This is a genomic window from Embleya sp. NPDC005971, assembly GCF_040629175.1.
In the GTDB taxonomy this organism is placed as follows: domain Bacteria; phylum Actinomycetota; class Actinomycetes; order Streptomycetales; family Streptomycetaceae; genus Embleya.
On sequence record NZ_JBEXUX010000045.1, the window covers coordinates 1 to 57,671 of the forward strand.

The following is a 57,671-nucleotide window of genomic DNA, read 5'->3' on the forward strand; positions in this document are numbered from 1 at the left end:
TGGAGGTCGTGGACGCCGTAGGCGAGGACGCCGGCGGCGACGACGACGAGGCCGGCGCCGGTCCACAGGAAGAATTTGGCGAGGTTGATGCGGACGGCGCCGGCGTAGAAGAGGTAGCCGAGGACGACGGCGGTGGCCAGGCCGAGGGCGACGCCGATCATGGGTTCGGTGTTCTCGCCGGTGGAGCGGGCGGTGCCCCAGACGATGACGGCGGTCTCCAGTCCTTCGCGGCCCACGGACAGGAACGCGGTGAGGACGAGTGCGCCGGTGCCCATGGACAGGGCGTGGTCGAGTCGGCCCTGGAGCTCGGCCCTGAGGGCGTGCGAGGTGCGTCGCATCCAGAAGATCATCCAGGTGACCAGCAGGACGGCGACGATCGACAGGGAGCCGCCGAAGAGTTCCTGTTGCCTGAACGTCATCTCGGCGGAGGTCAGTTCGAGGGTCGCCTCCAGCGCGACGCTCAGCGCCACCGCGGCGGCCACCCCCAGCCACACGGCCGGCAACGCGTCCCGGCGCTCGCTCTTGACGAGATAGGCGATCAGGATGCTGACCACCAGGGCCGCCTCCAGGCCCTCGCGCAGGCCAATCAGATAGTTGGCAAACACAGGCCACCCCACCGCTCGAACAAATACCGAAAAATTAGGCGAGGCTAACCAAACCATCCGGGGGATCCGGCGTCAATGTGGACAAAGCAAAGCTCGGGTAACGGCGTGCCGCGCCGAATCGCGAATCGCCCGTCGCGGCGCACCGGACGCAACGCGCCCGGTGCGCGGTGCCCGGGTCAGGCGCCGGTGCCGTTGGCGGCGTGTGCGGCCAGCCGCAGGAACGCGCCGGAGAGCGCGGGCGCGGTCAGCGTGATCTGCCACGAACGTGCGCCGAAGGCGCGCAGCACGTCGCCGATCGCGTCGGCGGTGGGCGCCGAGGGTGGTGCCCAGGCGAGCCGGCGCACGTAGTCCGGCGCGAGCAGGTTCTCGGTGGGCAGCGTGTGCTCGTCCGCGATGGCCGCCACGGCCGTCTTGGCCGCGGTCAGACGCTCCGCGGCGGCCGGGTCCTTGTCCGTCCACGCGCGCGCCGGCGGCGGGCCCTCGTGCGGCAGCGTGGACATCGGCAGCTCCACCTCGGGCAGCGCCCGAGCCTGCTCGATCGCGGCCAGCCACACGCCAGCCTGGCGTCGGCTGTCCCGACCGGTGAAGCCGGGCAGCGCGAGCAGGGCGGCCACCGACGCGGGCCCGGCGAGCGCGGCCTCGACGATCGCGCTGTCCGGGATCACCCGGCCCGGCGAGACGTCCTTCTGGCGGGCGATGCCGTCCCTGGCCAGCCACAACGAGCGCACGATCGCCAACTGCCGACGGCGCCGCACCCGGTGCAGCCCGGACGTGCGCCGCCACGGGTCCACCCGGGGGGCGGCCGGCGGCGCGGCGGCGATCGCGGCGAACTCCTGCAGGGCCCAGTCGAGCTTGCCCTGCTCGGTCAGTACGGCCTCCAGCTCGTCGCGCAGCTCGATCAGCACCTCCACGTCCAGCGCGGCGTAACGCAGCCACGGCTCGGGCAGGGGGCGGGTGGACCAGTCCACCGCCGAGTGCCCCTTCTCCAGGGAGAAGCCGAGCACGGTCTCGACCATCGCGCCCAGCCCCACCCGGGGGAAGGCGGCGAGTCGGCCGGCCAGCTCGGTGTCGAAGATCCGCCGCGGCACCATGCCGACCTCGGCCAGGCACGGCAGGTCCTGGGAGGCGGCGTGCAGGACCCATTCGGCGTCGACGATCGCCGCGCCGAGCCCGGACAGGTCCGGACAAGCCGCAGGGTCGACCAGGGCGCTGCCCGCGCCGGCCCGACGCAGTTGGATCAGATAGGCACGTTGTCCGTAGCGATAGCCCGACGCCCGCTCGGCGTCGACGGCGACCGGTCCCGCTCCGGCGGCGAAGGCGGCGATGGTCTCGGCGAGCGCTCGCGGATCCGCCACGACCGGCGGTACGCCCTCGCGAGGTGCCAGGAGAGGGACCGGCGCCGGGGGGACCGGCGCCGGAAGTTCGGATGAGGTTTCGAAGGAGGCGTCGGTCACCCCACCAAAATAGCCCGCCCGTCCACCCGATCGGGCAGGTCCCCGCCAAGGTGGGCGCGCCACGGGCGGTGTACGGCGGTCGGAAACCGTACAAAATCCACCGGCACGGAATATCCGGGACATGCCGGGGCGCCGGATTCGGCCGGCGACATCGGGTTCGGGCGCCCTCGTGCGCGCGAGGCGGGTGCAGGTCGCGCGGCGAGCCGACCCGGCTCGACCGACCCGGGGCCGAGCGCGCCCGGGCCCCGACAGGCCGAATCCCGGCGGGTGGGTCCACCCGCCGGGATTCGGCTCTACCTGATGAGGTGTCCTGATGCTCTGCCGACCTGCGTCAGCTGATGATGCCCGCCCGCAACGCGAGGGCGACCATGCCGGCACGGTCGCCCGTGCCCATCTTGCGGGCGATGCGGGCGAGATGGCTCTTGACCGTCAACGCCGACAGGCCCATCGCCTGGCCGATCGCCTTGTTGGACCGGCCCTCCGCGACGAGGCGCAGGACCTCGATCTCGCGCGCCGAAAGCTCCCGGACGCCGGAGCCGGGCTCCGTCCCGCGCTGTTCCGACGGACGCATGCGGTTTGCCTGGGGCATCCCGTGGTGCATTCCCGCTTGCCGTGCGTGTCCAGGGTTCAGTCCCGCTCGCGCGCCGGTCACGACATAGCCCCGAACGCCCGCGGCAAGCGCGGAACGAACGGCACCGATGTCGTCGGCTGCGGAGAGTGCCAAGCCGTTCGGCCAACCGGACGCGCGCATCTCGGTGAGAAGCGTGAGTCCGGAGCCGTCGGGCAGGTGCACGTCGGCGACACAGAGGTCGCGCGGTGTACCGGCACGGGATCGAGCCTCGGCGATGGTCGACGCCCCGACGACGTCGCGCACACCGAGGGCCCACAGGTGGCGGATGACCGCGTCGCGAACCCGGGGGTCCGCGACGACAACCATTGCCGTGGGCTTGGAAGGACGGTAGGCAAGCAGGTTTGCAGGGTGATCGAGAAGTACCGACACCGGGCCTCCTGCGCAGTGATCGCGATTCCCGAAGAAGCGGCCCGACCAGCTACTCCTTCGGGGTGGTCACCCTGTCCTTCGGCACATATGGCGCCGGCCTTTAGAGGAAGATCCAAATCCGTTATGCGACGTTGACCCGGGTGTGTGACCGCGAGGTCTCGCAGTGCCGACCCGGCGTGTCAGGAGCCGGGTCGGGCGGGCCGGCGCGGTATGGCGACCACGCCTTCGCCCGAGACCAGCGGCGGCAAACCCGCGCAGGTGCACATGAGTTCGGTCCACGCCAGCAGGTGGGGCAACAACTCGTCGTCGGTCGGGGTCCAGGACGCCCGGACCTCGATCTCGGTCCGGGCGATCTGCCCGGAGAGTCCGCCGAAACCCTGCGAGGTACTGCGACTGACGGTGCCGCTGGGGGCCCGATAGGCGGCGCCGACCGCGTGCAGGGACTCGGTCAGCCAGGTCCAGCCGACCTCGGGCAGCAGCGGGTCCATCGCCAGCTCGGGTTCGAGTTCGGCCCGCGTCATGGTCACCACGCGAAACGTCCCCTCCCAGGCCTCGTGACCCGCCGGGTCGTGCAGCAGCACGATCCGCCCGCCCGCCAGTTCGTCCTCGTCCTCGCCCAGCGCGACCTCACCCGCGAACGCCGCCGACCAGGGGGCCAGGCCGCGTGGCCGGGACATCTCCTCCAGCACGATCTCCGGGCGCAGGCTCGCGGCCCGCCATCCGGCCAGCGCCTGCCGAAACTCCTCGGGCTCCTCGGATTCGCCGCCTGCTGCCATGCCTGGCAGCCTAGGCCGCGCCGGGGTCGTCAGGCCCGGGCGACGCGCCGGACGGGGGTGCTCGGTCTGGGCCGTCCGGGTGCGTCTGGGACCATGGCGGATGTGACCGAAACGAGCCTTCCGCACGCCACCGTCCGAGACTCGGCCTTCCTGCGGGCCTGCCGACGTGAACCCGTACCGCACACCCCGGTGTGGTTCATGCGCCAGGCGGGTCGTTCGCTGCCCGAATACCGCAAGCTTCGCGAGGGCACCGCGATGCTCGACTCGTGCATGCGGCCGGACCTGGTCACCGAGATCACCCTGCAGCCGGTGCGCCGGCACGGCGTGGACGCGGCGATCTTCTTCAGCGACATCGTGGTCCCGCTCAAGGCGATCGGCATCGACCTGGACATCAAGCCCGGCGTCGGTCCGGTGGTGGCCCACCCGATCCGCTCGCGCGCCGATCTCGCGCAACTGCGCGATCTGACGCCGGAGGACGTCCCCTACATCACCGAGGCGGTCGGTCAGCTCGTTGGCGAACTCGGCGCCACGCCGCTGATCGGGTTCGCCGGGGCGCCGTTCACCCTCGCCAGCTACCTGGTCGAGGGCGGGCCGTCGAAGAACCACGAGCAGACCAAGGCGCTGATGTACGGCGACCCGCAACTGTGGGCCGACCTGGTCGACCGGCTCGCGCAGATCACCTCGGCGTTCCTGAAGGTGCAGATCGAGGCGGGCGCCTCGGCGATCCAACTGTTTGACTCGTGGGCCGGCGCGCTGTCCGCCGCCGACTATCGCGCGTCGGTGCTGCCGGCCAGTACGAAGGTGCTGGCCTCGGTCGAGCACTACGGCGTGCCGCGGATCCACTTCGGGGTGGGCACCGGGGAACTGCTGCACATGTTCGGCGAGGCCGGGGCCGACGTGGTCGGCGTCGACTGGCGCATTCCGCTGGACGCGGCGGCGACCCGGGTCGGGCCGGGCAAGGCGCTCCAGGGCAACCTGGACTCGGCCGTGGTGTTCGCGCCGTGGGAGGCGGTCCGGACCAAGACCGACGAGGTGTTGGCCGCCGGGCGTGCCGCCGAGGGGCACATCTTCAACCTGGGGCACGGCGTACTGCCCAACACCGACCCCGAGGTGCTCACCCGGATCGTGGCGCACGTGCACGAGGTCAGCGCGCGGTAGGGCGGCGGGTGCGGGCGCCGGTGGTTCTGGGGTCGACGCCCGCGCGCTGCTCGGCGGCGTGGACGCGGGTACCGGGTCGGTGAGCTGCGGGGGCGCTGCCCGAACGGGGCCGACGCGTGGCCGGTTCCGGTCGCCGGGCGGTGCGCGTGAGAGGGTGCGGTGTGGACAGTTCGCCGGTGGTAGACGGTCGTCATGTCGTGGTCGTGGGGGGCGGAATCGCCGGTCTCACGGCTGCCTGGATGTTGCTTCGGGACGGCGATCCGCAGCTCACCGTCACGGTGCTGGAAGGCTCCGCGCGGATCGGTGGCAAGCTGCACGCGGGCACCATCGCGGGCGTCGCGGTCGACGAGGGCGCCGAGTCGATGCTCGCGCGGCGCAGCGAGTCGATCGACCTCGCGCGTGAGGTCGGCCTGGCCGCGGATCTGCAGCCGCCGACCACCGCGAGCGCGTCGTTGTGGACCCGCGGTGCGCTGCGGCCGATGCCGCGCGGCCACGTCATGGGTGTGCCCGGCGACCTGGAAACGCTCGCGTCGAGCGGGGTGTTGTCGGCGGCGGGCCTGGCCCGGATCCCGCTGGACCACGCGCTCGCGCCGCACCGCTACGAGGACGACGTCTCGGTGGGCCGCTATGTCGCCGAGCGGGTCGGCCACGAGGTGGTGGACCGGCTGGTCGAGCCGCTGTTGGGTGGGGTGTACGCGGGCAACGCCTACGACATCTCGCTCGCCGCGGCGGTCCCGCAGTTGTTGCCGATCGCACGCTCCGGCGGGTCGCTGGTCGCGGGTGTGCGCGGGCTGCTGGAGCGTGCCGCCCAGCGGCCGGGCGGCCCTGTGTTCATGGGCATTCGCGGTGGCGTCGGGCGGCTGCCGGTCGCGGTCGCGGGCGCGGTGGTGGCGACCGGGCGCGGCGAGATCAAAACCCGGACCACGGTGCGCGAACTGGAGCGCACGCCGAGCGGCTGGCGGCTGATCACCGGGCCGACGAACGCGCCGGCCGTGCTCGACGCGGACGCGGTGGTGCTCGCGGTGCCGGCGGCGCCCGCGGCGCGGCTGCTGCGGCCGCACTCCACGGTCGCCGCGGTCGAACTGTCCTCGATCGAGTACGCGGGCATGGCGCTGGTCACCCTCGCGTTCCGCCGCGCCGACCTGGCGGCGGTGCCCGCCGGCAGCGGGTTCCTGGTGCCGCCGATCGACGGCCGCCGGATCAAGGCGAGCACGTTCGCGTCGAACAAGTGGGGCTGGCTCGGCGATGCCGACCGCGACACCTTCGTCCTGCGCACCTCGCTCGGGCGGGCCGGCGAGCAGGCGGTGCTGCAGCGCGAGGACGCGGATCTGGTCGCCGACTCGCTCGCCGACCTGCGGGACGCGATCGGGCTGAGCGCCGAGCCGATCGACACGAGGGTCACCCGCTGGGGTGGTGGGCTGCCGCAGTACGCGGTCGGCCATCTGGGCCGGATCGCCTGCGTGCGCGACGCGGTGGAGCGGTTGCCCCGGCTGGCGGTGTGCGGTGCGGCGTACGAGGGCGTGGGCATCCCCGCGTGTGTGGCGAGCGGGACGGCTGCCGCGGCCGACGTCTTGGCGCAGCTCGCCGGGCCGCTTGCCCGCCCCGTGCGCTGACGCCCGGCTCGGGAGAGAGAGAATCGACCCATGACGCAAAGCACCGCGGAGAACACCCCGGAACCGGTCGACGCCGCAGCAGCCGTGATCGACGCCGCTCTCGACGGGGACGTCACCGGGACCGAAGGCGGGCCGGCGCCGACCCGCCCCAAGGCCCGCGACCTCAACCAGGTGATCAGGTACACGATGTGGTCGGTCTTCCGGCTCCGTGAACCGCTGCCCGTGGACCGGGCGGGCATGGCGGGCGAGGTCGAGCAGTTGTTCGAGCAGTTGCTCGACAAGGACGTCGTGGTGCGTGGCACCTACGACGTCTCGGGCCTGCGCGCCGACGCGGACCTGATGATCTGGTGGCACGCCGAGGACTCGGACGCGCTCCAGGAGGCGTACAACCGCTTCCGCCGCACCGACCTGGGGCGGCTGCTGGAGCCGGTGTGGTCGAACATGGCGCTGCATCGCCCGGCGGAGTTCAACAAGAGCCACATCCCGGCCTTCCTGGCCGAGGAGACCCCGCGCGACTTCGTCGCGGTGTATCCCTTCGTGCGCTCGTACGAGTGGTACCTGCTGGAGGACGCCGAGCGTCGTCGGCTGCTCGCCGAGCACGGGAAGATGGCGCGCGGCTTCCCGGACGTGCGGGCGAACACGGTGCCCTCCTTCGCGCTCGGCGACTACGAGTGGATCCTCGCCTTCGAGGCCGACGAGCTGCATCGCATCGTCGACCTGATGCGGCACCTGCGCGGCTCGGAGACCCGCCGGCACGTGCGCGAGGAGGTGCCGTTCTACACCGGTCGCCGGCGTTCGATCGGCGAACTGCTCGTCGGTCTGGTCTGAGTCACCTCCCGCGCGGCGGTCGAGCCGATCGGGCCCGACCGCCGCGCGGCGTCGCAGGCTAGGACGAGCTGCTCGAACACGACGACGAGCTCGAGCACGAGGAACCGCTGGAACAGGACGAGCCGCTCGAGCACGACGAGCCGCTCGAACACGAGGAACCCCCGCCCGCGCCGCACGAGGAGTTCCCGCCGCACGCGGCGTGGTGGCCGTGATGCCCCTGCCAGTCGGGGCCGTGCTGGTGGTGCCCGTGCTGGTGGTGGTGCCCGTGCGAGTGCTGCGAGCCGTATCCGTCGAATGGCGGGCCGCCCATCCACGGGGCGTCGTTCGAGAACCCGCCTCGTCCGTACCCCCGACGGGCGCGCCGGTCCGCCCACTGCCGGATCGGCCTGCGGAGCCGCCTGCGGACCTGCCGGAGGATGATGCTCCACACCGCGACGACCAAGAACACCGCTACAACGGCCCAGACCATGCCGCGCCCACCCCCTGTGTGCGATTGCCTGCCGTGCCTACTGCCCGCGCCCCCACGCGCGGCGTGCCAACCACCCGCGCCATCGCCCCCACCGGGACGGCTCGCGCGTCGTGAACACCTCGGCCAACGCCGCCGGCAGCGCGTCCCGCTCGCACAGGTGCGACGCGAAGGCGTGTACGTCCGCGCGGCTGCCGCCCTCCGCCGGTTTCGGGTGCACCAGTGCCCACGTCATGAACTCGCCCGGCCAGCGCGGCCCCAGCGCGTCGGCCAGTTCGGGCACCGCGCGCAGCGCCGAGTCGCGCCGCTTGGCGGCCAGTGCCCGGGCCTGGGTCCGCACCCGCTCCGGATCGAAGCCGGCCGGCGTGGGTCCACCCGCCACCAGTGCCGCGAGCAGTTCGCCCTGTTGCCGGGCCAGCCGTTCGCGCGCGCTCACGAGCGCACCGCCGGGCGGGTGAGCACCGCGCGGATCGCGGCCAGTTCGGCGGCCAACTCGCCGGCCGGCGGGAAGTCGGTGTCGCGCTCCAGCAGCACCCGCGGCGGCCGGTGCAGCGCGCACAACATCTCCAGCACCTCCAGGACCGGCGCGGTCACCGGGTGCGCGTGTGTGTCGTGCCACAGGCCGTCGCGCTCGACGCCGCCGGCGACGTGCACGTACTCGACCGCCTCCAGCGGCAGTTCGGCCAGTGCGGCGGCCGGGTCCAGGCCGTGGTTGACCCGCTCGGTGTGCAGATTGGCCACGTCGATCAGCAACCGCACGCCGGTGCGCTCGACCAGCTCGGTCAAAAACCGCGCCTCGCTCATCTCGTTGTCGGGCCAGGTCAGCAGGGTCGCCGGGTTCTCCAGCGCGAGCGGGACCGGCAGCGACTCCTGGGCGATCCGTACGTTCTCCACGACCACGTCGAGCGCGTCCCACGTCATCGGCGCGGGCAGCAGGTGGCCGGCCTCCAGACCGCCTGCCCGGACGAACGCGAGGTGCTCGCTGACCAGCGGCGACTCCAGCGCGCCCGCCACCTCGGCCAGCCGGGCCAGTCGGGCCGGATCGGGCCGGTCGGCACCCGCGAGCCCGAGGGCGACGCCGTGCGGAATCACCTCGACGCCCCGTGCGCGCAACACCCGCAACGACTCGGGCAGGTGCTCGACGCAGACGTTCTCGGCGATCACCTCGACGAAATCGACGCCGGCCAGGCGCTCGATCGTCAGGTCGATCTCCGGTCGCCACCCGATTCCCACCGCTGTCCGCATCCGCCAAGCATGACGGGCACCACGCACGGCGAAACAGGCGGACTTCCCTCGGTTGCGTCGCGCCCACCGGGCCCGGACGGCCCCTAGCCGCCGCAGCCGTCCGCCGTGCCGCCGCAGGAGCCCGCTCGGGCGCCCTGGGGGGACGCGCAGGACGTGTTGCCGCACCACGGGGACTGCGGGTCGCGGCTGCCCGGAGCGGGGGCGTTGCGGCGGAAGATCTCCTTGACCACCGGGTCGGGGAAGCGGTCCAGGCCCCACAGCGCGACCGCGCCCACCCCGTCGGCGCCCAGGGCGGCCACCGCCGCCTCGTCGCGGCGCAGCCGGATCAGCCGGCGCATCATCGGCGCGGTGGGCACCACCCGCTCACCGAACACGCCGAGCAGCAGCAGGCCCGCGACACACGCCTGGATGCCGATCACCGCGAGCAACAGACCCACCCACGGCAGCGCGCTCGCGGCTCCGTCGTCGGCGGTCACGAAGCCCGCCACGGCGGTGGCCACACCCAGCGGGATGCTCGCGAACAACGCCCAGCGCGGCAGCCGGCGCGGCTCCGCGTTCGGCCGCGCGACCAGACCGTCCGCGAACAACGTGGCGCCGATCGCCTGGATCTCCGGCGACGCGGCCACCCGCACGCGCAGTTCGCGCAGCGGCAGCCCGCCGTACTCCTCGTCGAGCACGCGCAATGGTGCGTCCGCCACCGCGTCCGGCTCGGGGGCGCGGGCGGCGACCACCTGGCCGTCCCGGCTCACGTGCAACGACCCGGCGCCGAGCAGGCGCAGGATGCACACGTCGGCCGCGCGGGCCGCACCGCCGGACACGAACGCGTACTCGGCCGGGCTCAGTTCGGTCAGGCGTTGCCGATCGGCCCGCTTGCCGCCACGCCGGGCGCACCCGATGGCGACGCCGAGCACGAGCGCCGTCCAGACCGAGTACGCGAGGAGTGGCAGCCACGGATTCATGGTCACCAGGCATAGCGGACGAACACCGCCCGAGTGACCCGATGTGAGCTTTGCCGCACCGGCCCGAAGCAGGTTTGCCGGCCGGGCGATCGACCCTGCGGCTCGATCAGCCCTGCGGGTCGGGTTCCAGGGTCAGCGAGATGGAGTTGATGCAGTAACGCTGGTCGGTGGGCGTCCCGTAGCCCTCACCCTCGAAGACGTGTCCCAGGTGCGAGCCGCAACTCTTGCAGCGCACCTCGACCCGGGTCATGCCCATCGACGAGTCCTCGATGTACTCGACCCGGTCCTCGGCCAGCGGCGCGTAGAAGGACGGCCAGCCGCAGTGGCTGTCGAACTTGGTGTCGGAGCGGAACAGCTCGGTCCGGCATGCCCGACAGCGGTAGACGCCGGTCGTCTTGGTCTCGGTGTACTCGCCCGTCCAGGCGCGCTCGGTGCCGGCTCGGCGCAGCACCCGAAACTCCTCGGGGGACAGCTCGGCCCGCCACTGGTCGTCGGTCTTCTCGATTTCGTAGGCCATGTTCACATCCAACACCGCACGGTGCCGCGACGTTCCCTCGGGGACGTCGCGGCACCGTACGATCGGCCCGGCCGGCCGATGCTCAGCGCGGGGCGTTGTTGCGGTCGCGGATCGCGTCCAGGATCTCCGGGCCGAGCAGGGTGACATCGCCCGCGCCCATGGTCAGGACCAGATCCCCGGGCCGGGCCAGCGCGGCCACCGAACCGGCGACGTCGGACCAACTGTGCTCGGTGCGCACCAGGCCGCCGTTGTCCAGCGCGGCGTGCGCGATGATGTTGCTGGTCACGCCCGGCTGCGGGTCCTCGCGGGCGGCGTAGATGTCCATCACGACCGCGATGTCGGCGGCGGCCAGCGCGCGGCCCATCTCCACACCCAACTGCTGGGTGCGGCTGAACAGATGCGGCTGGTACACCGCGATCACCCGGCCCGCGCCCACCGCGCCGCGCGCGGTGGCCAGGTCGGCGGCGATCTCGGTGGGGTGGTGGGCGTACGAGTCGATCACCCGGATGCCGCTCTCCTCGCCCTTGAGCTGGAATCGGCGGCGCACTCCCTGGTACTTGCCCAGGCCCTCGGCCATCCGCTGCGGCTCGACGCCCAGGGCCAGGCCGACCGCGAGCGCCATCACCGCGTTGGAGGCGTTGTGCCGGCCGGGCACCGCGACGGTGAACACCAGGTCGTCCTCGACGGCCTTGCCGCGCACCGTGACCCGGCTGCCCAGGCCGAGCGACTCGATCTCGACCAGGCGCAGGTCCGCGTCCGGGTGCTCGCCGACGGTGACCACCCGCAGCAGCGGCAGGGACACCGCGAGCCGCTCGCGCAGGGTGCCGGCGCCGGCGTCGTCGGCGGACACCACCAGGGTGCCGCCCGGGGTGATCCGGGCGGCGAAGATCTCGAACGCCTCCAGCACGTCCTCGAGCGAGCCGTAGTTGGCGTGGTGGTCCAACTCGACGTTGAGGACGACCGCGACCTCGGGCGCGTACTTGTGGAAGCTGCGGTCGCTCTCGTCCGCCTCGGCCACGAAGATGTCGCCCGAGCCGTGGTGGGCGTTGCTGCCGGCCTCGTTGAGGTCGGCGCCGATCGCGAAGGACGGGTCCAGGCCCAGCGAGGTGAGGCCGACCGCGAGCATGCTGGTCGTGGTGGTCTTGCCGTGGGTGCCGGCGACGGCCACCGAGCGGCGCCCGTCCATCAGCCGGGCGAGCGCGTCCGCGCGGTGCACGATCGGGATGCCCCGCTCGCGGGCGCGCACCAGCTCGGGATTGTCCGTACGGATCGCGGACGACACGACCACGCAGGACACGTCCTCGGCCACGTTGGCCGCGTCGTGGCCCACGTGCACCGTGCAGCCGAGTTGGCGCAGCGCGAGCACCTGGGTGGAGTCCTTGGCGTCGCTGCCGGAGACCCGGGCCCCGCGAATCGCGAGGATCTTGGCGAGCCCGGACATGCCGGCGCCACCGATGCCGACGAAGAACGGGCTGCCGAGGTCGACGGGCTCGGCGGGGGGTGCCATGACGCGGGCTCCTTCGAATTGTGGGACCCGGGCGGTTCGGCGCGGGCTCCCGCGATTGTGTCAGCTCACGTCGTGTGCGAAGAGCTTGAGCACCGGGACACCCACGTTCTGCCGGGCCCGCGAGGCCCAGTCGCGGTGGAAGACCTCTTCGATGAAGTGCGGGTCGGTGAGCACGATCACCTCGTCCGCGTCGTGCCGCTCGACGATCTGCTTGAGCGTGTCCAGCGGGTCGCGCCCCGGGGTGGTCTCGCCCACCGCGTTCGCGCCGGACGCGCGCAGGGCCGCGACGCTCGCGTCCAACGTACGGCGGGCGGCGGTCGCGCCGTCGTCCGGGTCGGGCTTCTCGTCGATGTCCTCGGCCGCCTCGTCCAGGCGCACCAGGGCCACGTCGTCCAGGGCCTGGAGCAGCTTGCGATGGTCGGCCTTGCCGGGCAGGACCACCACGAACGAGGTCTCGACGCCCTCGTGCAGGCTGGTGACGAACTCGACGTCCGCCTCGTTCAGGACCTTTTCGATGAGCAGCACGATCGTGTACACGCAACACTCCTTGATCCGGATGATCCAACCGCCGGGGCGGGTGTCTGTGCGCCGTCCGCCCAGGAGACCACCCTCCCACTCTCTCGGTCGGCGACCGTCCACGAGCGCGGGATATCGGCCGCCGGGCACGGGCGCGCGGGTGTGCCGGCGAGGCTCACGCCCGCACGTAGCGGGTGAACAGCGAGCCGTCCTCCTCCAGCACCGACACCGGGCGCATCGACAGGCCGTCCGGAAGGGCCGGACCGGCCAGGATCCGGTCGGCGGGACCGGCGGTCAGCAGCGGGCTCACCGTCAGGCACAGCTCGTCCAGGCGACCGCACGCGGCGATCTGGGCCAGCACGTGCGGGCCGCCCTCGGTGAGCTGCCGGGTCAGGCCGCGGGCCGCCAGTGTGTCCAGGGCACTCGCGAGGTCGACCCGGTCCCGTCCGGCGACGAGCAGGTCACCGTTTTCGCGGGCCGCCGCCAAGCCGTGCGGTGCGGCCTCCTCGCAGGTGATCACGATGGTCGGGGTGACCGCCTCGGTGAACAGCGGCGCGGTGAAGTCGATGGCCAGGCTGCGCGAGACGACCGCGATCACCGGCGCCGGCGGTTGTCCGGCGGCGGCGCGGGCGGCGGCGTAGGCCGGTTTGGGCTTGGGCGGCCGGTAGCCCTCCTTGCGGACGGTGGCCGCGCCCACCACCACGACGTCGGCCAGGCCGCGCAGCACTCCGAAGATGCGCTTGTCCGCCGGTGAGGACAGCCCCGCTGACAGGCCGTCGGGTGCCTGCGCGGCGCCGTCGAGGCCGGCCACCATGTTGGCCCGCAGCCAGGTTCGGCCGGGCGGATAGGCGTACGCCTCGACGAGGTCGACGTCGGGTTCGGCAGGGGCGCTGGGTACGGGAAGGAGACGGCGCATGCGACCGAGTTTTGCACGCGTCGTAGGCTTGATGATCGTGCCAGTAGTCCACGCCGTGTCACTCACCCGGCGGCAGCCCAGCGTCCCCGCCGACCGTCTCGTCGCCGAGATGGTTCCGCCGCCGCGCTTCGGCGACGTGCGCTTCGATACCTACATTCCCGATCCGAACCAGCCCGGGCAGGCCGCGGCCGTGCAGCGCCTGGAGCGGTTCGCGGCCGAGCTGAACGGGGACGGCGGGAACGGCCGGCGGCGCTGGTTCCGCCGGGAGAGCACGCCCGGCCCCAGCGGGATCTACCTCGACGGCGGCTACGGCGTCGGCAAGACCCACCTGCTCGCGTCGCTGTGGCACGCCGCGCCCGGACCCAAGTCGCTGTGCACGTTCGTCGAGCTGACCAACCTGGTCGGCGCGCTGGGCTTTCGGCAGACCGTCGAGGCGCTGTCCGGACACCGCCTGTTGTGCATCGACGAGTTCGAGCTGGACGACCCGGGCGACACCGTCCTGGTGTCCACCCTGCTCGGCAAGCTCGCCGACGCCGGCGTCAAGCTGGCCGCCACCTCGAACACGCTGCCCGACAAGCTCGGCGAGGGCCGGTTCGCCGCGCAGGACTTCATGCGCGAGATACAGGGGTTGTCCGCGCGCTTCGAGGCGTTGCGCATCGACGGCGAGGACTACCGGCACCGGGGCCTGCCCGCGGCTCCCGCGCCGATCGACGACGACGTGGTCGCCAAGTCCGCCGAGGCCGCGCCCGAGGGTGCCGCGCTCGACGACTTCCCCGAGCTGCTCGCGCACCTGGCGACCGTGCATCCCAGCCGCTACGGGGCCATGCTCGACGGGGTCACCGGCATCTTCTGGCGCGGCGTGCGACCGGTCCAGGACCAGGCGACCGCGCTGCGCCTGGTGGTGCTCGCGGACCGGATGTACGACCGCGAGCTGCCGGTCGTCGCCTCGGGGGTGCCCTTCGACGAGTTGTTCACCGAGGAGATGCTGGCCGGCGGCTACCGCAAGAAGTACCTGCGTGCGGTCTCGCGGCTGGTGGCGATGGCCCGCGACGGCGCGGAGCACGTACCGACCCGCTGACCGGGGCGGACGCACGGGTACGGCCGGCATCGGCCGTGCGCCGTGCGGGTGTTGTCCGTGGGCGACCGGTGTGCGGGTGAGGCATCATCGGACCCGGGTCCCGACGACGCGGAGGCAGCGGTATGGCGAAGAAGGCCGAACGCAGGAGTGCAGGCACGACCGACCGGGACCCGAAGGGGCGAGCCCCGGTGGGCCTGGGCGAGACATGGGACGAAACGGCCGTTGCGAAGGCCGCCAAGGCCGCGAAGGCCGGCAAGGCCGAGAAGCCGGAGAAGCCCGAGAAGGCCGCCAAGAAGATCGAGAAGGCCGAGAAAGCCGCCAAGGCCGAGAAGGCCGAGAAGGCCGAGAAGGCCGAAAAGGCGGAGAAAGCCGCCAGGAAGGCCGAGAAGGCGCTGAAGGCCGAGCGGGAGTTGCGGGCCGAGCAGGTCAAGGCGGCCCGAAAGGCCGACAAGAAGGCCGCCAAGGCGGTCCAGGCCGCAGCCGAGCGGGAGGCCGCCGAAGCGGCGAAGGTGGCGAAGAAGCTCGCCCGGCAGGCCGCCGAGCGCGCCGAGGCCGAGCAGGCCGCCGCCAAGGCACTGCGCCTGGACGTGGTCGCCCTCGAAGCGGTCGGCCCGGACGTCGTCGAGGTGGTGACCGAAGCCGTCGTCGAGTCCGTCCCCGAAACCCGGGTCGCCGCCGAGTCACCGCGCCTGCACGTGGTCACCGAGGCGCCCGCGGAGGCGGCCGAGCACCCGCGGACGGACGTGCCGTCCATCCGCGCCGTGCTCCGCCCGCCCGCCGGCCCCGTCGACCTGACCGCGATCGACCCACGCGCCACCCCCGGCTTCCGCGGCGACAAGGCCGACGCGCTCGCCGACGTCGCCGCGATGGCACCGCGACTGGCCGAGCTTCAGGAGAAGCTCTACGCGCAGGCCGTGGCCGGCGGTGCGCGCCGCCGGGTGCTCCTGGTGATCCAGGGCATGGACACCTCCGGCAAGGGCGGTACGGTCAAGCACGTGATCGGCCAGTTCAACCCGTCCGGCTGCCACATCCACGCGTTCAAGGCGCCGACCGAGGAAGAACTCGGACACCCGTTCCTGTGGCGGATCCGCAACCAGGTACCGGCCCCCGGCCTGATCGGCGTCTTCGATCGCTCGCACTACGAGGACGTGTTGATCGCCCGGGTGCGCGAACTGGTCCCGCGCCAGGTGTGGTCGCGCCGCTACGCCACGATCAACCGCTTCGAGCAGGGCCTGGCCAAGGACGAGGTGAGCGTGCTCAAGGTCTTCCTGCACATCTCGCCCGAAGAGCAGCGGGAGCGGTTGCTCGCGCGGCTGGACAACCCGGACAAGCACTGGAAGTTCAACCCCGCGGACATCGACGAGCGCTCGGTGTGGCCGCAGTATCGCGCGGCCTACGAGGCCGCGCTGGAGAAATGCGACAGCGACGCGACGCCCTGGTACGTGGTGCCCTCGGACCGTAAGTGGTACCGCAACTGGGCGATCAGCCGGCTGTTGCTGGAGCACCTCGCCGAGTTGGACCCGCGGTACCCGGCGGCCACCTTCGACGTCGAGGCGGAGCGCAAGCGGCTGCTGGACGCCTGAGCGGACCGGGCGGCCCCGAACGCCGGACGGCGGCGTCGACCGTCCGGCGTTCGGGCCCGATCAGCGCGGGCCCACGCGGACCACCGCGACCGAGGTCGCGGGCAGGCGCAGGGTGGTGCCGACCAGGCCGCGCCGGATCTCCGCGCGGTCGTCCCAGGCCGCGACGATCTCGGCCGCGCCGGTGCCCATCGGCAGCGTGGCGGGCTGCTCGGCCAGGTTGATCGCCGTACGGAACGCACCACGATGCACCATCAGCCAGCCGGCGGTCTCCTCGAAGCTGACCTGAACCCGGGTCAGATCCGGATCGGTCAGGTGTTCCCACTCGCGACGCAGCGCGATCAGCCGCTTGTACCAGGCCAGCAGCGCCGCGTGGGGTGAGCCCTTGAGCTCGTCCCAGTCCAGACACGAGTCGCGCACGGTTTGCGCGGACTGCGGATCCGGGATCTGCGCGGCGTCCCAGCCGTGCGAGGCGAACTCGGCGCGCCGACCGTTGCGCACCGCCTCGGCCAGTTCGGGGTCGGTGTGGTCGGTGAAGTACTGCCACGGGGTGGACGCGCCCCATTCCTCGCCCATGAACAACATCGGGGTGAACGGCGAGGTGAGTACCAGGGCCGCGCCCGCGGCCAGCAGCGCCGGCGGCAGGGTGGCCGAGATACGGTCGCCGGTGGCCCGATTGCCGACCTGGTCGTGGGTTTGCAGGTAGCCCAGGAAGCGGTGTGCGGGCATGCGTGAGGTGGGCACCGGCCGGCCGTGCGTACGCTCGCGGAACGAGGACCACGTGCCGTCGTGCAGCCAGACCCGGGTGAGCGTCTTGGCGAGTGTGCCCATCGATCCGAAGTCGCCGTAATAGCCCTGCCGTTCGCCGGTGAGCAGGGCGTGCAGCGCGTGGTGGAAGTCGTCGCTCCACTGAGCCTGGACGCCCATCCCGCCACTCTCGCGCGGGGTGACCACCCGGGGGTCGTTCAGGTCCGACTCGGCGATCAGGAACAGCGGCCGACCACTGGCCGCGGCGAGCTTGTCCACCGCCTCGGACAACTCTTCGAGGAAGGGCACCGCACGGTTGTCGGCGAGCGCGTGCACCGCGTCCAGGCGCAGTCCGTCCACGTGGTAGTCGCGCAGCCACATCAGTGCGCTGGCGACCAGATAGGCGCGCACCTCGTCGGAGCCGGGTCCGTCCAGGTTGACCGCCCAACCCCACGGTGTCTTGTAGCGGTCGGTGAAGTAGGGCCCGAACTGCGGGAGATGGTTGCCGGAGGGGCCCAGGTGGTTGTGCACCACGTCCAGGATCACGCCCAGGCCGCGCCCGTGGCAGGCGTCGACGAATCGTTTCAGGCCCTCCGGGCCGCCGTACGGCTCGTGCACCGCCCACGGGCACACCCCGTCGTAGCCCCACCCGTGCCTGCCCGGGAAGGCGGACACCGGCATCACCTCGACGTGCGTGACGCCCAGGTCGACCAGGTGGTCCAGCCGCTCGACGGCCGCGGTGAAGGTGCCCTCGACCGTGAAGGTGCCGATGTGCAACTCGTAGACCACCGCGCCGGGCAGCGGCCGGCCGGTCCACGCCCGGTCGGCCCACGTGTACGCGGCGTGGTCCACCACCCGGCTGGGGCCGTCCGGGCCGTGCGGCTGCCAGGGTGAGCGCGGGTCGGGCAGCGGGGCGCTGCCGTCGATCACGAACGCGTAGTCGCTCCCGTGCACCGCGGCCGGCACCTCCGCCTGCCACCACCCGGGCCGGTTCGCGTCCCGCATCGGCTTGCGGCGACCGTCGACGATGACGTCCAGGGACGACGCTTTCGGGGCCCAGACCTCGAACCTGACCACGATGGTTTGTCCTTTCCGGGAACGCGGGCGAACGGGTGGGAGAGTGCGGAGGGAGCGCGGGTGGGTCAGCCGCGGGTGAGCAGGGCCACCGGCAGGTCCTCCAGGATGTGCCGCAGCCGGGCCTGGCCGCTGTACGGGTTCCCGGTCAGCGCGTCGATCCAGCGACCGGGCGGCAGCGGGAGCAGGGCGCCGCCCCAGCCGCCCTTGGCCGCGAGGCCGGCCGGCAGCAGGGTGGCCACGGTGATCGCCTCGCCGCCGCGCACGAACGCGATCGCGTGTCGCGCCTCCTTGCCCCGGGCGAGCAGCGGCGCGTAGGTGCCGGTGAACCAGTCGGGATGTGCCCGGCGCAGGCCCAGCGCGGCGCGGGTGACGCGGAACTTGAGCGCGTCCAGGGGAGCGTGCTCGCGGCCGAAGTCGACCGGCGCCCGGTTGTCCGGATCGACCAGCGTGTACAGCGCCAGTTCGCCGCCCTGGTACACGTCCGGTACGCCCGGCATGGTGAGCTGGACCAGCTTGGCGCCGAGCGAGACGGCCCGGGCCGGTCGATCCAGGTCGGTGACGAACTCGGCGATGTCGGCACCGAGTTCCTCGTCCGCCAGGACGGCGCGCACGAATGCCTCGGTGGCCGCCTCGTAGTCGGGGTTCGGGTCGGTCCAGGTGGTCGCCCGGGCCGCCTCGCGCATCGCCTTGCGCAGGTAGTCGACGGCCCGGTCGGGCGACAACGGCCAGGCGCCGACCAGGGTCTGCCACAGCAGATAGGTGTCGTAGCCGTCCGGCCCGAAGCGGAACTCGGAGCGGTGCGGCCGGGACCAGTCGTTCCAGGTGTGCACCCGTTCGGCCCAGTCCTCGGGGACCTCGGCGAGCACCGCGAGCCGGGCCCGCACGTCCTCGCTGCGCTTGGTGTCGTGGGTGCTCAGCGTGGTCATCGTGGTGGGCGACATCCGCGCGCATTCGGCGTGGAAGTCGGCGATGTCCAGGCCGATCGAGTCCGGGGCGCCGCCGACCTCGTTCAGCGAACTCAGGCCGTACCAGCGGTAGAACGCGCGGTCCTCGACGCCCTTGGCCGCCAGGGCTGCCGCCACCTGGCCGAAGCGGGTGCCGAACTCGCCGTCCGCGAGCGCGAGTTCGGCGATCTCGCGGGCCGCCTCGGAGACCTGCCCGGGCACCCCGGTCAGCGCCCGGGCCATCGCCGCGATCGAGCCGGGACCGCCGCCGGGGTAGGGGCGGTAGGTGGGGAACGCGGTCAGCAGCGGCGGCAGGGCGCGGCCGATGTCACCGGCGCCCGCGACCGGTTCCAGGTCGTCCAGGGCGCGCCGCAGCCGGGCGAATTCGGTGGCCAGGCCGCCCGCGAGCACCTCGGCCTTCGCCTCCTGGGCGAGGTAGTCGAAGCCCTCGCGGACCCCGGTCTGCTCGCGGTGCAGCGCCCGCAGCGGCTCGGCACCCTCGGCGTCGACGAACAGGTTGTCCACCCGGCGCAGCGCGTCGTAGCCGGTGCTGCCGTGGCAGGCCCAGTCGGTGGGCAGCCGTTCCTCGTCGGCGAGGATCTTCTCCACCACGATCCAGGCGTTCGGCGCGGCGGCGTGCAGCCGGGCCAGGTAGGCGCGCGGGTCGGCGAGCCCGTCCGGGTGGTCGATCCGCAGCCCCTGCACCAGCCCCTGGTCGACCAGCCGCAGGACGACCTCGTGGGTGGCGGCGAAGACCTCGTCGTCCTCCTGACGCAGGGCGATCAGGCCGGCGATGGTGAAGAACCGGCGGTAGTTCAGCTCGCTGTCCGCGCGCCGCCAGTGCGCGAGTTCGAAGTGTTGGGCGGCGAGCAGTTCGTCGAGCGCGAGCTTGTCGGTGCCGGCCCGGAGCGGGAACTCGTGTTCGTGGTAGCGCAGCACGTCGCCGTCCACGATCAACTCGTCGGCGACCTCCTCGACCGGTCCGCCGAGCACGGGCAGCAGCACCCGGCCGTCGTGCCGGGACCAGTCGATGTCGAACCAGCGGGCGTAGGGCGAGTCCGGCCCCTCCCGCAGGGTTTCCCACAGCGGCCGGTTGAGCGACTCGGGCGCGGGCACCGCCATGTGGTTGGGCACGATGTCCAGCACGATGCCCAGCCCGTGTGCGGCGGCGGAGCCGGCCAGCTCGCGCAGCCCGTCCTCGCCGCCGAGTTCGGCGGACACGCGCGAGTGGTCGACCACGTCGTAGCCGTGGGTGGAGCCGGGCACGGCCTGCAGGACGGGCGACAGGTGCAGGTGGCTGACCCCGAGGGAGGCGATGTAGGGCACGGCGGCGGCAGCTTCGGCGAACCCGAAGGTGGGCTGCAACTGGAGCCGATAGGTCCCGGTGGGGAGCTGCGAAGGCGACGAGGTCATGCGGACTAGCTTCCCCGGACGGCCCCGGGCTACCACCCGCCGGGGTGGTGAAACCTGATCGGACGCGGCCGGGCCCGGTTCGCCGGGATCCGCCGGACCGGGGCCGGCCGCCCGATTCAGGGTCGTTGCAGGACCACCAGCGAGCGGGGCTCGACCGACTGGCAGGAGCCGCCGTCGACGGTCATCCGGGTCTTCGGCTCGTGCATCGTGGTTTTGTCGTCGGCCGTGTCGACCACGACGGTCCAGGTCGTGCCCAGGCCGTCGGGGATGGTGAACTCCTCGGTTTCGTGCGAGGCGTTGAACAACAACAGGAACGAGTCGTCGGTGATCTTTTGGCCGCGCGGGTCCGGTTCGGAGATCGCGTTGCCGTTGAGGAAGACCGCGACCGACTTGGCGGCGGCCGCCCACCAGTCGCCGTCGGACATCTCCTCACCCGTGGGGGTGAACCAGGCGATGTCGGTGAGCTCGTCGTGGGTGCCCTGGACGGATCTGCCGTGGAAGAAGCGCCGGCGTCGGAACACCGGATGCTCGGCCCGCAGCCGGGTCATCATCCGCATGAATTCGAGCTGATCGGGCACCTCGCCCTGGGGCCATCGGACCCAGGCGAGTTCGTTGTCCTGGCAGTAGACGTTGTTGTTGCCCTGCTGGGTGCGGCCGAACTCGTCGCCGTGCGCGATCATCGGCACGCCCTGGGACAGCAGCACGGTGGCGATGAAGTTGCGCTGCTGACGGGCCCGCAGCGCGAGCACGTCCGGGTCGTCCGTCTCGCCCTCGACGCCGTGGTTCCAGGACCGGTTGTGGCTCTCGCCGTCTCGATTGTCCTCGTGGTTGGCCGCGTTGTGCTTGCCGTTGTACGACACCAGGTCGTGCAGGGTGAAGCCGTCGTGGCAGGTGACGAAGTTGATCGAGGCGATCGGCCGCCGGCCGTCGTCCTGGTACAGGTCCGAGGAGCCGGTCAGCCGCGAGCCGAACTCGGCCAGGGTGCGCTCCTCGCCGCGCCAGAAGTCGCGCACGGTGTCGCGGTACTTGCCGTTCCACTCGGTCCACAACGGCGGGAAATTGCCCACCTGGTAGCCGCCCTCGCCGACGTCCCACGGCTCGGCGATCAGCTTGACCTGGGACACGATCGGGTCCTGCTGGACCAGGTCGAAGAACGAGGACAGCCGGTCCACCTCGTGGAACTGCCGGGCCAGGGTGGCCGCGAGGTCGAAGCGGAAGCCGTCCACGTGCATGTCGGTGACCCAGTAGCGCAGCGAGTCCATGATCAGCTGCAGCACGTGCGGGCTGCGCATCAGCAGGCTGTTGCCGGTGCCGGTGGTGTCCAGGTAGTAGCGCTTGTCGTCGGCGAGCCGGTAGTAGGACGCGTTGTCCAGGCCGCGGAAGGACAGCGTGGGCCCGAGGTGGTTGCCCTCGGCGGTGTGGTTGTAGACCACGTCGAGGATCACCTCGATGCCCGCCGCGTGCAGCGCCTTGACCATCGAACGGAACTCCTGCACCTGCTGCCCGCGTTCGCCGGTGGACGAATAGGCCGCGTGCGGCGCGAAGAAGCCGATCGTGTTGTAGCCCCAGTAGTTGCGCATGCCCAGGTCGGAGAGCCGGTGGTCGTGCACGAACTGGTGCACCGGCATCAGCTCGATCGCGGTCACGCCCAGGCTCACCAGGTGCTCGATCACCGCCGGGTGCGCCATGCCCGCGTAGGTGCCGCGGATCTCCTCGGGCAGCCCCGGGTGGGTGCGGGTCAGCCCGCGCACGTGCGCCTCGTAGATCACCGTGTCGTGGTACTCGGTGCGCGGCGGCCGGTCGTCGCCCCAGTCGAACCAGGGGTTGATCACCACCGAGGCCATCGTGTGCGGCCCGGAGTCGGTGGTGCTCATCAGGTCCGGGTGCTCGAACGAGTAGCCGTACATCGACTCGTGCCAATGCACCTCGCCGCACATCGCCTTGGCGTACGGGTCGAGCAGCAGCTTGTTCGGATTGCACCGGGCGCCGGAGGCGGGGGCGAACGGGCCCTGGACGCGGTAGCCGTACCGCTGCCCGGGCTGGACACCGGGCAGGTAGGCGTGCCGGACGAACGCGTCGGCCTCGCGCAGCTCGATGCGCTGCTCGGCGCCGCCCTCGTCCAGCAGGCACAACCAGACACGTTCGGCGGCCTCCGAGAAGACCGCGAAGTTGGTGCCGGCGCCGTCGTACGTGGCGCCGAGCGGATACGGATGACCGGGCCAGACCTGCATGAGCAACCTGCTTTGTCGCGGATCGTGCTTCGGCAGCTTGCAGTCTCCCGTACCGAACCGGATTCATGTGCGAGATCCGCTCCGGCGTCCCCCGGTCGGGTGGATTTCGAGCCGGATCGGTGGGCGTGCGCGCCGTGCCACCGATCGGTTGCCCGCACCGGATCAGATCCAGTCGAGCAATTCCGCCGCGAGGACTTCCTCTCGGCACGGCCATACGTCGCCGCACGAGCACACCGCGCCGTCGGCGCCCGCGGGCTCGGCGCGGTGGTGGTGCGCGAAGATGTCCGCGACGACGTCTCGGTACTTGGCGAAATCGTCCTCGGTGCCGGTACGTCCCGCCGGGATCCTGCCGTTCGTGGCCAACATGACGACCTCCTGGGTGCCACGGTTCCTGCCGCATGAGACGGACCGTCGAGCCGTCCCGGTTGCGGTCCGGAACAGGTGGAGGGAAGACCCTCTGCCGTCCGGCAATTGTTCCGAGACGTCATCGTGCCGCCGGGCAGAAATTGCCAGAGCGTGTCGAGTCCCCCCAATCGCCTTACGCCATCCGGGTAATGCCCGCGCGTGCATCACTCGAACGGGGTATACGACCCGGCCCGCGCGGGCTCCCCGAGGTCACCGGGTTTCGCTATACGCTCGTTCGGTTCCGGCTCGACGACGAACGGATGGGACGCGATGGCCGATCGGGAATCCGACTCGCCACCCTCGACGACCGATGATCCTGCGGAGGGCCCGAGTACGACCGGCCTCGGCGGCGGGAACGGCCCGACCTTCGGCGACGGCGGGGACACCTTCCCGGATCCGTACGCCGGCTACGCGGACGGCGAGTCCGCGAGCGGGGCGGCCGGGCTCACCGACAGCGGCTCGTTCGCCTTCGACGCGTCGGTGTTGCCCGGGCCCCGGCACGCGGCGACCGGGACGGCCGTGCTGGACGGTTCGAGCCCGCCCGACCCGCTGCCCGGGATAGACCCCGCGACGCTGACCTGGACCGAGGACGACTGGGCGGGCGCGCTGTTGCGGGCCCGTCGGGCCGGCCGGGCGTACGTCTACCTGAACCTGATCGAACAGCGGCTGCGCGCGGTGATCGGCGCGGTGCTGATCCCGGTCTACGGGCCCGGCGAGCACCCGCACGACGACGGTGCCTGGGTGCTGGCGGCGGCCGGCAACGCGCAGAACGAATGGGTCGAACGTGCCGAGGCCGTGCGGGAGATGAGTCGCCGGCGCGGCTACATCGTGGACCCGGCCGACGACGAGCTGATCGCGTTCCTGACCCTGCCGCAACTGCGCGAGCTGATGGTGCGCAACTGGTGGTGCTTCGAACCGTTCCTGCCGGACCGACGCAAGCTGGAACGCGCCCTGGAAGAGGTCGAGATCGGCCGGCACATCGTGGCCCGCAACCGGGTGCTCTCGCCCGACGTGCTGGCCCAGGTCGAGCGTGCCTGCCTACGGGTGCTGGCGATGCTGGACGGCCCGCTCGCCGAGCGAGGCGATCGGCGGCTGGCCCTGGACGCGGTCGAGGAACTGTTCGCCGGGCGCTACGCGGACGTGGTGGGGGTCTTCCAGGACCGCTCCGCGCTGCAACGCCGCCTGCCGTTCGCCGACCTGGTGGAGGGCGCGCGCGGGATCGACGCGATGGGCGTCTCGCTCAACCTGCTGTGCCAGAACTACTCGGGGCGCGACCTGACCCGACTGGGTTCGAGCGGCTGCGAGATGCGGTTGTTGTTCCTGAACCCGGCCGGGGACGCGATGAAGCAGCGGGAGAAGGACGAGGGCATCAAGAAGGGACTGCTGTCCCGGATGACCACGCTCAACATCCTGCACCTGCGCCGGATCCGTTCGAAGCTGCGCGAGCCCCGACGGATCGAGATCCGGCTGTACGACGAGGCGCCCCGGTTCGCCGCGTACCTGGTGGACGGGGACGTGGGCCTGATCCAGCCGTACCTGCGGCACGCGCGCGGGGTCGAGTCACCGGCGTTCGTGCTGCGCGCGCACGCGGCCGAGACGCGCGGGCTCTACCCGTTGTTCCAGGAGGAGTTCGAGCAGCAGTGGGTGGACAGCAAGCGCACGTCCTGAGCGCGCTCGCGGCCCGGTCAGAACGCGTGCCAGCGGGCGTCCGGGTCGTCGGTGCGCAGGGTGCGGACCCGGTGGTGGAACTCCTCCTCCGCCGCCGGGTTGCCGGGCACGTGCTGGGCCACCCACGCGGTGGCGGCCAGTTCGCGGGTGTCGCGCAGCACCCGGTAGCCGGGCCACTCGGTGACGTCGAATCCGTACTTCTTCGCGAACCGTCGCTGCGCGCCGTCGGGCAGGCCGTAGCGCGCGGCGGCCATCGGGGTCAGCACCAGGTCGTACTCGCGCAGGTCGTGGGCCGCGGTCTCCCAGTCCAGCAGCAGCGCCCGGCCGCCGTGCACGCCGACGTTGCGCAGCAGCGCGTCGCCGTGGATCAGGCCCGGCTCCAGCGCCGGGGTCAGCTCGCGGCAGGCCGCCTCCAACGCGTCCCGGCGGGCCAACAGATAGCGGCGATCCTCCAACCCCACGGCGGCGTCGGCCGAATCCAGCCAGGTCTCCACGAGCGCGAGCGGGGCCCGGGCGGGCAGCGCGAACGGCGGGGTGGGCAGCGCGTGCAGCTTCTTGAGCAGTCGGGCCAGGTCGACGACGTCCGGTTCGCGCTCGGCGGGCGACAACAACTCCCAGAAGGTGACCGGGCGGCCGTCGACGGACACCGGCTGCGGGTCGATCCCCGGCGCGGGGCGTACCGCCGGGAAGTCCTGTTCGGCGAGCCAGCACGCGACCGCGATCTCGCGGCGCGCCCGCTCGGCCATGTGTGCCCCGCGGGCCACCCGGACCACCAGGCCCGCACCCGGCAGGGCGAACACCGCGTTCTCGCCGAAGGCGAGCAGCGTGGCGTCCGCGGCCGGCACCGCGACCTTCGCACACGCGCGTAGGAGCACCGACCGTTCGCCTGCCACCGAGTCGATCACGCCGGTGATGGTAGCCGGTTCGAGCCGGTTCGGGGTCAGGCGGAGCGCCGGGATCGCACCGGCAGTGCCGCGTCGTAGCGGTCGAGCACCAATCGGGCGATTTCCTCGGTGTCCGCGACCGGCTCGGTGACCGGCTCCGCCCCGGCGGCCAGGGCCTGTCGGAGGATGCGGTCCGGCAGGATGCCCGGGGCCAGCATGCACGACGCGACGGCGACGCGTTCGGCGCCCAGCGTGCGCAACTCCTCGATCGCCGCGCCGATCGTGGAGCCCTGGTGGACGGAGGCGAACGCGGGGACCACGGCGCACCAACCGGTACGCCGCCACTCCCGCGCGACGATGGTGGTCACCGCGTTCGCCTCCGGATCGGTGGAACCGGCGGTGGCCAGGACGACGCCGTATCGGCTGTCTCCGGGCCGTACACCCGCCTCGCGCATGCGCCGGTCCAAGGCTGCCAACAGCAGCGGGGAAGGGGCCAGTGTGGCCGCCTGACGCACGGTCAGCCGGCGATGGCGCAGCACGTGGGGCACGTCCTGCTTGGCGTGGAACGCCGGGGTGAACAGCAGCGGCACCGCGATCACGCTGTCGGCGCCGGCGTCGGCCAACTCGTCCAGTCGCTCGGGCACCCGCGGGCCGCAGTGGTCCAGGTAGCCGATGTCCACCCGCAGCCCCGGCCGCAGCGCGCGAACCCGTGCGGCCAGGGCGGCCATCGCCGCGGCGTGCCGGGGATCGCGGCTGCCGTGCGCGACGGCCAGGAGCGGGGGAACGGGAGTCATGGCGTGGGCTACCTGCTCGTGGCCAGGCCGCGCTGGCGCAGCACCAGGCGTTCGACGGGGGTGAAGACCAGCATCTCGATGCCGATACCCACGATCAGGATCATGAAGACCGCGGTCAACATCATCGGCATGTCGCCCAGATCCCGGCCCTGGTCCATCAACTGGCCCAGCCCCGACCCCAACTCCGGTCCGGCGGCGATCAGTTCGGCGGCCATCAGCGAGCGCCAGGAAAACGCCCAGCCCTGCTTGAGGCCGGCCACGTAGCCGGGCAGCGAGGCGGGCAGCATCACGTGCCACACGCTGTTGAAGCCGCGGGCGCCGAGCACCCGACCGGCCCGCAGGTACAGCGGCGGGATCTGGTCGATGCCGGCCACCAGGCCGTTGGCGATCGAGGGCACCGCGCCCAGCAGTACGACCGCGTAGATCGCGCTGTTGTTCAGGCCGAACCAGATCACCGCCGGCGGCACCCAGGCCACCGAGGGCAGCGACTGCAGACCGGACAGGATCGGGCCGATCGCGGCCCGGATCCAGCTCACCCGGGCCACGATCAGGCCCAGCGGCGTGCCGATCGCGACCGCGATGAGGAAGCCCAGGATGCCTCGGGAGAGGCTGGTCCACAGGATGTCGAAGACGGTGCCCTTCTTCCACTGCACCATGAACGCGTCCCACACGTCCTGCGGGCTGGGCAGCGCGTAGCGGGGCTTGACCTCCATCGAGTAGGCGATCTGCCACACGGCCAGCACCAGCAGGATCGCGACGACCGGCGGAAGCACCTTCTCCAGCAGCACGCGGGAGAAGGGCTTGCGCTCCTTCTCGTAGCTCTCCAGGGCGTCCAGGCCGGCCTCGAGCCCGGCCAGGTCCTCCTCGGCGTGCCGGTCCGCGGCGTCGGCGCCGATCTCGGGGTCGGTCTTCGTCAGATCAGGCGCGGCCATGGCGGCGGATCTCCCCTCTCAACTGGTCGGTGATCTCGACGGACAGCTCGGACACGCCGGTGGATTCGATCCGGCGCGGCTGCGGGATGTCGATGGTCCACTCCCGGGCGATCCGGCCCGGGCGCGAGGACATCAGCACCACCCGCTGGGCGAGCCGGACCGCCTCGCGCACGTTGTGCGTCACGAACACCACCGAGCGGCCGGTCTCCGCCCAGATCCGGGTCAGTTCGTCGTGCAGCACGTCCCGGGTGATCGCGTCCAGCGCGGCGAACGGCTCGTCCATCAGCAGCAGATCGCCGGCCTGGGCGAGCGCGCGGGCCAGGGCCACCCGCTGGCGCATGCCGCCGGAAAGTTCGTGCACACGCTTGTCGTGCGCGCCGCCCAGGCGGACCAGCTCCAGCAGCTCGTTCGCCTCGGCCCGACGCCGATCGCGCGGCACACCGCGCAGTTTCAGGGCCAGTTCGATGTTCTTGCCCGCGGTCAGCCACGGGAACAGCGCGTGGTCCTGGAACATCAGCGCGGGGCGGTCGCCGGTGACCTCGATGGTGCCCGAGGTGGGCCGGTCCAGGTCGGCGATCAGGTTGAGCAGGGTGGACTTCCCGCAGCCCGACGCGCCCAGGAGGCAGACGAACTCGCCCGGGGCGACGGTCAGGTCGATGCCGTCCAGGACGGGCGTGCCGCCGCCTCGGCCGAAGACCTTGGTGACCTGGTCGAGGCGGACCGCGTAGCCGGTCTCGACGGGGGTCGTGGCCGTGGGCGTGGCCTCGCTGATGGTCTGGGTCATGTCCGGATCACCTCTCTCGGTGGGCGCGTCGGGCGGGAAGTGCTCGGCCGGGCGCGGTGGCCCGGGCGGAAAGCGGCGCGAACGCTACTTCTTCGGGCCCAGACCCCCGTCGCTCACCGGGGGCTTGCCGGCGGCGGCGAGGACCTTGTTCAGGATGGTCAGGTCGTAGATGCCGTGGATGTCGAGCTTCTTGGTCACGCCGACCGCGACGCCGTCGTCGGAGAGCTTTTGCAGCGAGGCCGCGAGCGGGTCGTTGGTGATCGCGATGTTGGGCCAGGACGCGTCGAGCACGTTCTGCGCGAGCGGCTTGCCGGCGAATTCGGTGATCTTGGCGTTGACCGCGGCCTTGGCCTTGTCCTGGTTGTTCGCGGCCCAGTCGTTCGCGGCGACCTGGCCCTTGAGCAGCGCCTCGACGGTGTCCGGGTGCTCCTTGAGGAACTTGGTGGACACGATCAGGTCGGTGGTGACGAACTTGCCTTCCGGCCACAGCGTGCGCTCGTCCACGAGCACCTTGGCGCCCGCCTCCAGGACGAGTCGGGTGGCCCAGGGCTCGGGCAGCCAGGCGCCGTCCAGGTCGCCCTTCTGGAACGCGGCCAGGGTCTGCGCGTTGTCGGTGGGCACCACGCTCACGTCGCCCTTGCCGGAGGTGTCCACGTTGTAGCCGGCCTTCTTCAGCCAGGCCCGCAGCGCCACGTCCTGGGTGCCGCCGAGCTGCGGCGAGGCGATCTTCTTGCCCTTGAGGTCGGCGGGCAGGTTGATGCCCGGCTTGACCACCAGGGACGCGCCGCCGGAGGTGGCGCCCGCCACGATCCGCAACAACTCGCCGTTGGTGCTGGTGAACCCGGAGATGGACGGGTTCGGGCCGATGTAGGTCGCGTCGATCGAGCCGCCCTTGAGCGCCTCGATCGCGGCCGGTCCGGCGTTGAAGACCTGCGGCTTGATCTCGGTGGTCCCCAGCTCCTTCGCGAAGAAGCCCTCGCCCAGACCGATCAGCGGCGTCGCGTGCGTGACGTTGGCGAAGAAGCCGAGTCGGATCTGCGAGGCCGAGGTGCCGACCTTGGCGCCGCCGGAAGCCGGGGCCGCGCCCGCGGCCGGCGCCTTGTTCTTGTCGTCCTTCTTGTCCTCGCCGTAGCCGCACGCGGACAACGCGAGCAGCGGCAGGAGGAGGGCGGCAACGAAGCCGGTACGTGTCGATCTGCGACGGTTTGTCCTGAAAACGGACATGCGGGGACCTTCCCTCGGGCCCGCGCGTTGTGCGCGGGCCGGGATGACGTGTGTGGTGGACGGCGGCGGGCGATGTCACGGGTGGGACTGACGGAGCGTCAACAGCGGGTCGTCAGACCCGCGATCGAGTCAGCCCTGACATCGACCCGGCGCGGCGAACGCGGCGCCGGCCATGCCGGCGGTGAGCGTCGAGCCGTCGGCCTCGTCGATCAACAGGAAGGAACCGGTGCGCCGCCCGACGGCGTAGTCGTCGAGCGCGAGCGGTTGGGCCGTGCGCAGGACGACCCGGGCGATGTCGTTGGCGCGCAGCTCGTTCAGGTGCTGCTCGTGACCCAGCACGCCCTCGATCGGGGCGTTCAGGTCCAGGCGGTAGGCGATGTCCTTGACGATCGCCTTGACCGTGCGGGTGGTGTGCTTGAGCAGGACCCGGTCGCCGGTGCGCAGCGGGCGGTCGGCCACGTGGCACACGGTGGCCTCGACGTCCTGGGTGGGCCGGGGCGCCGAGTCGACCGGCGCGATCAGGTCGCCGCGCGAGATGTCCACGTCGTCGGCCAGCCGCAGGGTGACCGACTCGCCCTGCCGGGCCTGGCGTACCGCGACGCCGAGCCGGTCGATGCCCGCGACCGAGGTGCGCTGTCCGGACGGCAGCACCACGACCTCGTCGCCCTCCCGGAACACCCCGGAGGCGATCTGGCCGGCGTAGCCGCGATAGTCGCGGTACTCGTCGTCCGACTGCGGACGCAGCACGTACTGCACCGGGAAACGCGCGGGCTCCAGCGTCGGGTCGGTCTCCACCGGCACCGTCTCCAGGTACTCCAGCAGCGTCGGCCCGGAGAACCAGTCCATGTGCGGGCTGGGGTCCACCACGTTGTCGCCGCGCAGCGCGGAGACCGGGATCGAGCGCACGTCCGGCACGCCCAACGCCTTGGCGTACTCGGTGAACGTGTTGGCGACCTCGGCGAAGCGCTCCTCGCTGTAGTCGACCAGGTCCATCTTGTTGACCGCGAGCACCACGTGCGGCACCCGCAGCAGCGCCGCGACGGCCGCGTGCCGACGGGTCTGCTCGACCACGCCGTTGCGCGCGTCCACCAGCACCACGGCCAGCTCGGCGGTGGAGGCGCCGGTGACCATGTTGCGCGTGTACTGCACGTGGCCCGGGGTGTCGGCGAGGATGAACCGGCGCTTGGCGGTGGCGAAGTAGCGGTACGCGACGTCGATGGTGATGCCCTGCTCGCGCTCGGCCCGCAGCCCGTCGGTGAGCAGCGCGAGGTCGGCCTCCTCCTGGCCGCGCTCGTTGCTGACCCGGGTGACCGCCTCGAGCTGGTCGGTCAGCACCGACTTGGAGTCGTGCAGCAGCCGGCCCACCAGGGTGGACTTGCCGTCGTCGACGGAACCGGCGGTGGCCAGCCGGAGCAGACCCACCCGCTCGTCCGCGACCGACAACGCGTCCGGGGAAATCTCGGAAGTCCCACTCATGGCTAGAAGTACCCCTCGCGCTTGCGGTCCTCCATCGCGGCTTCGGACATCTTGTCGTCCGCGCGCGTGGCCCCTCGTTCGGTCAGCCTGCTCACTGCGATCTCGGCGATCACGTCCGCCACCGTCGTGGCGGGGGAGTCGACGGCGCCGGTGCAACTCATGTCGCCGACCGTGCGGTAGCGCACCACGCGCCGCACGACCTCCTCGTCGGCCCTGGGCCCGCCCCACTCGCCGGGCGAGAGCCACATCCCGCTGCGTTCGAAGACGTCCCGCTCGTGCGAGAAGTAGATCTGCGGCAGCGCGATCGCCTCCCGCTCGATGTACTGCCACACGTCCAGCTCGGTCCAGTTCGAGATCGGGAACACCCGCACGTGCTCACCCACGCGGTGCCGGCCGTTGTACAACTGCCACAGCTCGGGCCGCTGCCGGCGCGGATCCCAGGCGCCGAACTCGTCGCGCAGCGAGAACACCCGCTCCTTCGCGCGGGCCTTCTCCTCGTCGCGCCGGCCGCCGCCGAACACCGCGTCGAAGCGGTTGGACTCGATCGCCTCCAGCAGCGGGACGGTCTGCAACGGGTTGCGGGTGCCGTCCGGACGCTCGCGCAGCCGGCCGTTGTCGATGAAGTCCTGCACCTTGGCCACGTGCAGCCGCAGGTTGTGCTCGGCCACCACCCGGTCGCGATACTCGATGACCTCAGGGAAATTGTGTCCGGTATCGACATGCAGGAGCGCGAAGGGGACCGGCGCCGGCCAGAACGCCTTGCGCGCCAGATGCAGCATCACGATCGAGTCCTTGCCACCGGAGAACAGGATCACCGGCTTCTCGAACTCGCCCGCCACCTCGCGGAAGATGTGCACGGACTCGGCTTCCAACGCGTCCAGGTGGGTCAGGGCTCCGGGTGCGGTGCCCTTGTCGATCGTCGTGGTCACGCCAACCCCTCCTTCGTCTTCGTCGAGCACGGTGCCGTGGTGCGTATCGGGCCGCTCATGTGTGGATCCCGCACTCGGTCTTGCCGTTGCCGGCCCACCGGCCGGCGCGGGCGTCCTCGCCGGGGGCCACCCGCCGGGTGCAGGGCGCGCAGCCGATCGAGGCGTAGCCGTCCATCAGCAGCGGGTTGGTCAGCACCCCGTGCTCGGCCACGTAGGCGTCCACGTCGTCCTGCGTCCAGCGGGCGATCGGGGCGACCTTGACCTTGCGCCGGCGCGCGTCCCAGGACACCACCGGGGTGTTCGCCCGGCTCGGCGAGTCGTCCCGGCGCAACCCGGTGGCCCAGGCGCGGTAGTTCGTCAGCGACCGCTCCAACGGCGCCACCTTGCGCATCGCGCAACACGCGTCGGGGTCGCGATCGTGCAGGGCCGCGCCGTACTCGGCGTCCTGCTCCGCGACGGTCAGCTGGGGGTGCACGGTGATCACATTGACGTCGTAGACCGCCGCGACCGCGTCCCGGGTGCCGATGGTCTCGGGGAAGTGGTAGCCGGTGTCCAGGAAGACCACATCCACCCCGGGCGCCACCCGCGAGGCGAGGTGCGCGACGACGGCGTCCTCCATCGAGGAGGTCACGCACCAGGCCGGGCCGAACCGCTCGTGCGTCCAGGCCAGGATCTCCGACGCGCTCGCGTCCTCCAGTTCGAGGCCGGCGCGCTGCGCGAGCGCTTCGAGATCGGTGCTCTCGGTGACGGTCATCGCTCCTCCTCCGGTGTGCTCGACGGGGTTCGTGCGGGGGCGTCCGAGGTGTTGCCGGGGTTTGCCGGGCCGGGCTTCTCGGGGAACACCAGGCCCAGGAACTTCAGCGAGAACGCCCGCCGGCAGGCCGAGCACAGCCAGGTGCCGTGTCCCTCCTCGTGCGGACGAAGATCCTCGTCGCCGCAGAAGGGGCAGTAGAACGGGACGGCCCGCTGACCCGGCTCGGCGCCACCGGCGGCGCTCACGACAGGTCCGCGTCGGCCGCGCGCACGGCCCACTGGGCGAAGCGCTCGCCCTCGGTGCGCTGCTCCTCGAAGCGGCGCAACACGCGCTCGATGTAGTCGGCCAGGCCCGCCGAAGTCACCTTGAGGCCGCGGATCTTGCGCCCGAAGCCGGGGTCCAGGCCCAGCCCGCCGCCCAGGTGCACCTGGTAGCCCTCGACCTGTGCGCCGTCGTCGTCCAGCACCAACTGACCCTTGAGGCCGATGTCGGCGACCTGGATCCGGGCGCACGCGTTGGGGCAACCGTTGATGTTGATGGTGATCGGCTGGTCGAAGCCCGGCAGCCGCTGCTCCAGTTCGTCGATCAGCCGGATCCCGCGGCCCTTGGTCTCCACGATCGCCAGCTTGCAGAACTCGATGCCGGTGCAGGCCATCGTGCCGCGTCGGAACGGGCTCGGGTCCACCCGCAGGCCGAGCGCCTCCAGGCCCTCCTTGAGCGAGGCGACCTGCTCCTCGGCGACGTCCAGGATGAGCATCTTCTGCTCGACCGTGGTGCGTACCCGGTCCGAGCCGTGCCGCTCGGCGAGGTCGGCGATCTTGCCGAGGGTGGCACCGTCGACCCGGCCCACCCGCGGCGCGAAGCCGACGTAGAAGCCGCCGCCCTTTTGCGGCCGCACGCCCACGTGGTCGCGCCACACCTGCGCGGGCGCCTCGGGGGCGGGACCGTCGATCAACTTGCGCTCGAGGTACTCGCTCTCCAGCACCTCGCGGAAGCGCTCCGGCCCCCAGTCGGCGACCAGGAACTTCAGCCGCGCGCGGTTGCGCAGCCGGCGGTAGCCGTAGTCGCGGAAGATCGAGATGACGCCTTCCCAGACCTGCGGCACCTCCTCCAGCGGGACCCAGGTGCCCAGTCGCACCGCGAGCTTGGGGTTGGTGGACAACCCGCCACCGACCCACACGTCGAAGCCCGGGCCGAACTCGGGGTGCACGACGCCGACGAAGGAGACGTCGTTGATCTCGTGCGCGACGTCCAGCAGCGGCGATCCGGAGATCGCGGTCTTGAACTTGCGCGGCAGGTTCGAGTATTCGGGCTTGCCGATGTACAGCCGGTTGATCTCGTCGATCGCCCAGGTGCCGTCGATGATCTCGTCCTCGGCGACGCCGGCCACCGGCGAGCCGAGCACCACGCGCGGGGTGTCGCCGCACGCCTCGGTGGTGGACAGGCCGACGGCCTCCAGGATCCGCCAGATCTCCGGAACGTCCTCGATCCGGATCCAGTGGAACTGCACGTTCTGTCGGTCGGTGACGTCCGCGGTGCCGCGGCCGAACCGCTCGGAGACCTCGGCGATGGCCCGCAGTTGGGCCAGGTTCAGCCGGCCGCCGTCCACCCGCACGCGCAGCATGAAGTATTCGTCGTCGAGCTCGTGCGGCTCCAGCACACCGGTCTTGCCGCCGTCGATCCCGGGCCTGCGCTGCGTGTACAGGCCCCACCAACGCATCCGACCGCGCAGGTCGTTGGGGTCGATCGAGGAGAAGCCGCGATGGGCGTAGACATTCTCGATGCGCGCGCGCACATTGAGACCGTCGTCGTCCTTCTTGAACTGCTCGTTCCCGTTGAGCGGCTCGTGATGGCCGAGGGCCCACTGCCCCTCGCCGCGATGGCGAGCGGTCTTGCGGGCGCGGGGACCGCTGCCGGCGGTGTCGGTAGTGGCGGCCATGGGGAGCGTCCTCCGGGCGGATCGGTGGGGGACGCACGGGGGAGCATCCGGCCGCACCCTCGCCGGACCGGCCGTGAGAGTCGTGGTGCCGGTGCGACCGCGCGCCCGGCAGACAGGTGCAACGGGCGGGTCGTCAGACCGGCGAACAGACGGCGCTGGACATGCGTCCGAGGTCGACGTGGAGTCGACCTACGAGAGCAATACCGGCGCGTGACATGTCGCAAAGATTGACATGGTGACGGAAAGCCGTCCATCACTGTCCGAGATGCGAACGCCCATCTCACATGTCGAACACGCGTGCCCACATGTTGAGATAAGCTGATCTTCCACACCGGCCGAGGCATGGATCGTCGCCGCGGTTGGTTACGGTACGGGGGGTCGGATTCCGTTACCCCGGACGGTATGCGGCCCACGCACCACAGTGGACGAGGAGCTGATGGGTATGCCAGGCGAGGTTCTGGGCGCGCCCCGGCGCAGAACACGTTCCGTATGCACGGTCGAATCGGCCGCGGGATCCACCTCCGAGCGGCCGGAGCCGCGTCGTGAGGAAGCGGTCGAGACGCTGCGCTACGCCCTCAACGGTTTCCTCTCCGCGATTCGCGCCGATCGTGCCGGGCAGGCCGGCCCCCTCGACGTCGATGCCGACGGTACCCGCTATCGGCTGCTCGCCGCGCTCGCCGACGAACTCGACCTCGACAACGAGCGGCTGGCCCGCGTGCTCGGCCTGTCCGGATCGGCCGTGCGCGACCTGCTCGACGTGCACGGGCGCGAGGGCCTGGTCGAGGCGGTGCGCGCCGGGCGCGGACGAGGCGGCTCGGTGGTGCGACTGACCCCCGCCGGCCGGCGTGAGCTGTACCGGCTCGACGCACTGTTCCGGGAGAGCTGGGAGAGCGCGTTCGCCGACCTGCCGGCCGAGGAACTGCGCACCGCCGCCCGGGTGCTCAGCAGGCTCTCCGGGGTGCTGGTGGCCGGCCGCTGACCGGCCGGGACCCCCGGCGCCGGCGAGTCGGCGCCACCCTTGCCCGAAGGTGGAAATCACCCGGACGGCGACTTGGCGAATGCCGGGCCCCCGGCCGGATACCTTAAAGGGGTGGCAGCGGACTACCAACAACGACCTCGTCTGCGAGGGGCCGGTCGCATCCGGTTGCGGAGCGCACTGTGGCGGATACTCCGCGAGACGGTGATCTCCTGCTTCAACCACCGGGTGACCGGCCTGGCCGCCGAGGCCGGGTTCTTCATGCTGCTCTCGCTGCCCCCGCTGCTGCTCGGGCTCGCCGGCACCGTCGGCTACCTGCACGGCATGATCGGCGGCAGCACCGTCAACGACCTCAAGGCCGACATCGTCAAGGCCGCCGGGTCGGTGCTCTCCAGCAAGAGCACCGAGCAGGTGGTGGTGCCGCTGGTCAACGACGTGTTCGACTCCGGGCGCGCGGACATCATCTCGGCCGGCTTCCTGATCGCCCTGTGGTCCGGCTCGCGCGCGCTCAACGTCTACGTCGACACCATCACGATCATGTACGGCCTGTCCGGCAAGCGCGGCATCGTGCGCACCCGGCTGCTCTCCTTCACCCTCTACGTGGTCGGCCTGCTGCTCGGGATGTTCCTGATCCCGCTCCTGGTGGCCGGCCCCGAGCTGGTGGTCAAGGCGTTCCCGCACTTCGCCGGGACCGTGCACATCCTGTACTGGCCGGTCCTGGTGGTGTTGTCGGTCTGCTTCCTGACCTCGCTCTATCACGTGTCGGTGCCGGTGCGAACGCCGTGGCGCGAGGACATACCGGGCGCGCTGGTCGCGCTGCTCCTGTGCATCGTCGGCAGCTTCCTGCTGCGCGTCTACCTCGCCACCACCATCGACGGCCCCACCGTCTACGGCTCGCTGGCGGCCCCGGTCGCGGTCATGGTGTGGATGTACTTCGCGGCCATGGCCGTATTGATCGGCGCGGCCGTCAACGCCGCGATCGACCAGGTGTGGCCCAGCCAGGAGACCGCGCAGGCGCGGGCCGAGCGGGACAAGGAGAAGGCCGCCGAGGAGATCGCCGCGGCCATGGAGCACCTGCGCTCGGGTCGCCACCGCGGCAACCCCGGCGACTGGACGCCGTTGTCGGACGAGCACGACGAGATGGAGGACACCGTCATCCACGGCGAACTCCCCGACATCGCCGAGCCGCCGTCCGAATTCCCCGAGCGCTGGGCGATCCACGCGCGCGACGCCAAACGCAGCGACCCGGGCACGGTCAACGGCCGGACCAACGGTGCCCGCCGCGCCGCCGATCCGCCCCGGATGCCGTCCCGCCCGCCGCGCCCCCCGGGTCCGCCGCCCACCAACGGCCAGCAACCGCCGAGCCTGCACATGCCGGCCGGACAGGAACTGCCCGGCCTGCCGCTGGACGACACCGCGTGGCCGCCGCGGCCGAGTCGGCCGGTGATCGGCGAGCAGGAACACGCTCGACGCGACCGGTCGTGATGGCCTAGGCTTCGCGGGTGGCCCTTGGGCCCGCACAGTGCCCGAGAGCGCGGCCCGAGGCCGCACGGAACAGGTGGGAGGTGGATGTCGTGAACACGACCTTGATGACGGTCGCCCGGACGGGCTGGACCTCATTCCACTTCTCCACCTCTCGGATTCGCACCGCGTAGCCGCGCCACGTCGTTCGTCGTGACGGCGCGCAGGTCGGCGGATCCGCCCCTCGAAGGGCCACCGGCTTGTCTTCCCAGCAGCACCACGCTTCCCGCAACACCCCCGCTTCTTCGCACACCCCTGTCGCATCGACCTCCGACGTGCTCGCCGCCTACGGCTGGGACGCGGACCGCGACACCGAATTCGCCCCCTACCGCGGCCACGGCCTGATCCCCGGACGGATCGCCCGGGTGGACCGTTCGTTGTGCGAGGTGGTCACCGCCGACGGCACCGTGCGGGCCGCGCACGGCGCCGGCGAACTGCCGTGCACCGGCGACTGGGCCGCACTGGAGTTGCCCGACGACGGCCGCGAGGCCTTCGTCGCCGCCCTGTTGGAGCGCCGGACCGCGCTGGTGCGCTCGCAGGCCTCCGGGCGGTCGGCGGGCCAGGTCCTCGCGGTCAACGTCGACCTGATCGGCGCCGTCGTCCCGTTGGACGTCGCGCCCGACCTCGGCCGCCTGGAGCGGCTGCTCACGCTCGCGTGGGAGAGCGGAGCCCGGCCGTTGGTGATCCTCACCAAGGCCGACCTCGCGGCGGACGCCGAGGATCTGCGCACCGACGTCGAGGCGGTGGCGATGGGCGTGGACGTCGTGGTCGCCAGCGCGCTCACCGGCGAGGGCCTGGACGTCCTGGACGCCTACACCGCCGGACAGACGGTGGCGCTGATCGGCACCTCCGGCGCCGGCAAGTCCACGCTCACCAACGCGCTCGCGGGCGCCGAGGTGACCTCGGTCCAGGACGTGCGCGGCGACGGCAAGGGCCGGCACACCACCACGTGGCGCGAGTTGGTGCCGCTGCCCAACGGCGGTGTGCTCGTGGACACCCCGGGCATGCGCGGCGTCGGCATGTACGACGTCGGGGAGGGCCTGGATCGCACCTTCGCCGACATCGACGCCCTGGTCGAGGACTGCCGCTTCGCCGACTGCACGCACGACAGTGAACCCGGCTGCGCGGTGCTCGCCGCGATCGAGGCGGGCGACCTGCCGCAGCGCCGACTGGACAGCTATCGCAAGCTGCTCCGGGAGGCACGCTGGATCGCCTCGCGCGAGGACCACCGCATCCGGGCCGAACGGGCCCGGGAGTGGAAGCTGATCCACAAGGAGATGCGCCGCTCGCCGTCGCCGAAGAAGTGACGAAGGGTCGGGGGTGGGCGCGGCCCACCCCCGACCGTCGGTCGTGCGTCGGTCAGCGCCGCCTTCCCCGGGCGGGCGGTACCGGGTCGACGCCGCCGCCCCCGGGGCGGCAGCGGATGAGGCGACGGGCGGTCAGGTACGTCCCCCGGACCGCGCCGTGCTGGTGCAGGGCCTTCTTGCCGTAGGTCGAACACGACGGGGTGAAGGCGCAGCGCGGTGGGGTCTGCGGACTGATCTCGGTGCGGTAGCGCTCGACGGCGGCGCCGAGTCGGCGGGCGGGCGGGCCACCGCGTGGGCGGAGCAGGCTGGTCAGGGTGATCCACACCAGGCGCAGCGAGAAGAGGCTGAGCAGGCAGACGTCGCAGCCGCAGTCGTTGCCACCACGACCGCTGCCGCTGCTTCCTCCACTGCCGCTTCCTCCGCTGCTGCCGCTTCCGCCACCACCACCGTTTCCGCCGCCGCCGAAGCAGCCACCGCGGTCTCCACCGCCCGAGCCGCGGCCGCCGGATCCGCCGCTTCCGCCGCCGGATCCGCCGCCGCCGAACAGCCCCCCGTCGCCGCCACCGGAGATGTCGTTGACGGCGTCGGCGCCGTCCGCGAGGTCCTCGCGGCGGTCGCGGCGGCGTTGACGTTCCTCCTCTTCCTCGCGGAGTCGGCGATGCCGTTCCTCGGGCGTCTCGCCGGGTCCACCCACGCCCTCCCCGAACAGGGGATGCGGTTCCGGTGGCGGTTGGGTCATGGTGGTGCTCCCCGTGTTCCGGATCTATGTTCGGGGCAATCTACCGGGACCCGTTCGGCGCCGTTCGGGTCTCCCGGCCCACCTCAGGAGGCACCCGCATGGCCAAGGCACCCGCGTTCGATCCGATGGACCCGCTGGGCATCGACGATCTGCTCGACCCCGAGGACAAGGCGATCCGGGACACCGTGCGCCGGTTCTGCGCCGACCGGGTCACGCCGTACGTGGCCGAGTGGTTCGAGCGCGGCGCGTTGCCGGACGTGCGGGAACTGGCGCGTGGGCTGGGCGGGATCGGCGTGCTCGGGATGACCCTGGAGGGCTACGGCTGCGCCGGGACCAGCGCCGTGCAGTACGGCCTGGCCTGCCTGGAACTGGAGGCGTGCGACTCGGGGTTGCGCTCGCTGGTGTCGGTCCAGGGCTCGCTGGCGATGTTCGCGATCCACCGCTTCGGCAGCGAGGAGCAGCGGCGCACGTGGCTGCCCCGACTGGCCGCCGGCGAGGCGCTGGGTTGTTACGGCCTGACCGAGCCCGACCACGGTTCGGATCCGGCGTCGATGCGCACGCACGCCAAGCGCGACGGCGACGACTGGGTGCTCAGCGGTCGCAAGATGTGGATCACCAACGGTTCGGTGGCCGATGTCGCGGTGATCTGGGCGCAGACCGAGGACGGCGTGCGCGGCTTCGTGGTGCCCACCGACACCGCCGGGTTCGCGGCCCACGACATCAGGCACAAGATGTCCCTGCGCGCGTCGATCACCAGCGAGCTGACGCTGGACGAGGTACGGCTGCCGGCCGACGCGGTGTTGCCCGACGTGGTGGGCATGCGCGGTCCGCTGACGTGTCTGGGCGAGGCCCGGTACGGCATCGTGTGGGGCGCGGTCGGCGCGGCGCGCTCGTGCTTCGAGTCCGCGCTGGACTACGCCCGCACGCGTGAGCAGTTCGGCCGGCCGATCGGTGGGTTCCAGTTGACCCAGGCCAAGCTGGCGGACATGGCGGTGGAGATCGGCAAGGCGCACCTGCTCGCGCTGCACCTGGGCCGGCGCAAGGACGCGGGCGCGGTGCGGCCGGAGCAGATCAGCTTCGGCAAGCTCAACAACGTCCGCGAGGCGATCGCGATCGCCCGCCAGGCGCGTACGATCCTGGGCGCGAACGGCATCTCGCTGGAGTACCCGGTGATTCGACACATGAACAACCTGGAGTCGGTGCTGACCTACGAGGGCACCTCCGAGATGCACACCCTGGTCATCGGCAAGGCACTCACCGGGTTGGACGCCTTCCACTGACCCCGACTCCCCCCCCGGGAGCTCCCGTCGTGGCCTCGGGCGCCGTTTGTCCGGCCCCGGCCAGGGCAGACGTCTGCTCGGCCGGATGCCGCACGGGCCCGGCCGTCAAGACGCTCCGCACCGTATGTATGGGGGGATCACGACATGTCGGCGTCAGCCTCCATGGCGGAATCGGGTCGGGAAGCCAAGGCCGCGGGGCGGCAGGCCGCCGACAGCAGGGTGCTGGTCGGCCTTGCCAAGGCGGGCCTCGCCGCGCGCGGGCTGTTGTACATCCTCGTCGGCGTCATCGCCGTACGGATCGCCGTCGGGGGCAAGAACCAGGAGGCCGACCGCGGCGGTGCCGTCGAGGAGATCGGCGCCAAGCCGTTCGGCGAGGCGATGTTGTGGGCGCTGGTCGTCGCGCTGATCGGGATGTGCCTGTGGCGGCTGGTCGAGGCCGTGTTCGGGCAGGCCGTGCCGGATGGCGGCAAGGCGGGCAAACGCCTGATGTCGCTGGGCCGGGCGATCTTCTACGGCTTCGTGGTCGCCTCGCTGATCCGCACCCTCACCGCGAGCGACGCGGGCCGGGACCAGGGCCAGGGGCAGGGCGGCAGCAGCAACAAGACCTCGAAGGACCTCACCGCCAAGGCGTTGGAGTGGTCCGGCGGCCGATACCTGGTCGGCCTGGCCGGGGCGGTGTTGCTCGGCGTCGGGATCGGGATGGCGGTGCGATACGCGCTGCGCAGGTTCCGGGAGAAGTTGAACACCGGGCGGATGAGCCCGATGCAACGTCGCGTGGTGGATGTGCTCGGGGTGGTCGGCGGGATCAGCCGAGGCGTGGTGTTCGGCGCGGCCGGGGTGTTCGTGGTGGTGGCCGCGGTGAAGTTCGACCCGGATCGGGCCAAGGGGGTCGACGAGACGTTGCGCTCGTTCGCCGACACACCGGTGGGGCCCGCGCTGCTCGTGGTGATCGCGCTGGGCCTGGCGGTGTTCGGGCTGTATTCGCTGGCTGAGGCGTTGTGGCGGCGGGTGCGCTGAGGCGGGCTATCCCCGGCCGTCCTTGCGCAGGGTGACCCGGATGCTCTTGCCCGCACCGCCCGGCAGCACGTCGATGTGGCCACCGAGTTCGGCCACCATCAACTTGACGATCATCAGCCCCCGGCCGTCCTCGGCGTCGGGGCCGGTGTCCAGGAGCGCGTGCGGGCGGAACGGGTGGTCGTCGGCGACCTCCAGGCGCAGTTCGGCGCCGCTGTGCGAGGCGGTGATCCGGATCCGCTCGGTGCGGATCGCGGCGTGCCGGACCGCGTTGGAGGTCAGCTCGGTGGCGACCAGGAGCATGGTGTCCTCGATCTCCTCGGCCACCCCCCAGGCGCGTAACAGGTCGCGGAGGCGGTGTCGGACCTCGGGTACGCCGGCGACCGTGGGTGCGATGGTCCAGCGCACGAACACCGGGCCGAGCCGGTGTTCGGGGTGGCTGTCGTGCCGGGTCTCCGTCGAGGCACGCCGGTCGTGTCGGGCGCGGGCGCGGGACCGCCCGACGGCGGTCACGGATGACTCGACGCGTGGTACGCGGCCGGGACGGTGATCGGCTGGGGCGGATGGTGTGCTGCACGTGCGGGGGAGGGCATCCCGGTGTCCTTCGCTTCGTTCACTGCGTTCGCGGGTGGTCTTGCCAGGCGTTCGCAGTGTGCGGTGGCGAATCGTGCTTGTGGCGTGCTTTTCCGGGTGTGATCCGTAATGGTTCGGTAAGCGACACTTCATCTCGACTTTGGGTCCGGTTCGGACCCTGTTCGGACTCGGGATCAATCCCCGGTCGAGCGCCGCAGTCGTTTGATCTCACCGCGATGGTGCTTGTTGCGCAGCCTGCGCTCGCGCATTCCGCGCGAGGGTTTGGTCGGCCGGCGCGGCGGCGGGGGCGGGGCGGTGGCCTCGACCAGGATGTCGATCAGTCGGCGCACCGCGCTTTGGCGGTTCATCAATTGGGAGCGCTGTTCGGACGAGGCCACGGTGAGCACACCGTCCACCAGCCGCCCTTCCAGCCGGAGCAGGGCACGTTCCTTGAGCACGTCGGGCAGCACCGTGCTGGCGCCCAGGTCGAAGGACACCTCGGCCCGGCTGTCGGTGGTGTTCACCGACTGTCCACCGGGTCCGGAGGAGCGCGAGAACCGCCACGACAGCTCGGCGGCGGGTATCACCACGCCGCGAATGTCGAGATCTGTCGTCATACGGACATGATCCCGCGTCGCACGGCCTCGGGTCGACCCGGTTTTCGAGGGCCCCGCCGGATGCTTTCCCGGCTCCGGATGGAGAGGATCGGGGCATGAGTGCCGACACGAACGCGGACGAGACGAAGACATACGGTTCCTGGCCTTCGCCGATCACGGCCGAGCGCTTGGTGGAAGGGGCCGCGAACCCCGGTGGGATCCGGGCCGACGGCGAGGATGTGTGGTGGGCGGAGGGCCGGCCGTCCGAAGGTGGTCGGATCCAACTGGTGCGACTACGACCGGGCGGATCTCCCGAGGACGTGTTGCCGGAGGGCTTCTCGGCCCGCACCCGCGTGCACGAGTACGGCGGCGGCGCCTGGACGGTGCGCGCGGGCCTGCTGGTCTTCGCGAACTGGACCGACCAGCGGCTGTACCGCCTGGGCCCGGACGACGCGGCGCCGGTGCCGATCACCGCGGAGCCCGAGACCGAGGCGGGTCTGCGCTACGCCGATTGCACGATCGTGCCGGCGGGGCAGTGGGGGCCGGGGGAGTGGCTGGTCGCGGTGCGCGAGAGCCACGAACCGGCCGCGGTCAAGGCGCACGGCGAGGCGGTCAACGAGATCGTCGCGCTGCCGCTGGACGGCCTCGGCGGTGAGCGGGTCCTGGTCACCGGCCCGGACTTCGTGTCCTCGCCGTGCCCGGCCGCGGACGGATCGGCGCTGGCCTGGACCCAGTGGTCGCATCCGGACATGCCGTGGGACGCGGCCGAACTGATGGTCGCGGCGATCGAGGCCGGGCCGGTGCCGACCGGCGCGCAGGCGGTCGCCGGCGGCGGGCGCGAGTCGGTGGTCCAGCCCGAGTGGGGACCGGACGGCGCGCTGTGGTTCGCTTCGGACCGCACCGACTGGTGGAACCTGTACCGGGTCGGGGCGGGTGGTCAGGTCGAGGCGGTGGCCCCGGTCGAGGCGGAGATCGGCGGCCCGCAGTGGGTCTTCGGCGACCGTTTCTACGCCTTCCTCGACGACGGGCGGATCGCCTGCTCGGTCAACTCCGGCGGGTTCGTGCACCTGGGCCTGGTCGATCCGGCTCGCCCGGAGCAGCCGCCCGCGCGGGTGGAGACCGGGCTGACCTGGTTGTCCGACCTGGCCGCGGTGCCCGGCGGGGTGTTGCTGGTGGGCGGCGGCCCGGACGACGAGGACGCGCCGCGGCGGATTCGGCTCGCGGCCGGTGCGCCGACCGCGTTGCAGATCGAACGACTGCGGCCCGCCCGGGAGTTCGATTTCGACGCGCGGTGGTTCAGTGCACCGCAGCCGATCGAGTTCGAGTCCGCGGCCGGCCGCACCGCGCACGCGCTGCTGTACCTGCCGAAGAACCCGGACGTCCGGGCGCCCGAGGGCGCGCTGCCGCCGCTGATCGTGTCGATCCACGGCGGCCCGACCGCGCAGGCGTCGGCGGTGCTCAACCTGCGGATCCAGTACTGGACCAGCCGGGGCTTCGCGGTCGCCGACGTCAACTACGGCGGCAGCACCGGCTACGGACGTCCGTACCGCAACCTGCTGTACGACTCGTGGGGCATCGTCGACGTCGAGGACTGCACGGCGGTGGCCCGCCATCTCGCCGACCAAGGCGTGGTGGACAGCGCCGAGTTGGCCATCCGCGGCGGTTCGGCCGGCGGGTACACCACGCTGGCCGCGCTCGTGGCGGGCGATGTCTTCACCGCCGGCGCGAGTCACTTCGGCGTCGCCGACATCGCGGCCCTCGCGCAGCACACCCACAAGTTCGAATCCCGCTACCTGGACCGCCTGGTGGGCCCGTACCCGGAGGCCGAGGCGGTATATCGGGACCGGTCGCCGATCAACCACACCGAGCACCTGTCCAGCCCGCTCGCGGTCTTCCAGGGCCTGGAGGACCAGGTGGTCCCGCCGGCCCAGGCCGAGCTGATCGTGGCCGCGCTGAAGGAGAAGCAACTCCCTTACGTCTACCTGGCGTTCGAGGGCGAACAGCACGGCTTCCGACGCTCGGAGAACATCATCCGCGCGCTGGAGGCCGAACTGTGGTTCTACGGCCGGGTCTTCGGCTTCGACCCGGCGGACGAGATCGAGGCCCCGCCGGGCGGCGGCTTCTGAGTAGAGCACGCGTCGAATGCGCGAACAGCCCCGCCCGGCCGAGGGATCTCGGCCGGGCGGGGCTGCTTCGTCATGGTCGGGAACGCCCTCGGGGTGTCCGTCGGGCGGGTGCGCGGCTACCAGAAGCCGGGTGCCGCCTGCCACGCGTCGTTGGGGCTGTCGAAGCCGCCGTCGGTGCGCGCGGTGAACAGGAACGCCGTGGTGGCGCCGTTTTGGTAGTTGTACATGATCGAGATGTCGTCGCGACCGTCGGCGTTCTGGTCACCGGTCACCGGCAGGCCGGCGCTGATGCCCCACCACCCGCCTTCGGCCGTGTCCCACGACTTCACGTCGGCCTGGAGGCCGCCGCTGCCGTCGGGCTTGCCGAGGAAGGTGAACAGCGCGGAGTGGCCGTTGCCGTAGTCGTACATCGCCGCGGCGTCGGCCTTGCCGTCGCCGTTGTAGTCGCCGCTGGTGAGCTTGACCCGGGACCAGTCCCAGTTGCCGGGGTCGGTGCGCCAGGATTCGAACGGGACGTCGAAGCCGCCGTCCGGCCGGGCGAGGATGGTGTGGAAGGCGACGGCGCCGCTGTAGTAGCCGTACATGCCCGCGATGTCGTCGCGGCCGTCGCCGTTGTAGTCGCCCACGACGTACTTGGCGCTGTTCCAGTACCAGTTGCCGGGGTTCGAGCGCCAACTCGCGAACGAATCGTTGAAGGTGCCGTCCGGCTTGGCGATCCACGTGTAGGCGCCGGTCGAGCCGCCGCCGTGGTCGTAGAGCATGGCGGTGTCGTCGCGGCCGTCGCCGTTGAAGTCGCCGGCGAGGAAGACGGCCTTGCTCCAGTCCCAGTTGCCCGGGCCCACATAGGCGCTGTCGACACCGTCGGCGAAGGTGCCGTCGGGCTTGGCGAGGAAGGTGAACAGCCGGTTGCTGCCGTCCCCGTAGCCGTAGAGGCCGGCCACGTCGTCGCGGCCGTCGCCGTTGAAGTCGCCGGTGACCCACTTGGTGCTCTCGTAGCGCATCCAGCCGACATGCGCGGTCCAGGCGTTGAACGGCGCGTTGTAGCCGCCCCCCGGCCGGGCGATCAGGGTGTGGAAGGCGCTGGTGTCGTTGCCGTAGTTGTAGACGGTGAGCAGGTCGGCCCGCCCGTCGCCGTTGAAGTCGCCCGACAGGTCGGTGCGCAGGTCGGCGGTGCGGTCCTCCGGGTGGTGGTCGACGTAGGCACCGGTGGTCGGGTTCAGCCGGATGTAGCCGCCCTGGAAGCTGACCCGGCGGTCGCCGTTGTGGACGGTGAACTCGTCGGTCACGGGGTAGCCGAGGTAGCCCTGCTCCCACTGGAGCGAGGCCCACTTGGCGCGGATCGGGCCGCGCACGGACCAGGCTTCACCGGTGCCGGCGTTCCAGTAGATCGAGGCGCTGTTGCCGCTCTCGGAGAGCTTGCGGAAATGGTTGTAGCGGCCGGTGTTGCCGGGCACTGCGGATTCGTCCGTGGTCGGGAAGCCGAGCTCGGCCGGACCACCGAGGGCGAGGTACTTCTCGTAGATGCCGCCGTGGATGGACCAGGTGCCCAGTTCCGGCGTCGAGTAGATCGCGCCGTAACCACCGCTGCCCTTGAAGGTGGCGACCTGCGCCGAGCCGATGCCGATCGTGTGATCGTCGTCGGTGGGGTAGCCCATTTCACCGGTTTCCCAGCCGAGCGCCTCCCACTTGTCGCGAATCGGGCCGGACACCGACTTGGCCCCGGTGGTCGAGTGCCAATAGATCGACCAGTACGTGCCGTTGGGCCGCTTGAGGTGGGCGTAGCGGCCGACCAGGTCGGGGGCGACCTTCATGTCGGCGACCGGATAGCCGCGGGTGGCCGCGTCGGCGGCGCGGTACTTGGTCAGCACCGGGCCACACAGTTGGAACGCGGCGCCGCCGGCGGGGCCGAAGGACTCGCATTCCGACCAGGGGGTGCCCGGCGCGACCGAGCGGGCGGCGCCGAACGCGGAGCCGCCGGTCAGGGCGCGGCCCGGGAACTCGACGATCTTGCCGGTCGGGTCCTGCGCCCACAGGTCGGCGAAGCCGTCCTTCTCGTAGTCCCCGTCGGAGGAGACGAGTTCGTAGGCATCGCCGGTGAAGCCGCTGCCGATCGAGGTGGTGCGCACGGCCGGGTCGGCGTAGACGGTCAGGTCCAGCTCGGTCGGGTTGCCGTCCGTGGCGCTGTCGGTGGTCTTGCGCCGGCTGGTGTACTGGTGGATCTTGCCGGTGTTCTTGTCCCGGGCCCAGATCTCCGGCAGGCCGTCGGCGTTCAGGTCGCCCGGGGCGATCAGGGTCATGTTCGCCCAGTCGGCATTGCCCAGGGAAATCGCGTCGAAGCGCTGGTCCAGGGTCCCGGCCGGGTTGCCGAGGTAGAGCCAGAGGTTGGCTCCCTCCTGCACCAGCAGGTCGGGGTAGTCGGTCGCGTCGATGTCGTTCGGCGTGGCGCTGTCGTCGTTGACGCTGTTGATCACCAGGATCTGGCTGGCCGCGCCCCAATGGTCGTTGGTGTCGGGCTTTTTGACCCTGAGTGTGATGCGCGTGCTGTCACTCGGCTCCAGCGAACCGTCGCCGCGTCCGCGATACACGTAGAGCCGTTTGCGCTCGTTGTCCGGGGCCTGTTGCAGCGCGACCAGATCCTCGTAGTAGTCCGCGTTCCAGGTGCCACGGTGCGCGAGGGAGACGGTTCCGGCGAAGGGGCCGCCGCCGGCCGACACGGGCGAGCCGAAGGTGCCGTCACCCTGGCCCGGACGCGCGTCCACGCCTTTGGTGGTCGCGTTGAGGTTCCACAGGTCGACGTTGCCGTCGCCGTTGAGGTCGCCCGGCTTGTCCCGGTCGGGGGAACGCTTGGCGTAGTACAGGTGGTTCCGCACGTCGGAGAGGTTGCCCGCGATGTCGACGCTGCGCACGTAGAGATGGTTGGGGCCGGTGATGGTCGGCTTGAAGGTGATGCTCGCCGGGCCGCCCTGGCCGGCCGCGGCGACCTCGCGGACCATCGGGTCGCTGTCGGTCCACCACCGGTACTTCACGATGTCGGTGACGCCGTTGGCGGTGAAATTGAAGGTGCCGGTGGTGCGGACCGGGGTCGGGTTGTCCGGGTTGTTCGCGGGGAACTCCGCCGAGGAGACGTTGGGCAGCTCGCTGGGCCGGTTGCGGTCGACGGTGAACAGGCACTGGCCGGCCCACCGGCTGTCGACGAAGCCGTCGGACACCCGGACATCCCAGCGGTAGGTGCCGTCCAGTGCGGTGGCGTCGATCTCGGCGGCGGCGATGGTGCCGCGGCTGACACCGCGCTTGATCACGGTCGGGCCGGTGTTCGCGCCGTCCTTCCAATAGTGGAATTCGGCCGTGAGGTTGTTGTCCTCGGCGTCGTCCACCCGGGCGTAGAGCGTGACCCGGTCCGTGGTGCCGATGACGCCGCCGGCGCAGGGGGTGGAGGGGTCGGTCGTCCGGTCCGACGGGGTGGCCGGCGGGGTGTTGTACTCGGTGCTGATCACCGTCGCGTCCGGCGCGAACGTGCGCCAGGACACGTCGACCGTGTCGTAGCGGGACTTCAGGCCGAGGGTCCAGGAATTCCAGTGACTGCGCGCGGCCTCGTCGACGGCCGAGGTCACGTTGACCTCGATCTTCTTCTCGTTGCCCCCGGGGCAGTTACGGCCACCGTAGGACTCGTCGACGCTGCCGACCATGCGGTCCCAGCTCGGCTGGTTGTTCCACGTGGTCTGCTTCGAGATGCTCGCGGTGTCCCAGACTTCGAGTTCGCCCGACTTGCAGTCCCACGCGCCGGGGCGGATCTGTTCGAGGCTCAGCACCGACTTGATGATCTGCTTGTCCCACAGGTCGGACATGCCGACCTGGAAGAATGTCTTGGCGCAGACGACCGCGTTGCCCAAGTCGCCGTCCCTGGAACAACCCACCCGCCCATACTTCTTCGGCATCGTGCCGCCGTTCCAGTAACTGGTGGAGGCGGAGCCGGCGATGGCGTTGTGCTTGTAGGCGAGGGTCCAGGCGAACTTCCAGTCGTCGCGCCAGACCGGGTCGATGACGACCGGGAACTTGGTGTCGGCGGCCGTCAACAGGCCCTGGTCGGGGGTGAGTTCGAGGGTCTTGCCGGTGAGCTTGACGCCGAGATCGGCGTGCTTGGCACCGGGGTCGAAGCCGTCGGTGGGGTCGGCGGGGGGATCGTTCTCGGGCGTGATCGCCGCCGAGGTACGGGCTTCGGCGGGGGCCTGGGCGGTCGCCGGCGGCGGATCGTTTCGGCCGGCCGCCCACATCTGCGGCTTGGGCGCGGTGAACACGGCCTGGCCGGTGGGGTCGAGGGCGCGCAGTTCGCCGGCCGTGCCCTCGACGATGTTCAGTCCGGTGGCGTCCAGGCCGAACTTCAGCGTGGCCAGGGCGGGATTCTTGGCCGCCTCCGGGGTCTTGACCACGACGTAGTGGGCGAAGTCGTCCACGTTGGCGACGACCTTGAGGTCGACGCCGGGCAGTACCTCGGGGTAGGTCGCGGAGTCGCCCTCGACCACGGGCTTGGGCAGCGCGGTCGGCCAGGACAGCGCGATCCTGCGGCCGCCCTTGGTGAGTTCGGCCAGCGGGCCGTTGCCGCCCGGGGAGAAGGTCAGGCCCATCATCGCGGCCTTGGGCGCGAGGCGACCACCCTGGACGGGGGCCAGGGTGTCGTCGGCCGGGACCAGGGTGCCGCCGCGCCATACCCGCACCGGGCGGGTCGCGCTCTCCAGGGTGAACGTGCCGCTCGGGTTGGCCCAGACCTGGTCGGTCTCGGTACGGAGCGCGACGACCTCGACGCGTTGGCCGCTCTGCTTGGCCTTGGCGGACGCGGCCGTGCGCTCGTCGGCCTGCTTCTCGGCCTCGGTGCGGGTGTCGGCCGGGGTCGTCTTGTCGGTGGGGGCGACCTGCGGCATGGGCGCGCCGGTCGCCGGTACGGCGGTGATCAGCCCGGCGGACAGGGCCGCCGCGATCACCCAGACCACAGCTTTTCGCCGCGGGTGACCCGCGGGGCGTGCGGGTCGTATCGATGAATTCATGCTGCTTTCCGGGGTCGGAGTGGGGGTTGACGATGCGACCCGGCCGGACGCGGGGAGCGAGCCGATCGGATCGCGGGCCGCCCGGCGCGCAGTGGGCCGGACGGGGGCTTGGTGGGGGACCGTCGGGGACGGTCGGGGGTCGGGGCGATGCGCGTTCGTCGCGGTGGCCGAATTCGATTGCTCGGAGGTCGGGCACCGCGGGCTCGAGTGCGGATCGCCGGCGCGCACGCGGGGTGTGCGGGCACCGGTGTCCGGCCGGCCGAGGTGTGCCGAATGGTGTCCGAATTGACCGGGATCGAAGTGTCCGATAATGCCCCGGTAATCGACCGTGGCTCCATATTCCGGATCGGACGGGCCGTATCCGATACGCGTCTTGTCGATGAATTCATAGTGGCTTCCGCAGACGATGGGAGCGGCTGTATTGGAGCGTCCCGGCGCGGAAGCATTGCGGCCGTCCCGTGCCGTGTGTGGCTGAATTCGCACCACTGGCAGGGGTGCAAATCGGCGCACTTTCCGTGAGTTGTAGCAGGTCAGCGCGGCTCTTGGCGAGTAGTGGCGGAGTATTCGGGCATACTTGCCAAACGGTTGGTATCGCAATTTAAACCCGAATCGATGTCCATCCCCGCTTCAGGCGTTTGGCATCAATTTCCGCGACTTGAACATTGATAAAGTCGCCAAACCGCTTCGCCTACTGCTAGGTTGCGCCGCCAGTATTGGGTGACGTGGGCCTCGGGGGATTCCGCGTCGAATCTCTCGGGTGGGGCTGTGTTTTCACGGAAAACCCGTGCCATGCGCACGGCGATAAGACGTACCTGGCGATGGCCGGTACCCCTGATGGCAATCGTGCTGGTGGGCTCCGGCCTGACCGCGGTGCCGGCGGCGGCGGCAGAAACGGTTGCCCGCCCACAACTGCCCGACCTGCAAAAACTCACCAAGGTCCCGGGTGAGCGCCTGTCGACGGCCAAGGCCCCCGTGCCGCCCGCCGAGTCGCAGGTCAACGCCTGGAAGGGCGCGCCGGCGGTGAACTGGCCCGCCGCGGGCTCCGCCGAGGTCGAACTGCCGCGCCCGGCGGCCAAGTCCGACGCCCGCGCCGCCGCCACCGCGCCGGCCGAGGCCAAGGCCGGCTCGCTGCCGATCAAGCTGAGCACACCCCCGGCCCCGGAGTCGGCCGCCCGCTCGGCGCAGGCCGCCGCGGACACCGCCCCGGTCAAGGTCAAGGTCGACCTGTTCGACCGGCCGACCGCGAACAAGGCCGGCGTCGGCAACGGGCTGTTGCTCGGGGTCCGGCGCACCGACGGCGGCACCGGCGTCGCACCGGTGGGTGTCGAGCTGGACTACACCGCGTTCAAGAACGCGTACGGCGGCGGCTGGGGCTCGCGGCTTCAATTCAGCCTGCTCCCCGAATGTGTCCTCACCACCCCGGAGCTGGCGCAGTGTCAGACCCGGACGCCGGTCGCGATGAAGAACGACGCGGACACCGGCAAGCTCACCGCGACGGTGGCACCGGCCGCGACCGGTCAGGGCGTTGCGGCCAAGGGCGCGAGCGCGGGCGGGCAGGGCATGCTGCTCGCCGCGCAGCCGACCGCCGACGGCGCCAACGGCACCTACAAGGCGACCTCGCTGAGCGCGTCCGGTTCGTGGCAGGCGGGCGGGGCCGCGGGTGACTTCTCCTGGTCGTACCCGCTGGAACTGCCCGGCTCGCTCGGCGGCCCGAGCCCCTCGCTCGCGCTGGGCTACTCCTCGGCGAGCATCGACGGCCGTACCTCGGCCTCGCTCCAGCAGACCTCGTGGGTCGGCGACGGCTGGGACCTGGGCTCGAACTTCATCGAGCGCACCTGGGTCCCGTGCAGCCAGGACAAGAAGGAAGGCTCCGGGTTCAACAACCCGACGGACGACACCGGCGACCTGTGCCACGGCGCGCCGATGATGACGATGTCGCTCAACGGCGGGTCCACCCCGCTGGTGCGCGACGACGCGTCCGGCGTCTGGCGGCCCGCGAAGGACGACGGCTCGCGGATCGAGCTGATCACCGGTGCGCAGGACCTGAACGGGGACAAGGAGGGCGTGCACTGGCGGGTGACCAACGCGCAGGGCGTGCAGTTCAACTTCGGCCTCAACAAGGTCCCCGGCTGGCAGCCCGGCAAGCCCGTCACCAACTCGGCGTGGCTGGTGCCGATCTACAACAACCAGCCCGGCGAGCCGTGCTACCAGCCGGACTTCGCGAACTCGGCCTGTGACCGGGCCTGGCGGTGGAACCTCGACTACGTCGTGGACCCGCGCGGCAACGCCATGACGTATTGGTACAACAAGGAGGTCAACCACTACGGCGCGAACTTCAAGTTCGCCGGTGGTTCGACCAACCGGGCCTACGACCGCGGTGGTTGGCTCGACCACGTCTCGTACGGCCTGCGCAGCGACAACCTGTTCACCAACGCGCCGTCCCAGGTGGACTTCACGGTGGCCGAGCGCTGCCTGACCTCGCCGACGTTCGACTGCGCCGAGGACAAGCTCAAGCCCGAGGTCGACTGGAACATCGCCAAGATGTGGCCGGACACCCCCGGTGACCAGCTCTGCGCGGCGAACGAGGAGTGCAAGGCGCGGTTCACCCCGACGTTCTTCACCCGCAAGCGACTGACCGAGATCAACACCAAGGTCTGGACCGGCACGGCCTACCAGCCGGTGGACACCTGGGCGCTGACCCAGGACTTCCCGCAGAACGGCGACGGCACCGACTACGCGCTGTGGCTCGCGTCGATCCAGCGCACCGGCAAGAACGGCACGCCGATCACGCTGCCGCCGGTGACCTTCCGCGGCAAGCAACTGGCGAACCGGGTGGACCGGGACGGCGACGGCCGCCCGGCGTACCGGCGTTATCGCATCGAGAACATCGACACCGAGACCGGTTCGATCATCTCGGTGCGCTTCAAGGACACCGAGTGCTCCTCGGTGGCACCGGTCAAGCTGCCGACGGCGGCGGAGTCCAACGGGCTGCGCTGTTACCCGGTGATCCAGGAGATCCCGGACCCGACCGATCCGGACCGCAAGCGCAAGCTCTACGTCACGGACTACTTCCACAAGCACGTGGTGGACCGGGTCCAGGAGCAGGACGCGATGGCGAACTCGCCGACGCGGGTGACGTCCTACGAGTACCTGGGCGCGCCGGCGTGGGCGTACGACGAGGACAACGAGCTCACCGAGCCGAAGACGCGCACGTGGTCGCAGTGGCGCGGCTACGAGCGGGTGCGCACCTTCATCGGGCAGGACCCGGACCGGCGTACCCAGACCGAGACGTTGTTCTTCCGGGGCCTGGACGGCGACCGGGCGTCGCCGACGACCGCGGCTCGGCGGACGGTCAAGGTCAAGGACTCCGAGAACGGCGAGATCGTCGACCACAAGCTCTTCGCGGGTCAGACGCGCGAGGTGCTGGTCTACGACGGCGAGGGCGGCGCGCTTCAGGCGGCGACGACGTACACGCCGTGGGTGTCGAATCCGACGGCGACTCGGGTGCGGCCGAACGAAACGCCGCCGTTGCAGGCGTTCGTGCAGCAGACGACGAAGACGGCCTCGCGGGTGTTGTTGACGGACGGGCGCGGGTGGCGTCGGACGTCGACCGAAAGCACCCTCAACGCACGGGGCTTCATCGAGACGACGTCCTCGCTCGGGAACATCGACGACCCGAACGACGACTCGTGCACGCGCTACTGGTACGCGCCGGACGAGGCGCAGTGGATGGTCGACCGGCAGTCGCGGATCGAGTCGGTCGCGAAGGCGTGTGACGCGACGAACGTGCAGCGGCCGGAGGATGTCACCTCCGATGCGAAGATGTTCTACGACAACGCCGGCAACCTGGTGCGCACGGAGTCGCTTTCGGACTACGTGAACGGCCAGCCGACCTATGTCCTGGACGGCACGGCCACGTTCGACGTCTACGGTCGGCCGAAGTCGGTCACCGACGTGCTGGGCGCGGTCAACTCGACCGAGTACTTCCCGGCCGGCGGGCAGCTCGTCACCAAGACCACGGTCACGAACCCGGCGGGGCACACCCAGTCGGTCGAGACCGACCCCGGTCGCGGTGCGACGGTGGCCCAGGAGGACGCCAACAAGCGGCGCAGCGTGATGCGGTACGACTCGCTGGGTCGTCTGGTCAAGGTGTGGTCGCCGGACCGGAACCCGGATCGCAAGTCGCCGGATGCCGAGTTCTCGTACCTGGTCCGGCGTGACGGTCCCGTCGTCATCACCAACAAGAACCTGTTGGACGACGGCAGTTACCGCACCAGCTACGACATCTACGACGGCAGCCTGCGGATTCGGCAGACCCAGATGGAGGCGTTGGGCGGCGGTCGCATGGTGACCGACACCTTCTACAACAGCCTCGGCCAGATCTGGAAGTCCAACGGCGGCTACTACGCGGACGGTGCGCCCGAGGGTGCGATGTTCGCGCCGCTGGACAACATGGTCCCGGCGTCGACGATGACCGAGTACAACTCGACCGGTCAGCCGACGGTGCAGATCTCGCGCAAGTTCGGGATCGAGACCTCGCGGACGACGACCACCTACGGCGGCGATTTCGTCACGGTGGACCCGCCCACGGGCGAGACGCCGACGAAGGCAATCCTGGACGCGGTCGGTCGCAAGACGGAGTTGCAGTTCTTCAAGGGCGCCGATCCCAGCGGCGCGCACGACACCACGCGCTACAGCTACAACCGACGCGGGCAACTGTCGTCGGTGGTGGACGAGGCCGGCAACACGTGGGGCTTCGAGTACGACCTGCGGGGTCGTCAGGTCAAGGTGACGGACCCGGACAAGGGCACGTCGACGATGACCTACGGCGCGGGCGACCGGCTGGCGACGACGACGGACGCGCGGGGCAAGACGCTCGCGCCGGAGTACGACGTGTTGGGCCGGATCAAGGCGACCCACGAGGGCTCGATCACCGGTCCGAAGCTGACCGAGTCGGTGTTCGACACGCTGCCGAACGCACTTGGGCTGCCGGTCTCCTCGACGCGGTTCGTGAACGGGAACGCGTACAAGCAGGAGATCACGGGCTACGACACGGAGTACCGGCCCAAGGGCTCGAAGATCACCATCCCGCCGTCCGAGGGCCAGTTGGCGAAGACGTATGTCTTCGGCAGCACGTACACCGAGACGAATGGGCTGCCCGAGTTCAGTACCTTCCCGGCGGTTGCGGGTCTGCCGCTCGAAGATGTCTCGATGTCGTACAACCGGTACGAACTGCCCACGGTGATGGGCATCAACGGCGACACGTTCGTCGACCGGGTGGACTACTCGCCGCTGGGTGACGTGCTGCGTACGCATGCCGGGCCGGCGCCGAAGCAGGTGTGGTCGACGTACGAGTACGACGAGCAGACGCGGCGTCCGACCCGGACGGTGAACGACCGGGAGACCTCGCCGTCGCGGATCAACGACGCGCGGACCGAGTACGACGCGGTCGGCAACATCACCAAGATCACGGACGCCTTCGGGCCGAACCCGACGCCGTCCACGACGGACACCCAGTGCTTCGCGTACGACTACATGCGTCGGATGACGGATGCCTGGTCGGCGACCGACAATTGCCAGGCGAAGCCCGGTCAGGTCGGGCCCGGCGGGGGTCGGCCGAGCGTAGGTGGGCCGGACGCGTACTGGTCCTCCTACAGCTTCGACGCCGCGGGCAACCGCAAGACGGAGACGAAGCACGACCCGGCCGGTGTGGCGGGCCAGGACGTCAACCGGGTCTACACGTATGGGACTCAGGGTGCGGCCGGTGCCAACTACCTGAAGAAGGTGGACACCACCGGGCCGGGTGGAAGTCGGACCGAGTCGTATTCGTACGACGCGGCGGGGAACACGGCGACTCGGACGATCCAGGGTGACACGCAGAACCTGGAATGGGATGCCGAGGGTCGCGTCTCGAAGGTGACCGAGGGCGCGAAGGTCACGTCGTTCCTTTACGACGCGGGGGGTGAGCGGCTGATCAAGCGCGACCCGTCGGGGACGACCCTGTACCTGCCGGGGACCGAGGTTCAACTCAACCCCGCAGGCGACATCGTCAAGGGCACGCGGTACTACGCGCACCCGGCTGGGCCGACGCTGGTCAAGACGGTCGAGAACGGCCAGACCACCAGCTCGTACCTGATGGCCGATCAGAACGGCACCGCCAATATCGCGGTGGACGCGAACACCCAGGCGGTTACGCAACGTAAGTTCACCCCATTCGGTGATGTTCGCGGAGTCAAACCGTCCATCTGGCCCGGCAATCAGGGCTTCGTCGGCGGAACGAACGACGAGTCCACGGGCCTGGTGCATCTGGGCGCGCGTGAATACGACCCGGCGGTGGGGCGGTTCCTGTCCGTCGACCCGGTGGTTGACTACAGCGAGCCCAAGCAGATGAACGCGTACGCGTACGCGGCGAACTCCCCGGTGACCTTCAGCGACCCATCAGGCCTGGCGATCAGCATGCCGGTGGCGCCGATCCAGGACTACTCGGACGCCGAGTTGGCTTGGGCGCACTGGGCCAAGGGTCGCAGCCTGATCGACGTCGCGATGGAAGCCGCGATGTCGGCACTCAAGGACGCGTCCGGTTACAACGACATTCGTGCCTGCATCGGTGGTGACGGATGGGCATGCGCCAGTATCGCCGGAGACACCTTGGTGTCGTGGTTCACCGGCGGTGCAGGGAAGGCTAAACGCATCGCCAGGGCGCTGGATCGTGCTTGGGATGCATACCACGCGTGGGCCGGCAAGGTGCGAATCGCACTCGACATCATCGCCCGCGCCGAGCGCTACCAGCAGGCGCTCGCCAAGTACGCCGAGGACCTGGCGGCCTGGCAACGAGAACAGGAAGCAGCGGCAGCGGCAGCCAGAAAGCTGGAGGAGGAGGCAGCCGCAGCCAAGAAGGCCCAGGAAGAGGCAGCGGCGGCCCAGGCTAAACAGGCCGACGAGGCAGCCGCCTCGGCGGCCAAACAGGGTAAGGAATCCACAACCAAGGCAAAGAGTGCAGACGGCGACGGCAAAGCCTCGAAACCAAAGGAGACCAAGAAGGCAGCCGATAAACCCGCCGAGACGGACTCCTGCCCTGCGAATAGCTTCGTTCCGAGCACCCGGGTCTTGATGGCGGACGGCTCGGCGAAGCCGATAGAAGACATTCAACTTGGCGACGCAGTTCTGGCAGCCGACCCGGAGTCACAGCAGAATGGCTCGGAACCGGTCGCTGCACTGATCAAGGGCGAGGGTGTCAAGAACCTCGTTGAGATTACCGTCGATACGGATGGGAACGCCGGAACAGCAACGGAAAAGATCACCGCGACCGATGGCCATCCGTTCTGGCTGCCGGAAGTACAGGAGTGGACCCGCGCGGATCGAATTGTGCCCGGTGTTTGGCTCCGGACATCCGCTGGTACGTGGGTACAAGCAGTTTCGGTCAGGTCATGGACGGAAACACAGAGGGTCCTTAACCTCACGGTCTCCAACCTGCACACGTACTACGTGCTCGCAGGTGCCACTCCGGTCCTCGTTCATAATGCGATCTGTCGCACCGCGGACGAAGCCGCGCACCTCAGGGCGTCGGAGCAGGCAGCACGTTCCTCGAATCCTGGTAATTCGACGGATCCAGAAGGTGCAACGGGTGGAGTTCTCTGGATCAGGGGCCATGGAACGTTCGATCTGGTGTCGAGCAGCCCTTACCCTGGATACGTAGTGCCGCCCGGTGCCGTTCCTGGTTACGAAACGCATGTGGAAGCCCAGGCGGCTGCTTTGATGCGTAAATTCAGGGCAACGGAAGGACGGCTGATGATCAGTCATCCGAGGGGCGTTTGCCCGACGTGCGCAAGATCGCTGGACGATATGCTCCCGCAGAACGCGAACCTGGTAGTGAGATTTCAGAACAAGCGCAGATTCTTCCAGGGCGGCAAATTTGGTAGAGGGCCGGGATAGGGATTTGCTGCTCGCCGGCCGGTTCCCCTCTTTCCGGTCGGAAATTTTGCTTGATCGAATGATCGAGTAGTCTTTCTCCACATGAAGTCGAGGCCCCCTGACAGCTCGCGGCCGTGAACCCCTGGAGTTCCAGGGGGCCTCGCATGTGG

42 protein-coding genes and 1 pseudogene are annotated in these 57,671 nt (G+C 70.9%); 13 read left to right on the forward strand and 30 right to left on the reverse strand.

The window, feature by feature from the left end; translation table 11 throughout:
• The 4 genes from efeU to ABZ374_RS31950 form a co-directional block, all read right to left on the reverse strand.
• The coding region (efeU, locus tag ABZ374_RS31935) for an iron uptake transporter permease EfeU (protein WP_360317669.1) at window positions 1–605 on the reverse strand (605 nt) is incomplete at its 3' end.
• Between the two features lie 176 nt (window positions 606–781).
• On the reverse strand, window positions 782–2,059 hold the full coding sequence (locus ABZ374_RS31940; protein WP_360317671.1) for a ribonuclease D: 1,278 nt from the start codon (window positions 2,057–2,059) through the stop codon (window positions 782–784).
• A gap of 331 nt (window positions 2,060–2,390) precedes the next feature.
• On the reverse strand, window positions 2,391–3,059 hold the full coding sequence (locus tag ABZ374_RS31945; RefSeq protein ID WP_078974877.1) for a response regulator transcription factor: 669 nt from the start codon (window positions 3,057–3,059) through the stop codon (window positions 2,391–2,393).
• A 179-nt stretch (window positions 3,060–3,238) separates the two neighbouring features.
• Complete coding sequence (locus ABZ374_RS31950) at window positions 3,239–3,835, reverse strand: DUF3000 domain-containing protein (RefSeq protein ID WP_360317673.1); 597 nt, start codon at window positions 3,833–3,835, stop codon at window positions 3,239–3,241.
• Between the two features lie 93 nt (window positions 3,836–3,928).
• Between ABZ374_RS31950 and hemE the strand changes: the two genes are divergently transcribed.
• The 3 genes from hemE (at window position 3,929) to hemQ (ending at window position 7,434) form a co-directional block, all read left to right on the forward strand.
• Window positions 3,929–4,993 carry a uroporphyrinogen decarboxylase gene (gene hemE, locus ABZ374_RS31955; protein WP_360317675.1) on the forward strand — a complete coding sequence of 355 codons (1,065 nt, stop codon included), beginning with the start codon at window positions 3,929–3,931 and terminating at the stop codon, window positions 4,991–4,993.
• 161 nt (window positions 4,994–5,154) lie between these two features.
• Complete coding sequence (gene hemG, locus ABZ374_RS31960; protein ID WP_360317677.1) at window positions 5,155–6,606, forward strand: protoporphyrinogen oxidase; 1,452 nt, start codon at window positions 5,155–5,157, stop codon at window positions 6,604–6,606.
• A 30-nt stretch (window positions 6,607–6,636) separates the two neighbouring features.
• Entirely contained in the window at window positions 6,637–7,434 is a 798-nt protein-coding gene (gene hemQ / locus ABZ374_RS31965) for a hydrogen peroxide-dependent heme synthase (RefSeq protein ID WP_360317680.1), read from the forward strand.
• On the opposite strand, the gene ABZ374_RS31970 is transcribed toward hemQ, so the two are convergent.
• The 7 genes and pseudogenes from ABZ374_RS31970 to ABZ374_RS32000 form a co-directional block, all read right to left on the reverse strand.
• A complete protein-coding gene (locus ABZ374_RS31970) occupies window positions 7,383–7,586 on the reverse strand; it encodes a hypothetical protein (protein WP_360317682.1) in 204 nt (67 codons plus the stop codon). The genes hemQ and ABZ374_RS31970 overlap by 52 nt on opposite strands.
• 612 nt (window positions 7,587–8,198) lie before the next feature.
• A pseudogene (locus ABZ374_RS31975) lies at window positions 8,199–9,145 on the reverse strand (DUF692 domain-containing protein); the annotation flags it as partial.
• Window positions 9,146–9,228: 83 nt separating this feature from the next.
• The gene (locus ABZ374_RS31980) at window positions 9,229–10,104 is read right to left on the reverse strand and encodes a TIGR04222 domain-containing membrane protein (protein ID WP_360317806.1); all 876 of its coding nucleotides are present in this window, start codon (window positions 10,102–10,104) and stop codon (window positions 9,229–9,231) included.
• 106 nt (window positions 10,105–10,210) lie between these two features.
• The gene (msrB, locus tag ABZ374_RS31985; protein ID WP_020549426.1) at window positions 10,211–10,621 is read right to left on the reverse strand and encodes a peptide-methionine (R)-S-oxide reductase MsrB; all 411 of its coding nucleotides are present in this window, start codon (window positions 10,619–10,621) and stop codon (window positions 10,211–10,213) included.
• Between the two features lie 82 nt (window positions 10,622–10,703).
• The gene (gene murC / locus ABZ374_RS31990; RefSeq protein WP_360317685.1) at window positions 10,704–12,128 is read right to left on the reverse strand and encodes a UDP-N-acetylmuramate--L-alanine ligase; all 1,425 of its coding nucleotides are present in this window, start codon (window positions 12,126–12,128) and stop codon (window positions 10,704–10,706) included.
• 60 nt (window positions 12,129–12,188) lie between these two features.
• A complete protein-coding gene (locus tag ABZ374_RS31995) occupies window positions 12,189–12,665 on the reverse strand; it encodes an indole-3-glycerol phosphate synthase (protein WP_360317687.1) in 477 nt (158 codons plus the stop codon).
• A gap of 154 nt (window positions 12,666–12,819) precedes the next feature.
• Complete coding sequence (locus ABZ374_RS32000; protein WP_360317689.1) at window positions 12,820–13,560, reverse strand: pyrimidine reductase family protein; 741 nt, start codon at window positions 13,558–13,560, stop codon at window positions 12,820–12,822.
• 31 nt (window positions 13,561–13,591) lie between these two features.
• Between ABZ374_RS32000 and zapE the strand changes: the two genes are divergently transcribed.
• Both zapE and ABZ374_RS32010 read left to right on the forward strand, forming a co-directional pair.
• Window positions 13,592–14,638 (forward strand): cell division protein ZapE, encoded by a 1,047-nt coding sequence (gene zapE / locus ABZ374_RS32005; protein ID WP_360317692.1) that lies wholly within the window; start codon window positions 13,592–13,594, stop codon window positions 14,636–14,638.
• Between the two features lie 743 nt (window positions 14,639–15,381).
• Entirely contained in the window at window positions 15,382–16,221 is an 840-nt protein-coding gene (locus ABZ374_RS32010; protein ID WP_360317808.1) for a PPK2 family polyphosphate kinase, read from the forward strand.
• Window positions 16,222–16,281: 60 nt separating this feature from the next.
• Here ABZ374_RS32010 and treZ read toward each other — a convergent pair whose 3' ends face one another.
• From treZ to ABZ374_RS32030, 4 genes are all read right to left on the reverse strand, one after another.
• Entirely contained in the window at window positions 16,282–18,042 is a 1,761-nt protein-coding gene (gene treZ / locus ABZ374_RS32015) for a malto-oligosyltrehalose trehalohydrolase (RefSeq protein ID WP_360317694.1), read from the reverse strand.
• Between the two features lie 65 nt (window positions 18,043–18,107).
• On the reverse strand, window positions 18,108–20,399 hold the full coding sequence (gene treY, locus ABZ374_RS32020; protein ID WP_360317696.1) for a malto-oligosyltrehalose synthase: 2,292 nt from the start codon (window positions 20,397–20,399) through the stop codon (window positions 18,108–18,110).
• 116 nt (window positions 20,400–20,515) lie between these two features.
• Complete coding sequence (glgX, locus tag ABZ374_RS32025; RefSeq protein WP_360317699.1) at window positions 20,516–22,630, reverse strand: glycogen debranching protein GlgX; 2,115 nt, start codon at window positions 22,628–22,630, stop codon at window positions 20,516–20,518.
• Between the two features lie 162 nt (window positions 22,631–22,792).
• Window positions 22,793–22,996: a hypothetical protein gene (locus ABZ374_RS32030; RefSeq protein ID WP_360317702.1), complete on the reverse strand. Its 204-nt coding sequence runs from the start codon at window positions 22,994–22,996 to the stop codon at window positions 22,793–22,795.
• A 309-nt stretch (window positions 22,997–23,305) separates the two neighbouring features.
• On the opposite strand from ABZ374_RS32030, the gene ABZ374_RS32035 reads away from it, so the two are divergent.
• Window positions 23,306–24,703, forward strand: coding sequence for an SAV2148 family HEPN domain-containing protein (locus ABZ374_RS32035; RefSeq protein ID WP_360317705.1), 1,398 nt, complete (start codon window positions 23,306–23,308; stop codon window positions 24,701–24,703).
• 17 nt (window positions 24,704–24,720) lie between these two features.
• Here the strand turns inward: ABZ374_RS32035 and ABZ374_RS32040 are convergent, their stop codons facing one another.
• The 11 genes from ABZ374_RS32040 to ABZ374_RS32090 form a co-directional block, all read right to left on the reverse strand.
• Window positions 24,721–25,608, reverse strand: a complete 888-nt coding sequence (locus ABZ374_RS32040; RefSeq protein WP_360317707.1) for an aminoglycoside phosphotransferase family protein — start codon at window positions 25,606–25,608, stop codon at window positions 24,721–24,723.
• A gap of 35 nt (window positions 25,609–25,643) precedes the next feature.
• Entirely contained in the window at window positions 25,644–26,381 is a 738-nt protein-coding gene (locus ABZ374_RS32045; RefSeq protein ID WP_360317709.1) for a CbiX/SirB N-terminal domain-containing protein, read from the reverse strand.
• 8 nt (window positions 26,382–26,389) lie between these two features.
• Window positions 26,390–27,313: an ABC transporter permease gene (locus tag ABZ374_RS32050; RefSeq protein WP_360317711.1), complete on the reverse strand. Its 924-nt coding sequence runs from the start codon at window positions 27,311–27,313 to the stop codon at window positions 26,390–26,392.
• Entirely contained in the window at window positions 27,300–28,097 is a 798-nt protein-coding gene (locus tag ABZ374_RS32055; protein WP_360317713.1) for an ABC transporter ATP-binding protein, read from the reverse strand. Before ABZ374_RS32055 ends, ABZ374_RS32050 begins: the two co-directional genes overlap by 14 nt.
• 84 nt (window positions 28,098–28,181) lie before the next feature.
• Window positions 28,182–29,321 (reverse strand): ABC transporter substrate-binding protein, encoded by a 1,140-nt coding sequence (locus ABZ374_RS32060; RefSeq protein WP_360317715.1) that lies wholly within the window; start codon window positions 29,319–29,321, stop codon window positions 28,182–28,184.
• Between the two features lie 129 nt (window positions 29,322–29,450).
• On the reverse strand, window positions 29,451–30,797 hold the full coding sequence (locus tag ABZ374_RS32065; RefSeq protein ID WP_360317717.1) for a GTP-binding protein: 1,347 nt from the start codon (window positions 30,795–30,797) through the stop codon (window positions 29,451–29,453).
• 2 nt (window positions 30,798–30,799) lie between these two features.
• Complete coding sequence (gene cysD / locus ABZ374_RS32070) at window positions 30,800–31,726, reverse strand: sulfate adenylyltransferase subunit CysD (RefSeq protein ID WP_360317719.1); 927 nt, start codon at window positions 31,724–31,726, stop codon at window positions 30,800–30,802.
• A 55-nt stretch (window positions 31,727–31,781) separates the two neighbouring features.
• A complete protein-coding gene (locus ABZ374_RS32075) occupies window positions 31,782–32,480 on the reverse strand; it encodes a phosphoadenylyl-sulfate reductase (RefSeq protein ID WP_360317721.1) in 699 nt (232 codons plus the stop codon).
• A complete protein-coding gene (locus tag ABZ374_RS32080; RefSeq protein ID WP_360317723.1) occupies window positions 32,477–32,725 on the reverse strand; it encodes a hypothetical protein in 249 nt (82 codons plus the stop codon). The genes ABZ374_RS32075 and ABZ374_RS32080 overlap by 4 nt, the downstream gene beginning before the upstream one ends.
• Window positions 32,722–34,419: a nitrite/sulfite reductase gene (locus ABZ374_RS32085; protein WP_360317725.1), complete on the reverse strand. Its 1,698-nt coding sequence runs from the start codon at window positions 34,417–34,419 to the stop codon at window positions 32,722–32,724. Before ABZ374_RS32085 ends, ABZ374_RS32080 begins: the two co-directional genes overlap by 4 nt.
• A 133-nt stretch (window positions 34,420–34,552) precedes the next feature.
• On the reverse strand, window positions 34,553–34,636 hold the full coding sequence (locus ABZ374_RS32090; RefSeq protein ID WP_355541009.1) for a putative leader peptide: 84 nt from the start codon (window positions 34,634–34,636) through the stop codon (window positions 34,553–34,555).
• A gap of 225 nt (window positions 34,637–34,861) precedes the next feature.
• On the opposite strand from ABZ374_RS32090, the gene ABZ374_RS32095 reads away from it, so the two are divergent.
• The 3 genes from ABZ374_RS32095 to rsgA all read left to right on the forward strand — a co-directional run bounded on the left by ABZ374_RS32095 (window position 34,862) and on the right by rsgA (window position 38,223).
• A complete protein-coding gene (locus ABZ374_RS32095; RefSeq protein WP_360317727.1) occupies window positions 34,862–35,398 on the forward strand; it encodes a MarR family winged helix-turn-helix transcriptional regulator in 537 nt (178 codons plus the stop codon).
• A gap of 111 nt (window positions 35,399–35,509) precedes the next feature.
• Window positions 35,510–36,880: a YihY/virulence factor BrkB family protein gene (locus tag ABZ374_RS32100; protein ID WP_360317729.1), complete on the forward strand. Its 1,371-nt coding sequence runs from the start codon at window positions 35,510–35,512 to the stop codon at window positions 36,878–36,880.
• Between the two features lie 311 nt (window positions 36,881–37,191).
• Complete coding sequence (rsgA, locus tag ABZ374_RS32105; protein ID WP_360317811.1) at window positions 37,192–38,223, forward strand: ribosome small subunit-dependent GTPase A; 1,032 nt, start codon at window positions 37,192–37,194, stop codon at window positions 38,221–38,223.
• Between the two features lie 52 nt (window positions 38,224–38,275).
• On the opposite strand, the gene yidD is transcribed toward rsgA, so the two are convergent.
• Window positions 38,276–38,962 carry a membrane protein insertion efficiency factor YidD gene (yidD, locus tag ABZ374_RS32110; RefSeq protein WP_360317731.1) on the reverse strand — a complete coding sequence of 229 codons (687 nt, stop codon included), beginning with the start codon at window positions 38,960–38,962 and terminating at the stop codon, window positions 38,276–38,278.
• Between the two features lie 98 nt (window positions 38,963–39,060).
• On the opposite strand from yidD, the gene ABZ374_RS32115 reads away from it, so the two are divergent.
• Window positions 39,061–40,242, forward strand: coding sequence for an acyl-CoA dehydrogenase family protein (locus ABZ374_RS32115; protein ID WP_360317734.1), 1,182 nt, complete (start codon window positions 39,061–39,063; stop codon window positions 40,240–40,242).
• Window positions 40,243–40,386: 144 nt separating this feature from the next.
• A complete protein-coding gene (locus ABZ374_RS32120; protein ID WP_360317737.1) occupies window positions 40,387–41,259 on the forward strand; it encodes a DUF1206 domain-containing protein in 873 nt (290 codons plus the stop codon).
• 6 nt (window positions 41,260–41,265) lie between these two features.
• Here ABZ374_RS32120 and ABZ374_RS32125 read toward each other — a convergent pair whose 3' ends face one another.
• Together ABZ374_RS32125 and arfB are read right to left on the reverse strand one after the other, a co-directional pair.
• Complete coding sequence (locus tag ABZ374_RS32125) at window positions 41,266–41,769, reverse strand: ATP-binding protein (protein ID WP_360317740.1); 504 nt, start codon at window positions 41,767–41,769, stop codon at window positions 41,266–41,268.
• Window positions 41,770–42,023: 254 nt separating this feature from the next.
• Entirely contained in the window at window positions 42,024–42,446 is a 423-nt protein-coding gene (arfB, locus tag ABZ374_RS32130; RefSeq protein WP_360317743.1) for an alternative ribosome rescue aminoacyl-tRNA hydrolase ArfB, read from the reverse strand.
• Window positions 42,447–42,541: 95 nt separating this feature from the next.
• Between arfB and ABZ374_RS32135 the strand changes: the two genes are divergently transcribed.
• Window positions 42,542–44,551 (forward strand): prolyl oligopeptidase family serine peptidase, encoded by a 2,010-nt coding sequence (locus ABZ374_RS32135; RefSeq protein WP_360317745.1) that lies wholly within the window; start codon window positions 42,542–42,544, stop codon window positions 44,549–44,551.
• Window positions 44,552–44,667: 116 nt separating this feature from the next.
• On the opposite strand, the gene ABZ374_RS32140 is transcribed toward ABZ374_RS32135, so the two are convergent.
• Window positions 44,668–49,536 (reverse strand): FG-GAP-like repeat-containing protein, encoded by a 4,869-nt coding sequence (locus tag ABZ374_RS32140; protein ID WP_360317748.1) that lies wholly within the window; start codon window positions 49,534–49,536, stop codon window positions 44,668–44,670.
• An 888-nt stretch (window positions 49,537–50,424) separates the two neighbouring features.
• On the opposite strand from ABZ374_RS32140, the gene ABZ374_RS32145 reads away from it, so the two are divergent.
• A complete protein-coding gene (locus ABZ374_RS32145; protein WP_360317751.1) occupies window positions 50,425–57,522 on the forward strand; it encodes an RHS repeat-associated core domain-containing protein in 7,098 nt (2,365 codons plus the stop codon).
• Window positions 57,523–57,671: the final 149 nt, after the last annotated feature.

What these genes read in the sequence shown, in the direction of transcription:
- ABZ374_RS31950 (WP_360317673.1), bottom strand. Translation starts at nt 3,835, where the DNA reads ATGGCAGCAGGCGGCGAATCCGAGGAGCCCGAGGAGTTTCGGCAGGCG.
- hemE (WP_360317675.1), top strand. Translation starts at nt 3,929, where the DNA reads ATGGCGGATGTGACCGAAACGAGCCTTCCGCACGCCACCGTCCGAGAC.
- hemQ (WP_360317680.1), top strand. Translation starts at nt 6,637, where the DNA reads ATGACGCAAAGCACCGCGGAGAACACCCCGGAACCGGTCGACGCCGCA.
- ABZ374_RS31980 (WP_360317806.1), bottom strand. Translation starts at nt 10,104, where the DNA reads ATGAATCCGTGGCTGCCACTCCTCGCGTACTCGGTCTGGACGGCGCTC.
- msrB (WP_020549426.1), bottom strand. Translation starts at nt 10,621, where the DNA reads ATGGCCTACGAAATCGAGAAGACCGACGACCAGTGGCGGGCCGAGCTG.
- murC (WP_360317685.1), bottom strand. Translation starts at nt 12,128, where the DNA reads ATGGCACCCCCCGCCGAGCCCGTCGACCTCGGCAGCCCGTTCTTCGTC.
- ABZ374_RS32000 (WP_360317689.1), bottom strand. Translation starts at nt 13,560, where the DNA reads ATGCGCCGTCTCCTTCCCGTACCCAGCGCCCCTGCCGAACCCGACGTC.
- zapE (WP_360317692.1), top strand. Translation starts at nt 13,592, where the DNA reads ATGATCGTGCCAGTAGTCCACGCCGTGTCACTCACCCGGCGGCAGCCC.
- treY (WP_360317696.1), bottom strand. Translation starts at nt 20,399, where the DNA reads ATGACCTCGTCGCCTTCGCAGCTCCCCACCGGGACCTATCGGCTCCAG.
- glgX (WP_360317699.1), bottom strand. Translation starts at nt 22,630, where the DNA reads ATGCAGGTCTGGCCCGGTCATCCGTATCCGCTCGGCGCCACGTACGAC.
- ABZ374_RS32030 (WP_360317702.1), bottom strand. Translation starts at nt 22,996, where the DNA reads ATGTTGGCCACGAACGGCAGGATCCCGGCGGGACGTACCGGCACCGAG.
- ABZ374_RS32035 (WP_360317705.1), top strand. Translation starts at nt 23,306, where the DNA reads ATGGCCGATCGGGAATCCGACTCGCCACCCTCGACGACCGATGATCCT.
- ABZ374_RS32045 (WP_360317709.1), bottom strand. Translation starts at nt 26,381, where the DNA reads ATGACTCCCGTTCCCCCGCTCCTGGCCGTCGCGCACGGCAGCCGCGAT.
- ABZ374_RS32050 (WP_360317711.1), bottom strand. Translation starts at nt 27,313, where the DNA reads ATGGCCGCGCCTGATCTGACGAAGACCGACCCCGAGATCGGCGCCGAC.
- ABZ374_RS32055 (WP_360317713.1), bottom strand. Translation starts at nt 28,097, where the DNA reads ATGACCCAGACCATCAGCGAGGCCACGCCCACGGCCACGACCCCCGTC.
- ABZ374_RS32060 (WP_360317715.1), bottom strand. Translation starts at nt 29,321, where the DNA reads ATGTCCGTTTTCAGGACAAACCGTCGCAGATCGACACGTACCGGCTTC.
- ABZ374_RS32065 (WP_360317717.1), bottom strand. Translation starts at nt 30,797, where the DNA reads ATGAGTGGGACTTCCGAGATTTCCCCGGACGCGTTGTCGGTCGCGGAC.
- ABZ374_RS32075 (WP_360317721.1), bottom strand. Translation starts at nt 32,480, where the DNA reads ATGACCGTCACCGAGAGCACCGATCTCGAAGCGCTCGCGCAGCGCGCC.
- ABZ374_RS32085 (WP_360317725.1), bottom strand. Translation starts at nt 34,419, where the DNA reads ATGGCCGCCACTACCGACACCGCCGGCAGCGGTCCCCGCGCCCGCAAG.
- ABZ374_RS32090 (WP_355541009.1), bottom strand. Translation starts at nt 34,636, where the DNA reads ATGTCACGCGCCGGTATTGCTCTCGTAGGTCGACTCCACGTCGACCTC.
- ABZ374_RS32095 (WP_360317727.1), top strand. Translation starts at nt 34,862, where the DNA reads ATGCCAGGCGAGGTTCTGGGCGCGCCCCGGCGCAGAACACGTTCCGTA.
- yidD (WP_360317731.1), bottom strand. Translation starts at nt 38,962, where the DNA reads ATGACCCAACCGCCACCGGAACCGCATCCCCTGTTCGGGGAGGGCGTG.
- ABZ374_RS32115 (WP_360317734.1), top strand. Translation starts at nt 39,061, where the DNA reads ATGGCCAAGGCACCCGCGTTCGATCCGATGGACCCGCTGGGCATCGAC.
- ABZ374_RS32120 (WP_360317737.1), top strand. Translation starts at nt 40,387, where the DNA reads ATGTCGGCGTCAGCCTCCATGGCGGAATCGGGTCGGGAAGCCAAGGCC.
- arfB (WP_360317743.1), bottom strand. Translation starts at nt 42,446, where the DNA reads ATGACGACAGATCTCGACATTCGCGGCGTGGTGATACCCGCCGCCGAG.
- ABZ374_RS32135 (WP_360317745.1), top strand. Translation starts at nt 42,542, where the DNA reads ATGAGTGCCGACACGAACGCGGACGAGACGAAGACATACGGTTCCTGG.
- ABZ374_RS32145 (WP_360317751.1), top strand. Translation starts at nt 50,425, where the DNA reads ATGGCAATCGTGCTGGTGGGCTCCGGCCTGACCGCGGTGCCGGCGGCG.